This window comes from Bacillus cereus group sp. BceL220 (assembly GCF_051776965.1).
Classification (GTDB): Bacteria; Bacillota; Bacilli; order Bacillales; family Bacillaceae_G; genus Bacillus_A; species Bacillus_A cereus.
This window is the reverse complement of the sequence record NZ_JBPWBC010000020.1, coordinates 1-57,671: the sequence shown is the minus strand read 5'-3', so window position 1 is coordinate 57,671 and position 57,671 is coordinate 1. Positions and strand designations below refer to the sequence as shown.

Below are 57,671 nucleotides of genomic sequence, written 5' to 3'. Positions count from 1 at the left end.
GATTTACCGTTTGCCTGGAAGTGAATGGCTATATGTTAAGCTTTATGTTCCACAAGCAAGAGAGAATGAATTTATTTCAAAATATATGACATCATTTTCTAATTATATTGTGCAAAGTGGTATGGCTCAATCATGGTTCTTTATGCGATATCGTGATCCGGATGCTCATATTCGTTTGCGTTTTTATGGAGATCCCGAGAAGTTGAATGCATCTGTTCTTACCTATTTAAGGGATTGGGCAAATAATTTAATGGACTCTGGATTTATCCACAAAATGACGGTTGATACGTATGAACGAGAAGTAGAACGATATGGTGGTCCGTATCTGATAGAATTGGCCGAGAATTTCTTCCATTACGATAGTAGGTCAGTAACAATGCTTCTTAATGTGATAGGACAACAAGCGGAACTGCCAGTACATGTATTAGCATCCTTAAACATAATTGAGATCATGGATAATTTTGGATTAACTTATGAACAACAATTGGAAACCATAGAAAGCAATACGGATAAATATGAATTCATTGATAAATTTAGACCAATGAGAAAATTATTAAGTAACATTGGAAATTCTGAAGGTGATTGGAGTAATTTACGTAATTACAATTCAGCAATTGGACAAGAAATTTATAAAAGTTTATTAGTTCGGAGAGAATCCTTAAAAGAATATGTTTCCAGCATTCAACAATATAAAAATGAAGACATGCTCTGGAATAAACAACAAACAATTATGGGAGCAATTATTCATATGCATTGTAATCGACTATTGGGAGCTAATCGAGAACTAGAGAAAAAAGCACTTGCCTTTACGCGGCATATCTTATCAAGCCAGCGATATTGGAGGAATCAGAATGAAACAGATACTCAATCACGTACCTGAAGATGAGAAACTATCATTTATAAATATTCTAAAGTCTTTTCATTATTGGCCTGGTTTATTTAAACTTTTATGGGAAACGCACAGAGGGTATTTCTTCTGTGTGCTTACCTTAAATTTTTTAAATGGATTATTACCTGCAGCATTGATTTTGACAATCCAATACCTCGTTAATACAGTACAGAACATCTACCAGAATGGGTATCAGGATGCTTATTTTACCCATGTTTTACCGTTTTTTATAGCTTTTGCACTAGTTACAATTTTAACGGGTGTTACAGGATCCGTTTTGGAAACATATAAACAGCTTTACCGAAATCTTCTTTCTAATAAAATCAATGTAAAATTAATAGAAAAAGCAAAAAGATTACCTTATTCCAGTTTTGAGAACCCAGAAATTTACAATAAACTTCAAAGAGCGCGCCAAGATTCCACATATAAACCATTTGCCATTTTTGAAGAACTTATGGGGATTATAAAAAGTGGAATAACTGTGATTTCTATTTCCGGTATCTTAATGATTTGGAATTGGCAGTTTACCCTAATTTTAATTTTGTTACCACTAATCTCTTCTTGGTCCATCATGAAAATTGGAAAAGAAATTTTTTTAATTAGTCATAAGCGTGCTGAAGAAACACGAAAACAATTTTACTACTACTATTTGCTAACAACAGACATCACAGTAAAAGAAGTGAAATTATTTGGATTAGGCAATTTGCTTCTCAAAAATTATTCGAATATCTTCAATCTATTTTATCAGCAAGATAGACATTTGCTTTTAAAAAAGATGAGGATTGACCTGTTTTTCCAATTAATTAGTGTTGCTTTTGTAATGTTTGTGCAGTTTATGGTGGTTATGGATGCTGTAACAGGGATTATTGCTATTGGAAGTCTTATCGCTTATTTTCAAGCTGTAAATACTACACAAAAAACATCTAATGAATTAATGTATATGATTTTTAATATGCATCAAAACAATCTTTATATGACTCAACTATTCTCATTTTTGGACATCCCTGAAGAAAGGGATGTTTCAAATAATAGAGACAATACTTATATAGAAAGTATCTCTTTTGAAGAAAAAGGTATTCGATTTATAAATGTCTCTTTTAAGTATCCCGGTCAAAAAGAATATATATTAAAAAAAGTGAATTTTCACATAAAACCAGGTGAAACATTGGCTCTTGTCGGATCTAATGGTTCGGGTAAATCTACAATTGTAAAGTTAATTACAAAACTTTATACGGACTTTGAAGGGATTATTCTATTAGATGGAAAATCCATTCATCAATACAGTACAAATGAATGGCAGGATAAGGTTAGTGCCATTTTCCAAGACTTTGTTAGATATGAACTAGATGTTAAAGATAATATTGGCTATGGTGATTATAAAAAAGCCGATCAAGTGATGGCTATACAAGCGGCTGCTAAAAAATCTGGAGCATTAAAGATGATTAATAATTTGCCTAACAAAATGGATACACAACTTGGTAAAACTTTTGCGAACGGAATACAGTTATCTGGAGGACAATGGCAAAGAATCGCCATTTCACGAGCATACATGAGGGATGCGGGCCTATATATTCTAGATGAACCTACTGCCGCATTAGATCCAGAAGCAGAAGAAGAGGTTTTTAGAGATTTTAAAGAAATTACAAAGAATTGTATGGGGCTTTTTATATCTCATCGGTATTCAACTGTAAGGCATGCTACAAAGATTATGGTCCTTGATAAAGGTAGAGTCGCGGAACTAGGTACTCATAATGAATTACTAAAAGTAAAAGGAATATACGCAAGACTATTTGAGTTGCAAGCTAAAAATTTTATAAATCATTCTAAAATTCAAGTGAAGGTGTAATTAGAGAGGAGAAAACTATGCGATTAACTACAGAAAAAAAATCATTTTGGTTACAGGGAATTAGTATTGAAAAAAGAAATAAAGCATTAAAGTTAGTTCGTGATATAGCAGAGCGATTAAAGGATCCGATGTATGTAGAAAAAATTGTTATGGAGCCTGATAATATACCAAACGGAGGAACACTTCATCCATGGGACCCCATTACTTTATCCCATGGTTATCCAGGAACTATTATGTTATTTGCAGAATTAGATCGACAGTTTCCAGAAGAGGGATGGGATCTTATTGCACATAGTCACTTGATAGAAATACAAAAGGCAATAGAAAAACAAGGTGTGAATAGTATTTCTATGTTTGGCGGTGTTTCTGGTATTGCGTATGCGACTTCATATGCTTCGCGTAACTATGAAAGATATCATATATTTTTGAAAAAGTTAAATGAATTTGTATTATCGCAGTTACATCTTGTATTGAACTATCAGAAAGAAGAGTGTGGTGTTCATCCATTTATGTACGATACAATTCAGGGCGCTACTGGAGTAGGTCGTTATTTGTTGCAAAATATTCAACTTGAATCAAATTCAGAAGCACTCAAAAAAATTCTCAATTGTTTTATTAATATGTCTAATGACATTGAAGTGAATGGTGAAGTTGTACCTGGTTGGTACGTACCGTACGCCAATCAGTTTTTGGAAACTGATAAGATACTATTTCCGGATGGGAATTTCAATTGTGGCCATGCTCATGGAATGCCTGGCCCGCTTTCCTTGATGGCGTTGGCTATTGAACAAGGAATTGAAGTCCCTGGGCAAAAGCAAGCGATTCGTAAAATGATAGATTGGTTAATAAGATGGCAAGATGAAGGTTCGTGGCCTGCCAGGCTTAGTTTTAAAGAAGTGGTCAATGACCAAGCATACCATGTGTATCCAAAGCGAAAAGGTTGGTGCTATGGAAATCCAGGAGTAGCAAGAGCTCTCTATTTGGCTGGGAGATCTTTGAAGGATCAGAAATCCATGAAAATAGCTTTAAGTTCTTATCAAGATACACTTTTGCAAAGTGAGGAGGAATGGGATTTAGCATCTCCAACATTTTGTCATGGAAGAGCGGGATTATTACAAATGTCTATTAGGATGGCAAAGGATGAAAATGGGGAGATATCGATGCAGTCCATTATAAAATTAATAGATTATGTAATGGATGCATATGATCCTCAAGCACCATTTGGTTTTAAAGACTTACAATCCAATGAGCAAACATCCAATGAGTTAAACAAGGTTGGACTATTGGAAGGTGTAAGTGGTGTACTTTTAACTTTATTAAGTCTAAGCGCAGTAGAGGAGCCATGGTGGGACGGAGTATTTTTAATTTCCTAATAAAAAATTGAGAGGATGTTACAGTATGGACCAAATGAAGCAATTGCTCAGTTCTAAGAAAATATTAGTAGGAGTAAGCGGATCTATTGCAGTAGCTGGGATTTTTCAATATTTAGCTATATTGAAAGCGAATTTTAGTGAAGTAAAGGTTATCATGACAAAAAGTGCAATAAAGCTTATCCCTGCAGAAACTGTGAAATTATATTGTAATGAGGTATTTGTTGATGAGGAACTTACTCTAAGTGGTAAACCAGGTCATGTGGAATTGGCTAGATGGGCAGACTTACTAATGGTACTACCGGCTACAGGAAATACTATTTCAAAAGTAGCTCATGGTTTAGCTGATGATTTATTAAGTACAGTCATTCTTGCTCATGATAAACCAGTTCTCTTTTTTCCTAATATGAACAAATTAATGTGGGAGAAAAAAGTAGTTCAGAATAATGTTAGTCTTTTAGGAGAATATGATCATATAGTGATTCCGCCTTTGAAAACAACGGCTTTTGAAATTGCGACTATGTCTTTGAAACCGAACTATGTTTTACCTAATAATCAAGAAGTATTGCATATACTCTTTAAGGAATTTGAGAAAAGAAAGTCAGTAACTGTACATGAAACAGTTGAAATGCACTAAAACTCACAAAAATGTGAGTTTTTTATTTTTTTCTTTCTTTTCTTTATTTTTTTTTTATATTTGTCTTCTATATTAGTCCATAAGGAGGGATTTTATATGAATAATGAAATAGTTTTAGAAGCAAATCACTTAACAAAAACAGTAGGTGGTAAGACAATAGTAAATGATTTTTCAACTAAAATATATAAAGGAGATATTTGTGGTTTTCTGGGGCCGAATGGGGCAGGAAAAACAACTGTTATGCGTATGTTTACAGGATTAATTCGCCCGACAAAAGGGGCCATAAAAATAAGTGGTCAAGATGTAAATCAAAATAGACAACAGGCTTTGATGAATATGGGGGCAATTATTGAATCACCAATATTCTTCCCATATATGACGGGTAGAAAAATGCTACAAAATTTAGCGAGATTATACCCTGCTCTTTCGCGAAAAGAACAATTGGAACAAGTAGAAGCAATACTATCTATTGTAAGGTTAACTGAGGATGCGGATGTGAAAATTAAAAATTATTCATTAGGAATGAGACAGCGACTTGGCATTGCACAAGCTCTTCTAGGTGATCCTGATGTTATTTTGTTAGATGAGCCAGCAAATGGCCTGGATCCTATGGGCATGAGAGAGTTAAGGGAATTAATTCTTGAACTTCGTGAAAAGAAAAATTTAACCTTTTTTATTTCAAGCCATTTACTAGATGAAATTCAGCAAATGTGTGACCGTCTTGTCATAATTAGAAATGGAAAACTTATTACGCAAGGAAGGAAAGATGAATTAATTACAGATCCAACAAAAAGGTTGGAAGATGTGTTTGTGGAGATGATGACATCATGAGGGGACTTTTTATTTCTGAATTCGAAAGGCTTTGGACGCAAAAAATAACTTGGTTAATCTTGCTTTTCTTACCTTTAATGGTAGTTGCGTCAGTGAAATATTACTTAAACTGGAATCAACATACTTCTCCTGGAAGACCAGATTACGTTACTGCTTTAAATTTTCCTATAATAAGTATTTCTGAGCATCTTGTGGTTTCGTTTAATATTATCGCTATAATACTGATTTCCACTGTTATAGCGTATGAAGTAGAAAATGGACAATTAAGAATGATTTTAATTCGTCCATTCTCTACCTCACAATTGTTTGTAGCTAAACTTGCTACTATATTAACTACCATGTTTCTATATTTAACTTTGTTTTGGATTTTTAATTCTATAGCGGGTTATTTATTCTTTCCAAAGGTAGATACATTAATAACATTTATAGATGAAACCAAGGTGTCTATTGCAGGGGCGATATTATATAACTTAAAGTATTTCTTCGCATGTTTCATTACTATGGTTTGTATTGTTTCTGTATTTACATTAATAGGGGCGTTAAGTAGAAGTACGATGATTACTCTTGGATCAGGAGTAGCCTTTATTTTCTTTGCTATTGCAATTCCACAGATTTTAGAATTCTCTAACCAAACGATAATTAGCGCTAATACTGTACTACACCTTATGTACATGTCAATCGTTAAAATTCAGCATACAGGTATAGCATTTATACTTTCAACAAGTAATAGTATAAACATTTATATTGTTATAGTGGAAGCGATTTATATTTTCCTATTTGGAATGTTCGCATACCTGTCATTTGTGAAAAGAGATTATTTTATTTGAAAACTAGGAGGGAGTTTAATTGAAAGCATTAGTTATAAGTGAATGGGAACGACTATGGAATCAGAAAAAAAGCAAATGGATGTTGGGGATTTTTACTGTCATTGTTTTTCTTCAGGCTTGGTTTTTAAAGTACTATGGAGTGGGGATTTATAATGATGGGCAACAAGTTCCACTAAATTCTTGGAATTTTTCATGGTTTTTATTAAAGGAATCTTCTTTCTTAATTACTTTGATTTTCATGCCTGTATGTTTCTTGAATAGCTTAAATGTAGAATACAACTCAGGAGCATATCGTCTATTTTTAATTAGGCCTTTTCAACGTATAACCTTTCTTATGTCAAAATGGTTTTCTCTTTCTATAATGGTGTTACTCTACTTATTTGTTGTTCTTTTTGTTGGCATAGTACTTGGGTTGGTGTTTTTTAAAGCCGATGATGCTTTTATGTTCTACGGCCAACAAAAGACCGCGATAGAAGCGATATTATATACAGTACAAGTATATGGATTGTTTTTTATTATTCAAATGTGTGGCTTAGCTCTTGCTAGTTTAATAAGTGTCATAATTTCAAATGCAGTTATTAGCTTTTTCCTTCTGATCGGAATCTACATCGGGTGCTTGTACATTAGTCAATTATCGTTCTTTTTATTATCTGTCCAGAGTATCTTCCATGCGCTCAGCACAGGAAGTAACACTTTATACGTTCTGATTCTAGGTATCATGATTATTAGTGTTAGCGTTTGTATAAGCATTTGGAATAAAAAAGAATTTACATGTTAATGCACAGGATAGAATGGAGGTATACCATGATTATGTTAGAAGCTAAAGGAATCGAAAAAGTTTACAAAACTAAATTCCGAGAATATCCAGTTTTAAATAATGTCAACTTAACTGTTCATGAAGGAGATTTTGTAGGAATTATGGGACCTTCAGGGAGTGGAAAGTCTACACTTTTAAATGTACTTTCCTCTCTTGATTTTCCTTCAAATGGAGATATTACAATTAAAGGACAAAATTTAACTAATATGGATGGTGATCAATTAAGCAATTATCGTCGTGAAAATATTGGTTTTATTTTTCAAAATTATAATTTGTTAGATCACTTAACAATTGAAGAAAATATTCTTCTACCCGCAGCTTTAAGAATGGGGAGTAAAAAAGGTGTCAGGGATAAACTCAATACATTAGGGAATGAACTAAATATTGAATCACTTTTGCCAAAGTATCCCTATGAAATCTCTGGGGGACAACAACAAAGAGCAGCTATTATCCGTTCATTAATTAATGATCCTTATCTGTTATTTGCTGATGAACCGACGGGAAATCTAGATTCAAAATCTGCTTATGATGTATTGAATATACTAAAAACATTGAATGAAACACATAAAACAACTATTTTAATGGTAACTCACGACTCTGTAGCTGCTAGTTTTTGCAACAGGGTCATATTTTTGAAAGATGGCAAGATTGTTCATGAGATGCAACGTTCCTATGAAGAAAAGCAATTCAGTTTCAATCAACGTATACTACTGTATATCTCTAAAGAAGTGGGGGAGAATGATGTCAATATTTTCACTCGCACTTAAAAATATAACTCGCAATTTTTCACTGTATATAGTGTATCTTGTAAGTAGTATTCTATCAGTTACAATTTTTTATATGTATGCAGCATTTCTTTCATATCCAAAAGTTTCTGGAATAGAGCAACTGTTAATTGCATGTGAATTCATTATCCTGCTATTTTCATGTTTTTTCATTTCCTATTCTTATGACCATTTTCTTACTGAACGGAAAAAGGAAATTGGTATTTGGAAAACGTTCGGAGCTTCTAAAAAACAATTATTTATTATCATTGTTTTAGAGAATACGATAATTGGAGCAATTTCTATCGTAATTGGAATTATACTTGGTATAGCACTATCAAAAAGCTTTTTTGAATTCATCGGGAAATCGCTCTTCTTAAGTGAGTCATTTTCCTATTTCTTCTCTCCAATTGCTACTTTTTTTACAGTTATTTTGTTTGGAGTTCTATTCTTTTTTGTTTCATTACGTAGTTATTATAAAATTGGACGCATTTCTGTTTTGGAGTTATTTCAAGAGACAAAAAAAACAAAAGATTTACCTAGGTTTTCTAAGAAGAAATTCATAATTTCCCTGTTAATTTTGGTTATTTCGTATGTTTTTATCCTTTATGCAACTTTACCTGTACTATTATTTTCTTTTTTGCCTTTATCTGCTCTTTTATTGTTAGGGACGTACCTTTTTTGTTCACACGGATTAGTAGGAACTGTATCGTATTTAATTAATAAAGAAAAAAAACATTTAAATGGCATTCGAATGCTAATATTTATAAGTCTAAGGAAAAAACTTTATTATAATGCTAAAATCATCTTTCTTGTTTCAATATTCTTATCAATGATAATGATATTAATCAGCTCTATATATTTATATTCGGAGTTGAATGATCAAAGAATGCGAAGTAGCCACCCACAGCCAGCTGTATTTATTGTTGATAAAAAACAAGAGAATACATTAGAATCTGATTTAGAAAAAAATTTCAAAGGAGAGGTTGAGGGATTTCATAAGAAAAAATGGGAAGGTGTATTACTGAAATCATCAAAGGAAGAAGGACAAACTCTTATACTACAAACAAATTCATTCTTTATAAAGAACTGGACAAAAACAAAAAAAGATAACCTGTTATTTAGTAAAAAAAATGCTAATATCGATAAGTTGAATATCCAAACAAATAAAGGGAATACAAAATTGATAGTAAAAAATGTAGTTGAAGGACATGCGATAAACCCGGTATCTGGGATAGATAATGTAGTTTTTGTACCAGCAGATATACTTAATGAATTAGAGAAGGGAATATTACCTACTCAACATGTTTCATTTTATACATTAGATTTCAAGGAAGATAATAAGAGTTATAGTGCACTAAAAACTTTATTTGAGGCACTCCCTTTAGAGATAAAGGAACAGTCCAGCGTTCGTCTTCTTCATTATGAAAATACAGTTCAATTAACTTCAGTTTTATGGATAATAGCATTATTTATTGGTTTTATCTTGCTAATTGCTTTATCCAGTCTTCTTTGGTTTAAGTTATACGAAGATATATCTAATGATAGAAAAATATTTCACGCTTTAAGAAAAATTGGTTTGAATTTCAATGAAATAAAAAAAACATTAAGAGTTCAAATTGCAATAATTTTCTTTGTACCAATTATTCTCGGGGGAATAAATCTATTCATAGCAATCTATGCCTTGCAAAATATATTGGGAGGATTTAAAATTTACTCAATAATATTAATATTTTTTATTTTCTTGGTATTCCAATTGGTATTTTGCTTCATTTCAAACCACGTTTATTATAAGAAGGTTGTTCATGAAAAGAATATTAATTAGTAAGAAAATATATTTCACAAAATAATAAGAGTTTTAAAATAAACTAGAGAGGAGTGTTTTTTTGAATGGAACGATTCTTGTTGTAGATGATGAGTCAGAAATTGTAGATGTACTCTCTGATATATTCTGTGATCGGGGTTATAAAGTTCTCAAGGCCTACAATGGAGAACAAGCTCTAAATCATTTGAAAACACAAGTTGATTTAGTCATTTTAGATATTATGATGCCAAAAATGGACGGTTTTGAATTTTGTAAGGTCGTTCGTGAACAAATAAAATGCCCGATTCTATTTTTGAGTGCTAAACATTCAGAAATAGATAAAGTGAAAGGCTTTACTTTAGGTGGAGATGATTATATTACAAAACCATTCCAAGTTAAGGAGCTCATCGCACGTGTGGAGGCCCACTTGAGGCGTGAGAAAAGAGAACGTGTAAACTTGCAAAATCAACGTTTCTTAGGAAACTTGACCATTAACTATTTACAGCATGATGTTTTTATTGATGGAGTAAAAATAGATGTAACGAGTAAAGAGTTTAAAATATTAGAGCTTTTAACGGTAAATTTAGGACAAATTTTTTCTAAGGAACAAATTTATGAGAAAATTTGGGGATTGGATGCAGTAGGAGATCTCAATACAATAATAGTGCATATTAATAACTTAAGAGCTAAATTAAGTTTGGGTATGTCAACTTACCATATTAAAACCGTATGGGGAGTTGGCTATAAGTTGGAGAAATGTTAATGTTAAAAAAATTATCGTTGAAAAACCAATTTATTCTAACATTTGCAGCTGTAATATTTTTAAGTATTGTCAGTACGGTTTGTACGTTAATTTTAATATACTCTTTTCTTTTTATTTATAATGAAAAATCTGTTTTACCTGCCAACCATTATGAAAAACAAGTGCCTAGCATTGAAAAATTTGTAGAAATGAATGGAGATAAAATAGTAGATTTATCCTATCAAAAAAAAATAGAGAAAGTGATTCCAATGCAAGGAATTACTTATCAAGTTATGAATACGAATGGAAATAGGTTATATGGTACATTGAGTGATGAATTATTGAAAAACGATAAAGAAGTGTATCATAAAATAAATACCTCTACTCAAAATGGTAAACTAATTACAAAATACATTCCAATTATGAGTAATGATCAACTAGTTGGTGTGCTTGCTGTACGATACATACTAGCTGCATCTATTGATTATTACATAGAATATGTTTTTATTATTGCTTTTCTTATTCCTTTTATATTTTTAACGCTTTATTCTTATCTATTAGCTAAACGTTTAGGAAAACAATTGAATAAACCTATTAAAGAAGTAATAATGGCCTCACAAAAAATTAAAAACAAAGATTTAGACTTTGAAATAAAATATGAAAGTGAAAATGAAATAGGTATATTAATTGATTCATTTAACAGTATGAAGGAAGAATTAAAAAATTCATTATATGTTCAATGGAAATTAGAACAGGAACGTCGGGATATGGTTGCTTCCATTGCACATGATTTGCGAACACCGCTAACTATTATTTTGTCTCATGTAGAAGTATTAATGGAGCCCATGCCAAATAATCAAAAACGACTTCATCACTACTTACAAACAATAAAGAATAATACCGAAAGAGTATTGCATTTAACCGAAGAGATGAGAAGAATTTCTGAAGTGGATAACCCTGATTTCACTCTTATGATTTGTAATATAGCTCCAGCTGAAATGATTCCAGAAATGCTTGAAGAGTTTAAGGAATTGGCAAAAAATGAAGATATCCAATTAACCTATACTTTACTTATTAAACCAGAAGAAAAAAATCTTAAGTTTGCACTTGATCCAAATCGCTTGCATCAAATTCTGACGAATATTATTTCTAATAGTATTCGCTTTACGCCAAAAAAAGGAAGGATTAATGTGCAAGTGGAGGTGAAAAAAGACGTTATGTCTTTTTCTATCTCGGATTCTGGAGTTGGATTTAATACTAAAGATATTCCATTTTTATTTAGTAAATTCTACCAAGGGGATCTTTCAAGGTCAAATCAACTACATCATGGACTAGGTTTGTATATTGTAGAAAAATTGGTTGAAAAACATGGTGGAGAAATTCATGCTGAAAATAATGAGATTCAAGGAGCTCGGATTTCATTCACGATACACGCTCTGTTTAGTAATAAAAAAAGGAACTATGAATTGTCATAGTTCCTTCTCCGTTATTTAATAGCATTATATACATCCAGCTGTCCGTACCCCCAAGAAGCTTTATCAGGTGCTATATCTTTCTTTATTCCATTTTTGTAAAGGTGTGAAATTGATCGATTTGGTTGATTTTTATAATTATAGTGATTGATAATTAGAGCTAGTGTAGCGGATACTTTCGGAACTGCCATCGATGTTCCAGCGGCAAATAAGTATCTTCCAGTATTAAAAGTTGTCAGTACTTCTTCTTGTCGGAAAAGACCAGTATTCCACCATACCTCTTCGCCATATTGTTGCCACAAACGATAATCTCCTCCTGGAGCAGATATGTCAATGAATCCTTCTCCGTAATTAGAGAATACAGAACGTTGTCCAGTTGGACCAGTAGACGATACTGTTACTACACCTGGTAATTCCCCAGGTGCTTCTATTCCTACACCAGTATATGTTTTACCCTCTTTTTCATATTTTTGTTTAAGAAAGTTATTTAGCTCCTGTTTATTAGCCACGTTTATAGAATCATTTCCTGCAGAAGCTACTACTATACTACCACGTTGATTGGCATATTCTATAGCACGTTTGTAACCTTCTACTTCTGCCCATCCATTGTCTACAAGTTTTCCATTTTCATAGACTTTTCCATTTACATAATAGGAACCAAGACTAAGGTTGATGACATCTACATCATCCTTAGCTGCTTCGATGATGGCATTAATGACCCAAGCTGCATCAGCTGATTTATTTCCAAATACACGATATGCTCTGATTCCCGTATTAGGAGCAACACCTTTTATTTCCCCATTTGCAGCAATAGATCCAGTAACGAGAGTTCCATGGCCGTTGATATCATTGATATTATTAATATCGCCTGTTTCTTCAGGTTCAGTACCTCTCAATCCTCCTTTTGGAACGAAATTTTTAGATCCGGGAATAAGGTTTTTTACTAAGTCAGGATGATCCACATCGACTCCCGAATCAATAATTCCAACAACCACATTATGAGAGCCAGTTTCCTTTTTATAACTTTCTCCATTATGAGTAAGTTCCTTCATGTCCCACTGCATATCCCATAAGGGAGGTAGGTTTGTATCTAAGGTTTTTGTTGAAAAATTAGATAAATTAGGTATCTTTATGGAATGAGAAATCTCTGGTGTTTCGACTTGCAAAGAAGGATTAACTGATTCGAATAAAGGAGATTTATTTGTAGACACTTGTGTATCTCCTTTGAATTGAATGAGTCCTATCTCCGGGACAGTGTAAGTAATTTCTCCATCCTTCTTTTTTATTTCGGTAATGCCTTGGTCTAATTTTGATGGGTCTTTTAATAAAACGGTGTAATATTGCTTAGGTTTTTCTTGAGCATGTCCTACATTTGAAAATAAAAAATACGTTAACACGGTTGCAATGACAGTGATTGCTTGTTTTTTCATAATTATCCCCTTACCTTTATAAATTGGAGGTGGAATTTGAAGATGGACCGCAAAATAAGTTTTGACAAATACCCCTATTGCCCATTTTGCTATCCCACCTAGATCCTATAAATAAGGTAACAAACCATTGGAAATTTCAAATCCGTAAATCCCGAACTTATAAGTGGTATATAGCGCAATATACTTCTTTATGTAAACACCCTGGAATTTCTACTCTAGATTTATTTCCAAAGAAATAATTCAGAAAATACAGAAAAATATCGTAATCATTTGTAGAAGTCTGTTATAATAAACGGAAAATGAAAACGTTTTAAAGGGGGACATAACCAATATGATGATGAATGTACCGCTAACAATTAGTTCTATGATGGAAAGAGCAGAGAAACTGTTTTCGAAGAAAGAAATTGTTTCACGGACGCATGATACAGTTACAACGTTAACGTATAAGCAGTTAGGGGAAAGGACGAGAAGACTTTCCAGTGCGTTGAAAAAGCTTGGAATTAAAGAAGGTGAACGTGTAGGAACATTAGCGTGGAACCATCATCGGCATGTGGAAGCGTATTTTGCTATTCCAGGTATTGCTTCTGTTTTGCACACAATTAACATTCGTTTATCTCCTCAACATATTTCATACATTATTCAGCACGCAGAAGACCGAATTCTACTTATAGATGAAGATCTCATACCGCTTGTTGAAAATATTCAATCACAATTATCAACTGTACAAGCTTACATTATTATGACTGATAAAGATGAACTCCCAAATACTACGCTGAAGCCTGTATATCATTATGAAAAGCTATTAGAAGAAGGCGATCCAACTTTCCAATTTGTAAAAGATATTGATGAAAATACACCTGCTGGTATGTGTTATACGTCAGCGACTACAGGAAATCCGAAAGGTGTTGTATATACGCATCGTAGTACTGTACTGCATTGCATGGCACTCGGTTTAGCGGATACAGCTGCTTTATCGGAAAGTGACGCGGCGATGGCAATTGTACCGATGTTCCATGTGAATGCTTGGGGACTTCCTTTCGCTGCTACTTGGTTTGGATCAAAACAAGTTCTTCCAGGACCGATGTTTACGCCGAAAATTTTATTAGAAATGATCCAATCTGAAAAAGTGACGTTAGCTGCCGGTGTGCCGACAATTTGGCTCGGTGTATTACAAGAGTTAGAAAATAATAGTTATGATTTATCTAGTATGACGAGAATACTATGTGGTGGTGCAGCCGCACCGAAAAGTGTTATTAAAGCATTTGAACAGAAACACAATGTTCCTTTCATCCATGCATATGGTATGACCGAAACAAGCCCACTCGTAACACTTGCACGTTTAAAAAGTTATGAAACAGAATTATCGTATGAAGAGCAATTAGAAATTAGATCAAAGCAAGGGTATCTTGTCCCTGGTGTAGAGATGAAAGTAGTCGGTACAAATGGTGAAGTGAAGTGGGACGGTACGGAGATGGGAGAACTATGTTTACGAGCACCTTGGATCGCTGAAAGCTATTATAACGATGATCGTACTGTCGAAGGTTTTCGCGATGGATGGTTATATACTGGTGATGTTGTCACAGTGGATGAGGAAGGTTGCGTGAAAATTGTTGACCGTACGAAGGATGTTATTAAAAGCGGGGGAGAATGGATTTCTTCGGTCGATCTTGAAAATGCTTTAATGGCACATGATGCTATATTTGAAGCGGCTGTCGTTGCAGTTCCTCACCCTCAGTGGCAAGAGCGACCAATTGCCTGCGTTGTTCAAAAGAAAAATAGTACGGTTACAAAAGAAGAAATATATGAGTTTTTAAAACCACAGTTTGCGAAGTGGTGGTTGCCAGACGATATTGTCTTTATGGAAGAAATACCGAAAACATCTGTTGGGAAGTTTTTAAAACAGGCGCTTCGGAAAGAACTGGAGCATTTGCATAGAGAGAAATAAGTGAACTTCTATTTGTAAACTTTAATACATTAATGGTTGACAAAAGAGGAGTGGAAAGATAATATAATTTTTGTGATATGTTACCTAAAATAAATTTTAAGTTTACAAATAGGAGAAGCAAATATGAATACAAAAAACTTAGTTTTTGTCGCTTTATTTAGTTCTATTATGGGAGTGTTAGGGTTAATACCTCCGATTGCTCTTTCTATTACACCAGTTCCAATTACATTGCAATCACTCGGTGTTATGCTTGCGGGTGGGTTGTTAGGATCACGTCTAGGTGCGTTAAGTCAGCTTATTTTCTTACTTATTGTAGGAGTTGGAGCACCATTGCTTGCTGGTGGACGCGGTGGCCTTGGTGTATTTGTTGGACCAAGTGCAGGATATTTACTTGGTTACATCATTGGGGCGTTTGTTATTGGTTATTTAATTGAGCGTTTACGTGAAGTTTCTATTATAAAAGTATTATGTATTAATATAATTGGTGGTATTTTCGTAGTTTATGTATTTGGTATTACTGTACAAGCGTTCTTAATGGATGTTTCTGTATGGGAGACAATGAAAGTGAGTGCTGTGTTTTTACCAGGGGATTGTATAAAAGCAATTATTGCGGCAGTTCTCGTAACAAAATTACATCGTTCATTGAAACATATTATTACGCCCGCTTTAAAGAATGGAAAATATACAAATGCGGGATGATAAAGGGAAGAAACACGTTAATTGCGTGTTTCTTTTTATTATTATTGTAAAGAAAGGACGTCTCATATGGGGATTACAAAAGAATATAAAAAGCATGCCTCTTTACAACCAAATAAAATAGCGATAAAGGAAAATGATAGAGTTTTAACATATAAAGAGTGGTTTGAATCAGTTTGTAAAGTAGCAAGCTGGTTAAATGAAAAAAAATCGAAGAATAAAACGATAGCAATCCTATTAGAAAATCGTATAGAGTTTTTACAACTATTTTCTGGTGCCGCTATGGCCGGGTGGGTGTGTGTTCCGTTAGATATAAAGTGGAAACAAGATGAGCTCAGAGAAAGAATTGAAATTAGTAATCCGGATATGATTGTGACAGAACGATATAAGGTGAATGATCTATTGGATGAAGAAGGAAGAGTAATTGAAATTGATGAGTGGAAAAGAATGATAGAGAAATATCTTCCTACATATTCCACTGTAGAAAGTGTACAACATGCTCCTTTTTATATGGGATTTACATCAGGATCAACAGGAACAGCAAAAGCATTTTTACGTGCACAACAATCGTGGGTTCATAGTTTTGATTGTAATGTACATGACTTTCATATGAAAAGGGAGGATTCGATTTTAATAGCTGGGACGCTCGTTCATTCTCTTTTCTTATACGGGGCAATAAGTGCATTATATGTAGGACAAACAGTGCACATTATGAGAAAGTTCTTTCCAAATCAAGTATTAGATAAGTTAGAAACTGAAAATATATCAGTTATGTATACAGTTCCGACAATGCTTGAATCTTTATATAAAGAAAGTAGATTAATAGAAAATAAAGTGAAAATTATTTCGTCAGGAGCGAAATGGGAAGCTGAAGCGAAAGAAAAAATAAAGAATATATTTCCTTATGCGAAAAGATATGAATTTTATGGTGCATCAGAGTTAAGTTTTGTAACAGCACTAGTCGATGCAGAAAGCGAAAGAAGGCCAAATTCAGTGGGAAAACCTTGTCATAATGTGCAAGTTCGAATATGTAATGAAGCAGGCGAAGAAGTACAAAAAGGTGAAATAGGAACTGTTTATGTGAAAAGTGATCAGTTTTTTATGGGATACATAATAGATGGGGTTTTAACACGGGAGTTGAATGCAGAAGGTTGGATGACAGTGCGAGATGTAGGCTATGAAGATGAAGAAGGCTTTATATATATTGTTGGTAGAGAGAAGAATATGATTTTATTTGGAGGAGTCAATATTTATCCAGAAGAAATAGAAAGTGTATTACATGAACACCCAGCTGTTGATGAAATAGTTGTAATTGGTGTGAAAGATAGTTACTGGGGTGAAAAGCCCGTCGCGATCGTAAAAGGAAGTGCTACGAAACAACAATTAAAGAGTTTTTGCTTACAGAGATTATCCTCTTTTAAAATACCGAAAGAATGGCATTTTGTAGATGGAATACCTTATACAAATAGTGGGAAAATCGCTCGTATGGAAGCAAAAAGTATGATTGAAAACCGGGAGAAAATATATGAATAGAGCAGTCATTGTAGAGGCGAAAAGAACACCTATTGGTAAGAAGAATGGGATGTTAAAAGAGTATGAAGTTCAGCAATTAACAACGCCGCTTCTTACGTTTTTAAGTAAAGGGATTGAGAGGGAAATAGATGATGTCATATTAGGTAATGTTGTTGGGCCAGGAGGGAATGTTGCGAGACTATCTGCTTTAGAGGCGGGACTTGGCTATCATATTCCTGGTGTAACGATTGATCGGCAATGTGGTGCTGGTTTAGAAGCAATTCGAACTGCGTGTCATCTCATTCAAGGCGGGGCAGGTAAGTGTTATATCGCCGGGGGAGTAGAGAGTACAAGTACGTCACCTTTTCAAAAAAGAGCACGATTTTCACCTGAAACAATTGGTGATCCTGACATGGGAGTAGCGGCTGAATATGTTGCGGAGCGTTATAATATAACGAGAGAAATGCAAGACGAGTATGCTTGTCTTAGTTATAAGCGGACACTGCAAGCGTTAGAAAAAGGATATATACATGATGAAATATTTTCTTTTAATGGATTATTAGATGAATCTATAAAGCCAGAAATGAATTATGAACGAATCATTAAAAGAACAAAGCCCGCATTTTTACAAAATGGAACAGTGACGGCAGGTAATTCATGTGGTGTAAATGATGGGGCATGTGCTGTTCTTGTAATGGAAGAGGGACAAGCCCGAAAGTTAGGTTATAAACCTGTCCTTCGTTTCGTTCGTAGTGCTGTAGTGGGAGTGGATCCCAAGCTTCCAGGGACTGGTCCGATATTTGCGGTGAACAAATTATTAAACGAAATGAATGTAAAAGTAGAGGACATCGATTATTTTGAAATAAATGAAGCATTCGCCTCAAAGGTTGTTGCTTGTGCAAAAGAGTTACAAATTCCGTACGAAAAAGTAAATGTAAATGGTGGAGCAATTGCGCTCGGTCATCCGTACGGTGCATCTGGTGCTATGCTTGTAACACGTTTGTTTTATCAGGCACAAAGAGAGTCTATGAAATATGGAATTGCTACATTAGGAATTGGAGGCGGGATAGGGATTGCGCTATTATTTGAGAAAGTAGAAGACTAGCAATCTTAACTAGTTTTCTACTTTTTGAGGAACATAAATATTGCTACCAGGCTTCGCTTTCATTTCGTTCCAAGCAGCAATCGCATCAGCTTTTGCTTTCCCTTTATTATTTGGATCTTCGAAAAAGTCACGAGTAAAGCGATTGTATTCAAATTGTGTACCGATAGTTGTTTTGTATGTAGGGTCTTTTTTTCGTTCGTTTTCTTCATGCCAAAAAGCTATCGCGTCTTCATATGTTTTTCCAACATTCTCTTTGAAAAATTTTTGAAGAGCTACTGTAAAGCGGAAGTTTGTTCCGATTTTTTCTTTGAAAAAAGCACGAACATCTTCGCTACAGCGGTGATTGTTAGTAATAATCGTTTGAAGAGAAAGGTCTTTATAGGATAGGGAAGCTTTACTCACCTTTTGAACAGAGCTGTTTTTTAATATTTTACCAGTAGTTAAATAATGTGAGATACGCTCGGTTATTTCGATCTTAGAGCCACTAGCTGGCAACCCATTCTCACGACAAAATGTTTGGAGTTCTGCTTTTAACCAATAATAGTTTTGGAAATCTTCAAGTGATATAGACTTTGTTAAAGGTGGACGCATGAATGTAACAACTACTTTCTTCCATAATTTTCTTCAATTATAAAACGTATGTTCTTTTTATGGAAGGGTTAATTTGTAAATATAATGGGAAGAGGAGATTGCATATGGAAAATGTAATGCAAGTTCGTGTTACAGGAATTTTAATTGAAGATGAAAAGGTATTGCTAGTAAAGCAAAAAGTTGCTAATCGAAATTGGTCTTTACCTGGAGGAAGAGCAGAGAATGGCGAAACGTTAGAGGAAGCAATGATTCGAGAAATGAGAGAAGAGACAGGGTTAGAAGTTAACATTCAGAAGCTACTCTATGTTTGTGATAAACCAGATGCTCGCCCGTCTTTATTACATATAACGTTTTTGCTTAAAAGGATTGAAGGTGAAATTATGCTACCTTCTAACGAGTTTGATCATAATCTAATTCATGATGTGCAAATGGTGCCGATTAAAGATTTAAGTCATTATGGTTTTTCGGAAACTTTTATCAATCTTATAAGTGAAGGTTTTGTAAATGCAGGGAGTTATCAAGGTTTGAAACAAAATATAGGTCTGTAAATATAGGGGAAGGATAGCCGTTCGCTATCCTTCATAACATGTTTTAAACTGCTGACTGTAAAGAAGAAACAAGCTGATTTAAAAATTCATCTCCGCTCATAATTGCTTTCCCGCCACCGCGAGCACTCTTCTTATTTCCGCCACCTTTTCCTTCGATTGTAGGAAGAGCGTCTTTTAAAAGAGCATTCATATCGAGTGATACTGATTTTCCGCAAGCGAGAATACATTGTAGTTTGTCATCATTTTCGATGACGAAATACGTAATTGCATGCTCTTGTTGTTCTGTAATAATAGCGGAAAGCTTTGCGATTTCTTGCATAGAACGATTTATAAATACTTTAGAAATAAGTATGTCAGCATGAATTTTTATAGGCTGTAGAAGTAGTTCATTTGCCTCTGCAAATAATAATTTTTCATTCATTGTTTGTATTGCTTTTTCGTTTTCTTTTTGAGAAGTAAGCAGTTGCGCCACTTTTGCTGGAATATCAGTTTCGCTACTGTTTAATTGTTTAGAAACATCTTTCATAATTTGTTGCTGTTGCCCCATTAATTTAAGTGTACGCCAACCAGCGATAAACGTTAAGCGTATACCACCTTTATTGCGCTCCCATCCTAGTACTTGAATAGGACCAACTTCACCAGTTCGTTTCGGATGCGTTCCACCACAGCCGTTGTAGTCAAAGTTTTCGATAATAACAACCCGTATATTTTCTGTCATAGTCGGTTCTTTACGAAGGGGCAACGTTTTCGCTTCTTCTAAGTTCATCCACTGGATGCGGATTGGATGGTTTTCAAAAACAATTTTGTTTGCAATTTGTATTGCTTTTTCAACCGTTTCTGCATGAAGATTTTCTGTTTCTAAATCAATTGTTACTGTTTCTTTACCAAGATGGAATCCAATTGTAGGCATGTTAAAATGGTCCCAAAAAGCAGCAGATAAAATGTGCTGAGCTGCATGTTGTTGCATATGATCAAAACGGCGCTCCCAATTGATTTTACCTTCTACGTCTTCTGTATGTAATTGTTCTGCAATGTAGTGACGAATTTCTCCGTTTATCTCTTCTACATTGATTACATTGATATCATTTAATGTACCAGTATCATATGGTTGTCCGCCACCTGTCGGATAAAATGCTGTTTCATTCAAAACAACGTATAAGTTACCGTCTTTATCATAATCTTGCTTTATAATTTTAGTAGTAAAGTCTTGCTTATAAGCGTCAGTGTAATATAATTTGTGCTCCAATTTTCTTTCTCCTCTCGCATTAACTAGTTTCATTGTAATGCAATTGAAATTAGTTTCCTAATATTTCAGAAGAAAGAAACTATTTTTAGAATTTTCTTGCTATAATAAGGGAAAGAAAATGCGGGGGTGGAATAAATATGTTATATGAAAACGGCGTAGATAAACTGCTTAGTTTAAGTAGAAATATTTCCGAATTATATCGAGAATTAAACGAAATGACCCGGATTTTAACGGATTGTAATCGAGAAAGTGTGAAGTTTGATCGATTATATGTAAAAGAGTTACTTTGGAAGAAAGAAGATGTAATAGAGAAATATGACCAGCTACTTGTACAACTTTGTATTAACGAATGCTTTGATCTAAAAAGTGTCATTACAGGGGAATATAAGTATACATATGAAGAAGTAGAAAACATAGTTTTACAATTTAATGAAAAGTATAATGTCGCAATCTTAATTAAAGATGTGTGTAAAGAATTACAGTTCACATATGGAATTGATATGGACATAACGAGAACAACTCGGGTATCAACAGCTCAAGTATAGAAAAAGGAAAAGAAAGCAGATCCTTTGCTTTCTTTTTTTTGTGAAAATAGAGAGAGTAGGTTTAACGATGAAGGGGAAGTTACAGCATATTCATCCGCTTGGAATGAGTATTATTTTAGGGACATTGTTTGCTAGGTTTGCAACTTCAATGAGTATCCCTTTTTTAGCGATTTATTTAACGACTGTTAAAGGTGTATCAGCTGGAATGACTGGTGCTATTATCGGAACGAGTGCACTTGTTGGTGTTTTTGCTAGTTTTATCGGAGGGAATTTATCAGATCGATTTGGCCGGAAAACGATTATGCTCTGGTCCATGATCGTTTGGATTTTTGTGTTTATAGGTTTTTCACTTGCGGATCATGTTTTAAGTTTCTTTTTATTAAACGCTTTAAATGGATTATGTAGGTCGTTTTTTGAGCCAACATCAAGAGCATTATTATCAGATTTAACAAAGCCTGAGTATCGGTTACTCGTCTATAACTTACGATACGGTGCAATAAATGTTGGAGTTGCAATTGGACCAATTGTTGGATTACAGATTGGAAGTGCAAAATCAACAATTCCTTTTTTAGTAGCAGCTGGGGTATATATTCTATATACAGCTATATTAGCGTTCCAATTTAAGAAGTATCCAATGGAAAAAAAGAAAGTGAGTACAGAAAAAACTGTTACAATGCTAAATGCAATACGTATATTGCGAAAAGATATAGTATTTTTAGTTGCTTTAGTCGGTATTATTTTGAGTAATTGCGGTTTTTCCCATTTAACGACGACAGTATCTCAATATTTTGCAAATGCACATATATTTGAGGATGGGGTGAAGCTATTCTCATATATGCTCGCTTTAAATGCAATTGTTGTAGTGATTATCCAATACCCTGTTATTCAAATGTGCAAAAAGTATACACCGTTAACATCAATTATGGTTGGGACTTTATTTGTGAGCGGGGGATTATTTGGCTTTGGAATAGTAGAATCTATGCTAGGTGCTGCCGTTTGTACAATTATTTTTACAATTGGAGAAGTCTTAATGTTTTCGATGACGGATGTATTTATTGATGATATTGCTGTTGCGCATCTAAAAGGAACATACTTCGGTGCGATGGGCTTTTCGGGAATTGGAGTAGTAATAGGTCCGTGGTTCGGAGGAGTACTTCTCGATTACTACGGGTACCAAAATGGGTTTGCGGTATTTTCAGCACTAGCTATATTTTCAACTGTGGCATTTCCTGTGCTTTTAGTTACAAAAGGTTTATCGAAAAAAAGATATGATAGAAATTCTAATATAGAAATGCATGCGAAATAACATAAGCCCCAGTAACCAACTGGGGCTTAGTTTGAATTATATTAACTCTTAATTTGAAAAAAGAACTTTTTTTTCATGCTTATCAGCAACTTCATTTTTGGAAATATGAATGGCTAAAAATCCGTTTTCTAAGCAGGCTAGCATCTTTTTATAAATGATAGTAGTAGGTAAAGGGATTGTTCGTTGTAAGGAAATGTTTTTATGAAGTATGCATATAGCTAGGCCTGTCTCTAACTTTTTAATGAGTACATTTTGTTCCGTGACATTTTGTACATCTGTTTCCAAAATATATTCTTCTTCGGTTTCGCAAAGATCGATGTGAATTTGATTTGGAAAGCTAAAGTTACTATAAGAATCGGAACAAAATTGATCCATCCATTCTTCGAAACCATCAACATGAAAAAGACAATTCTTCTTTTTCTTGCCCATGTAAGACACCCTCCGTAAAATATCAATTCATATCATGTTATGCATGAATGAATTAGGGGTGAAGAATAAATGGAAAAATATAAACATTGTATGTGGAAAAGATAGCTAGTGTGCACTTTTTGTTTTACATATCATGATGCGCATGATGTTTTTGGCGTGAATGGTTACGGTTTTTTACTTTATGAGATCCGCTTAATGGTTCAGGTTGTCCTTTTTTTTCTTTCGCTTCACGATTGTTTTTTCCCATTGTATATGACACCTCCTCTTTCTTTTTAGAATGAGAGAAGTTGACGATTTTATACGAGAATGTTTTTAGAAAAAAAGGTAAAGATAAAGGGGACTAACAATTATAGAAAGGGGATTATATAATGCCATATCATAAAGATAAGCAACAAGCCTTTCAAGCGGCACAGCAAGGAGTTACACAAGCAGAAAATGCATTTAATAATATTGTGAAAAATGACCCTAACTACGGTCATGATTTAAAAGAGTTACGCCAAGAGGTTCAGGAAGCATATGAACAAATTCAAAATGCACTAGAGGTAGCTTCAGAAACACAACGTCCACAACTTGAGCAATATGAAAATAATCTCCAAAATATAATGCGAAATGTAGATCAATTAGAAAAGTAAATGAGGTTGTTGTCTATTTGACAACCTTGCTGCTTTAGTGAACGTTATGCTAAAACAGAAAATTTTTCTATTAGTTTTTTCTTTGCTATGTGCAGTACATATATTTCAAGTGGAAAAAGTGGAAGCGAAAATGTTGCTCAGAAAAGAGTTAGAACCAACTGGTTATGTAACATGGGAAGTACCTAATAATGAAAAAATTATTGCAATTACATTTGATGATGGGCCAGATCCAACGTATACACCACAAGTTTTAGATTTATTACGTCAATATAAGGCGGAAGCGACATTTTTTATGATTGGATTTCGAGTTCAGCGTAATCCATATTTAGTGAAGCAAGTGTTAAAAGAGGGACATGAAATTGGAAATCATACGATGAATCATTTGTATGCAAGTAATTCGTCAGATGAAAAATTAGAAAATGATATTTTAGATGGAAAGAAATTTTTTGAAAAATGGGTGAAAGAACCTTTGCTATTCCGTCCTCCTGGCGGATATATTAACGATGCTGTATTTAAAACAGCGAAAGAGGCTGGCTATCAAACTGTTCTATGGTCGTGGCATCAAGACCCGCGTGATTGGGCAAATCCAGGGGTTGAATCCATTGTAAATCATGTAGTGAAAAATGCTAAAAGTGGCGATATTGTATTGTTACATGATGGAGGGAATGATCGTAGTCAAACGGTAGCAGCGCTAGCAAAAATTTTACCTGAGCTGAAAAAACAGGGCTATCGATTTGTAACGGTTTCGGAATTACTACGTTATAAACATTAGAAGAAATCCCAAAAGGAAAATAGACCTTTTGGGATTTTTCTTTACTGGTTCTTTTTACGTTTCTTATTATTTTGTCGCTCTGCTGGAGTTAAAGGCTCGTTTGCAAATTCTTCATTGTAACCAGTTCCTTGTCCTTGTGCAGATGCAGCATTCATTCCTGAAATAGTATGATTTGCTTTTCTTTTACCCATTTTATTTCACCTCTATAACATTTTTTGTATGTTGAATGATGAGCAGTTCATAGTATGTATGAACTGTAAGTAAACCGCTGATAGAGCACTTTACTTTATGATAATAGTATTCATAAGGAGCATGAAAGCTATTCAAATTTAGAAACATAAAGAAAACTTATGATAATCTATAAGTTTCTTATTATTTACTTATTTAGAAAGTTGTAATAAGATATTATCGTAAGGTATTGAAAAGTTTGTCTACATTTTATATTCAGACAACTTAGTCACGTTTAACAGGGGGGAAACATAATGGTCAAACATAATCCATTTCAATCACGTGCAACTTTTGAAGTAGATGGAAAAACGTATCATTATTATGATTTGAAAGCGCTTGAAAATGCAGGGGTTGGCAACGTATCTCAATTACCATATTCCGTGAAAGTTTTACTTGAATCAGTACTTCGTCAAGTAGACGGACGTGTAATCACAGAAGAGCATGTTACAAATTTAGCGAAATGGGGAACGAAAGATGTGCAAGATATCGATGTTCCATTTAAACCATCTCGTGTAATTTTACAAGATTTCACTGGTGTTCCAGCTGTTGTTGATTTGGCTTCGCTTCGTAAAGCAATGGCAGACATGGGTGGGGATCCTGACAAAATTAATCCTGAAATTACTGTAGACCTTGTAATTGACCACTCTGTACAGGTTGATAGAGCGGGTACGGCAGACGCGCTTGCATTCAACATGGACTTAGAGTTTAAACGTAATGAAGAACGTTATAAATTTTTAAGCTGGGCACAAAAATCATTTGATAACTACCGTGCAGTTCCACCAGCTACAGGCATTGTACACCAAGTAAACCTTGAATATTTAGCACCAGTTGTTCATGCTGTGAAAAATGCTGAAGGTGACTTAGTTGCATACCCAGATTCATTAGTTGGAACAGACTCACATACAACAATGATTAACGGTATCGGCGTTCTTGGATGGGGCGTTGGTGGTATTGAAGCAGAAGCAGGAATGCTTGGACAGCCTTCATACTTCCCAGTACCTGAAGTAATCGGTGTGAAATTAACTGGCACACTTCCAAGTGGTACTACAGCAACAGACGTTGCATTAAAAGTAACACAAGTATTACGTCAAAAAGGTGTAGTTGGTAAATTTGTTGAGTTCTTCGGTAATGGACTAAAGAGCATGCCTTTAGCTGACCGTGCAACAATTTCAAATATGGCACCAGAATACGGCGCAACTTGTGGATTCTTCCCAATCGATGATATTTCATTAGAATACTTACGTTTAACAGGTAGAGATGAAGAGCAAATTCGTATTGTTGAAGAATACTGTAAAGCGAACGGTTTATTCTATACAGCAGACAGTAAAGATCCAATCTACACTGATCTTGTTGAAATTGATTTAAATACAATCGAATCTAACCTTTCTGGACCGAAACGCCCACAAGATTTAATTCCACTTTCAGATATGAAAGATGCGTTCCAAAAAGCTGTTTTAGCACCAGTTGGAACACAAGGACTTGGATTTAATGAGCAAGAGTTCGATAAAGAAGTGAAGGTTACATTAGAAGATAAAGAAGTAACGATGAAAACAGGTGCAATTGCAATCGCTGCAATTACAAGCTGTACAAATACATCAAACCCATACGTATTAATCGGGGCAGGTCTAGTTGCGAAGAAAGCAATTGAAAAAGGACTTGTAGTACCTGAGTACGTAAAAACATCATTAGCACCAGGATCTAAAGTTGTTACTGAGTACTTAGATAAATCAGGTTTAACAACATATTTAGACCAATTAGGTTTCCAAACAGTTGGTTACGGCTGTACGACTTGTATCGGTAACTCTGGTCCATTAGCGCCAGAATTAGAAGAATCAATCGCAGCAAACGACTTACTAGTAACATCTGTTTTATCTGGTAACCGTAACTTTGAAGGTCGTATTCATCCTCTTGTAAAAGCAAACTACTTAGCATCACCACCACTTGTTGTGGCATATGCACTTGCAGGTACTGTTGATATTGACCTAAAAAATGATGAAATCGGTAAAGATGCAAATGGCAATGCTGTTTACTTCAACGATATTTGGCCATCAGCTAAAGAAATTGAAGATGTAGTTCAAAGTGTTGTTACATCTGAACTGTTCAAGAAAGAATATGCACAAGTATTTAACAGCAATGAGCGTTGGAATGAAATCCAAACTTCAAACGAAGCTTTATATACTTGGGATAATGATTCAACATACATTCAAAACCCACCATTCTTTGAAGGTTTATCTAAAGAGCCAGGTGAAGTTGAAACGTTATCAGGTTTACGCATAGTTGGTAAATTTGGTGATTCTGTAACGACAGACCACATTTCACCAGCAGGTTCAATTGGTAAGCACACACCAGCTGGACGCTACTTATTAGAAAACGGCGTACAACCAGTTGACTTTAACTCTTACGGTTCTCGTCGTGGTAACCATGAAGTTATGATGCGTGGTACATTTGCAAACATCCGTATTAAAAACCAAATCGCACCAGGAACAGAAGGTGGATATACAACATATTGGCCAACTGGTGAAGTAACATCAATCTATGATGCTGCTATGAAATATAAAGAAGATGGAACAGGTCTTCTAGTTGTTGCTGGTAAAGATTACGGTATGGGAAGTTCTCGTGACTGGGCTGCGAAAGGTACTAACTTATTAGGTATTAAAGCAGTAATCGCAGAAAGCTTCGAACGTATTCACCGCAGTAACTTAGTATTAATGGGTGTATTACCACTTCAATTTAAAGATGGCGAAAGTGCTGAAACGTTAGGTCTTGTTGGTAACGAGTCATTTGAAATTCAAATTGACAAAACAGTTAGACCGCGCGATCTTGTAAAAGTAGTTGCAACTGATTTAGATGGCAACGAAAAACAATTTGAAGTAGTAGCTCGTTTCGATAGTGAAGTAGAAATTGACTACTACCGTCACGGTGGTATTCTGCAAATGGTTCTTCGTGAGAAAATCGAAGAGTCAAAAGTGTCAAACTAAATAATTGAAATGAAAAATAAGGAAGCTAACAATAGTTAGCTTCCTTATTTTATGGAAAGGGATGAAACCATATGGTTTCATCCCTTTCTTTTTACTACGAAAAGTGGAGGGAACGTCATGAAAGAATATAAAAGAATATTGTGGCCGTTACGAAAAGAGAAAATATTAGTAATGGCAGCTGTATGTAGTGGGATAATTGCTGCCATTTTAAATTTATCACGCCCAATTTTCATGGGATTAATTGTAGACAATCTTATTCAAAGGGAGCTAAAAGGTGCGTATTTATATATAGCTTTGTTTGCGGGTATTCGCTTTTTAATGTGGACGAACAATCTTTTATTTGGTTATATAAGCTCAAAAGCCAGTCAACGTATATTACAAACGAAACGTATAGAATTATTGCGTCACTATTTCTCATTACCGTTTGAAGAGAGTGAGAAGATTAAGCAAGGGGAGTTAGAAACTTTGGTCGTATCTGATATTCCGAACTGGGTCAGATTATATGGTTCTATATTAATAGAGTATATACACGCTATTGCCCAATTTATTGGAGCTTTCATAGCACTACAACATATAGATATACAGTTTATATTGTGGGTAACTCCGTTTTTATTTTTCAGTGCAATTGTTCCAATACTGATGGGAGAAAAGGTAAGGGATATTGCAAGCATTGCTCAAAAAAATCAATCGAGTGTTGTAGAGATGGTGTCACAGTTTGTAAAGGGTATACAAGATTTACGTAGTGTACAAAAAGAAAAATGGGCCATTCGCTTATTTAAAGGAGTAACGGCACAATCTTATAAATCGGAAGTAAAGAAGACGATGATGCAACATTGCATTGGAGTAGTTGGAACAGTGATTGAAACAGGAGCATATATCGTTGTTCTCATTGTAGGCGCACAAAAAATAATGAAAGGGGAAATGGAAGTTGGTTCACTTGTTGCAGTGTTAGCTACAATTGAAATGCTCTTTTTCCCAGTCTGTTACGTGGGCGATTTATTAATGATGACACAAGTTGCAGTCGCTTCGGCAAATAGAGTTTTTTCCTTTTTAGATAAAAGAGTGGCAGATAGTAATGTAGAAAGAGCGATGGGGATGATAATAACAAATGTTTCATTTCAGGAGAGTGAAGAAGAGAAATGTAGAATTAATAATATTGATTTGCAAATTAATCCTGGTGAATTCGTTATCATTGTCGGAGAAAGTGGTGCAGGAAAAACAACACTTTTAAAATTAATGACAGGTTTGTATAAACCATCTAACGGTAGTGTTGTTTATTATGGTCAAAAGGCTCGAATGACTACAGTGTGGCAAGAACCTCGTTTCTTTCGGACGACAGTAAAAGAGAATATGTATTTCGGGGAAGAGGGTTTAGAAAATCAGTTAGAAAAAAATAGTGAACTTATAAATGCAACGCCGATTATTAGAGGGTTACCTGAAGGAAGTCAAACTGTGCTACATAAAAGCGGTGAAGAGTTTTCAGGAGGCGAAAGAAAACGTCTTGCATTATTACGAGCAATTGGTTCAAATCCGAATCTTATTATTTTAGATGAACCGACTGCGGGGTTAGATCCGAGTAATCAAGAAACTGTTTGGAATATGATTGAAGGACTAGGAAGAGATGTAACGAGAATTGTGGCAACACATGATGTAGAGAAAGTGATACTAGCGGATCGTGTTGTCATAATGAGAGAAGGAAGTATTGTTGCATGTGGAAGTCCTGAAGAATTAATAAATAGTCATTCATTTTGAAAGAGATGTGAATAAAGATAAGAGCAGTGACCTTATCTTTATTCAACATCATTTATTTGATATTGGATAGATTCTGAATGATTTAGATCTACGTTAAAAGTAGCAGTCATAAGGAAAGTTGCAATTCCAAGGATTAAGAAAAGGACGAATGAGACTAGAGAGATGTAAAGACAAATACGCCCTATGTTCTTTTTTTCAAGATCGTTACTAAAGAGTGAAATGATCCATGTAATAATACCGATTGGGTATAAAAGAAAACTAAGAATATATAATGTTATTTTTTCGAATGAATTCATAAAAAATCCCCCTTTTGTTGAAGTTTATATAAGTACGAAAGTAAAAAGGTGAATGGGCCCATAAGAAGATAAACAACACTTCATCTGTTTTTCTAATTATATGATAAAAAGGAAAAAATTACACTTTAAATAAGAATATTCTAATTATTTCGACTCTGAATATTTCCAAGCTTGTCCGTATAAGCTAAAATAAGGTATATAGTATTTTGATGAATGTGTTAAAAGAAGATAATACGTTAGGGTGATATAAAATGTGGCGGAAGCTTACGATTATTGTAGTGTTACTTTGTTTAGCGGGATACGCAGCTTATGAACAGTTTGGTAATAAAGAGCAGGCGGTAAAAGTGAAGCAAGAAAAAAGTGAAGCTGCGATGAAAGAGATTATCGCAAGGAATGGTATTGAAATAGGGAAGAGTGCGCCAGACTTCGAATTAACGAAGTTAGATGGAACGAATGTAAAGCTATCAGATTTAAAAGGAAAGAAAGTGATTTTAAACTTTTGGGCAACGTGGTGTGGACCTTGCCAACAAGAAATGCCGGATATGGAGGCTTTCTATAAAGAACATAAAGAAAACGTAGAAATTTTAGCAATCAACTATACGCCTTCAGAAAAAGGTGGGGGGGAAGAAAAGGTAAGCAATTTTGCTAAAGAAAAAGGAATTACTTTTCCTATTTTATTGGACAAGAACATTGATGTGACAACAGCGTATAAAGTAATTACGATTCCAACTTCGTATTTTATAGATACAAAAGGTGTCATTCAAGATAAGTTTATTGGGCCGATGACGCAAAAAGAGATGGAGAAAAGGGTTGCTAAATTAAAATAATGGTGAAAAGGTAGAGGTGGAGAGTTCCCATTTCTGCCTTTTCTTTTTCAAGTAGTAATAACTTCATGATATGATGTAAGAAATATAATCGTTTAGAGATAAAGGAGTGTATGGAGTGGGGAATGTATCCTTACCGTTAGATTATGTTGTAATTGATTTTGAAACAACAGGATTTAACCCTTATAATGATAAAATTATTCAAGTTGCAGCGGTGAAATATCGTAATCATGAACTGGTAGATCAATTTGTTTCATACGTGAATCCAGAGCGGCCAATTCCGGACCGAATAACGAGTTTAACCGGTATTACCAATTATCGTGTTTCAGATGCACCGACGATTGAAGAGGTATTACCTTTATTTTTAGCATTTTTACATACAAATGTTATTGTGGCCCATAATGCTTCTTTTGATATGCGCTTTTTGAAAAGTAATGTAAATATGCTAGGGCTACCTGAACCTAAAAATAAAGTAATTGATACTGTATTTTTAGCGAAGAAATACATGAAGCAGGCGCCTAATCATAAACTTGAAACGTTAAAGCGAATGCTTGGAATTCGTTTAAGCTCTCATAATGCATTTGACGATTGCATTACGTGTGCTGCTGTTTATCAAAAGTGTGCAGCTATTGAAGAAGAAGGACAGAGAAAAGTAAATAAGGTCTCACTTGATGAAATCGTAGTATACGAAGCGGTGAAAGAAATGCTTGCACGTAATAAACGTAATGTAGAATGGCTACGTTGTATGAATGTAGGAAGTTATTTAGATATAAAAGCTTTTTATCCAGTTATGAGAGTAAAGGTAAAAGGGCGAAAGAAATATATATTAACAGAGATATTAGAAGATGATGTGAAAGAAATATGTACAAGCTTAAAATGTGAACCAGCGTTAAAAAGTGAAGTTGGTAATACGAGAATTATGCTTAATAGCTTAGAGGATGTTATGAAATTAGAAAGTTATATTTTAGAACAGTATGATTTTGTGTTACAGGCGCTTCATGATTATAAAGAAAATGAAATGAATGCAGATGAAAAGTTGAAAGAGTATTTAAATATTATGGTATAAAAAACTCCGTGTACAATATATTGTACACGGAGTTTTTTTAGGAGTACTAAAACATAAAATTTTCTTACAAATCTGATTAAAGAGTTTTTCGTTTGCTCATACTATGTAATAAGAAAGCGAAGGAGAGAGGGTGAACAACATGAGAAGAAGTCGCCGTAAATCGTTTGAAGAACTTGTAAATGAAAATAAACAACAATTATTAAGCGATCGTGATGCAATTGATCGCATTGAAGAGCGCATCGAAAAACGTTATGAAATGAAACTTTTTAAGCAAGCTGAATAATTCTTAACGCTAGTACGATACTAGTGTTAAGGAGGCGATAGTAATGGGTAATCCGAAAAAAAATTCAAAAGACTTTGCACCAAATCATATTGGAACACAATCGAAAAAAGCTGGTGGAAATAAAGGAAAGCAAATGCAAGATCAAACAGGTAAACAACCGATTGTTGATAACGGTTAAAAAGGAGAATGTTATCATTCTTCTTTTTTGTGAGGAAATGAAAGATGAGTTTTTAGCAGTAATATGAAAAAAAGGGCTGACTTTTGTCAGCCCTTTTTCGTAATCGTGAAATTTTCAACGAGTAAACGCCAATTTTGCGGGAATGGTAAACCGATTTTCCAGTAACTAATACCACCTATACCTTGTTCTTTCATTAAATTGAATTTACTTTGAACAGACCGTGAATCTTCAAACCAAACTTCGTGTTGCACGCCGTTTTCATCAAAATAATTAAAATGAGGAGCTTGGGCTGTGAAATCATAACGAATAGGAACATTATATTTACGAGCTAGTGCAACAGCTGCGACAGAGCTAATTGCTTTTGCGGGTGGATTTCCTTGTTTAAATGGAAGCTTCCAATCAAACCCGTATAAATTTTGCCCCATCATAATTTTTTGTGGAGGCATTTGAGATTTTGCATATTGAAGTACTTCTTTCACTGGACCGATAGGAGAAATCGCCATCGGTGGACCGCCTTGCCATCCCCAGTCATATGTCATAATGACGACGAAATCAACAATTTGCCCTTGCGCTTTATAATCGTGAGCTTCGAAAAATTTTCCCTTTTGATTTGAACTTGTTTTCGGTACGAGAGTTGTGCTCAATGTGTACCCGCTAGGTAAGCGTGTTTTTACATTTCGTAAAAAGCGATTATACGCCTCGCGGTCTTCAGGTGCTACACTCTCGAAATCGAAATGAATGTCTCGCATGCCATATTTTTGAGCTGTTTGCAAAATGTTAGTAATAAATTTGTTTTGAATCGTTGCGTCGCGTAAAATAACTGATGTTAGATCGGCACTGAAATTACCATTTTCAATATTTGTAATAACGAGCATAGGGATTGTTTTACCTTGCGTTGCAATATTAGCAATTTTAGCTGTTTCAGTAGGTTCTTTTAATGTGCCATCTCTTTTTGCCTCAAAACTAAAATAGGCTAAGTATGTTAAAAATGGATTGATGGCGCGTGTCGCATTAACTAAACTCTCTTTAATCGGTATAGTTGAAGGTTGTAAATAAGCGATGGATTCTACAGCTCGTTTTGTGCCTTTTGGTACATATAATTGTTGTCCGACATGGAGAATAGATTTTAAAGATAAATTATTAACTTTAGCTAAACTAGCGAGGGGGACATTATATGTTTGAGAAATTCGATATAGGCTGTCACCAGGCTGTACATAATAATTATTTCCTTTCGTATTAACGATAAGTGCCTGACCAACAACGAGCGTTTCAGCTGGATTTAGTCCATTGTCTTTTACTATTTCGTCAGGTGTTGATCCATATTTTGATGCCAAGCTATATACGCTATCACCACTACGAACAGTTACAATTTGAATCATATGCTGGCTCCTTTCAGTAAAAGATTCACTGTTTTTATTTTATTTTTGATGTTACTGTATTATGATTAAATGTATGCAAGGTAGCAGAAGTGAAAGAAGGCGAATACATATGTTTGTAGCAGAACATGAAGTTGAAATCCGTTATGCGGAAACAGATCAAATGGGTGTTGTTTACCATTCAAACTACTTAGTGTGGCTTGAGTTAGGTCGCACGAAACTTATACAAGATTTAGGTTTTTCATATGTTGAAATGGAGAAAGAAGGAATTATTTCTCCTGTGTTAGATTTACAAATTTCATATCGTAAAGCGATGCGTTATGGAGAAAAGGCAATCGTAAAAACATGGGTAGATACTGTGAGCCCGCTTCGCGTTGTATATGGATATGAAATATATAATGGTGATGGTGATCTTTGTATTACTGCAAGTACGACGAATATTTGTGCGAAAAAAGAAGGATTCCGCCCTGTATCATTTAAAAAGTTATATCCTGAGTGGTATGCGAAATATGAGGAAATTAAGAAAAAATAAAAAAGCGTGGCAGAAGCCGCGCTTTTTTATTTTTCATAATTAAATTGTGGGAAGTCGTCACCTTCATTAAGTGTAACAGATAAATTATGTCCATCGAAGAACCATTCATCATCGCCTTCAATAAAGAAGTTAATACCTTCTTCTTGAATTTGAACAGCAGGGTGTGCAGGATCATCTTTACGAATACCTAAAGAAAGTCCTTTTTGCACAGTACTGCAACCACCGTATTGTACGAAAAAGCGTAGTGTTTCATTTGATTGTAAGTTTAATTCAGTTTTATACCATTGTGCTGCTTCTTTTGTTACGGAAAGATTCATGTATAGTTCCTCCAAGTTATGTTGCTTTTTCTTTAGTATAAAAAATAACGCAAAAAGACGCTATTAATATGCTTCACGTTTTCTTTTTGCGTTATGTGGGTTACGATCTTATTTTTGCTTTTTTGAAAAGTTTGCTTTTGGTTCAGTTTTATTTATAATTCGTCCGATATTTGCACGGTGTTTATAAATAACCATACCTGCTAATAAACACATCGCAATAATGAAGATTTTATCCCCGCTAACAATGGATGCAATAACAGCAACAACTGCTGTTACCATAGAAGAAAGTGATACGTATCTTGTTGTAAATAAAAGGGTGAAAAATACAACAGCCAATATTGCAAAAACAACTGGTGAATAGCATAATAGCACCCCAGCAGAAGTTGCAACTGCTTTACCACCACGGAATTTCGCGAAGATCGGGTAGACATGTCCAAGAACAGCCGCTAATCCGAACCATAGTGGGTGAATATCTAATCCGAAAATCATTGGTAGACTTGTTGCTAATGTCCCTTTTAAAATGTCAGCAATTGTAACGGTAAAACCTGCTTTTTTCCCTAATGTACGGAATGTGTTTGTTCCGCCTAGATTACCGCTCCCGTGCTCACGAATATCGATTCCGTAGCCAATTTTTCCAACAACTAGTGCAAATGGAATCGAGCCAAGTAAGTAGGCAACGATAAATAAAAGATATGTAGTAACCATAAGTTCAGTCTCCTTTATTCAAATGTGTTGATAAAGGGTAAAAAGAGTTTTTCCCGTATATTGTACCATACATTTGTAAAGAGCACATTTCTTTTTTGTAAATGAAAAATTCATTATTTCGTGAAAAAAATTTCACAGTAATGTTACATTTCTCGCAGAAACAGCAAGACTATATGTAGTAACATTTTAATCAAAAGACAACAACATATTGGTGGAGGGTTATAAATGTTACAAAATAATACACGTGGAGAAGAATTAATGAAAGTGTTCGAGACGATAGTCCACGGCAATGAACAAGATTTAATGCAAGAAAATGCAAATGTAGACGGCCGCTCTCCAATGGGTGTAATGGGAACGTTCGCATCTGAGAGTGCAAAATATTATGCTGTTGAGAATTTATTGTCAGATCAAGTGAAAAAAGCGATAAATGAAAATATATTATATCCACATGATTTAGATTTTTATGCGACAGGAACGACGACTTGTTCGCAAATTCCGTTAGCGCAAATGCTTGCTAACGGTTTTCATACTGGACATGGACATATGAGACAACCACAAGACATTAAAAGTGCATTGGCTCTTTCGTCTATTATTTTTCAAGCGAATCAAAATATGCAGCATGGCGGTCAATCGTTTGCACTCTTTGATATTGATTTAGCACCTTATGTACGAAAAACAATTGAGAGACATAAAAAACGATTACAATCATATCCGCTTACGAAAGAACAAATAGAAGAATTTGCATGGAAAGAAACGGAAAATGATACGTATCAAGCGTGTGAGGCTTTCGTTCATAATTCGAATAGTATGCATAGTAGGGGCGGAGGACAAGTACCGTTTATTTCTATTAATTACGGAACAGATACGTCAAAAGAAGGAAGAATGTTAATTAAACAACTATTAAAAGCGACACAAGCTGGACTTGGTAAAGGAGAGACACCAATTTTTCCGATTCAAATTTTCAAGATGAAAAAAGGTGTGAATTTTGAAGAAAGTGATCCGAATTACGATTTATTTGAATTAGCATTAGAGACAACTGCAGAGCGATTATTCCCTAACTTTTCATTTTTAGATGCTCCGTTTAATGCAGTGCATTATGATGGAAGACCAGAAAGTGAAGTATGTTACATGGGATGTCGTACCCGTGTTATGTCTAATATACATGGAGAAGAAACAGCGATTGGTAGAGGGAATTTATCATTTACGTCTATCAATTTAGTGAAATTAGCGTTAATTAGTGGTTCAAAAGAAGCATTTTTTGAAGCGCTAAACTACTATTTAGATTTAGGAATTAAGCAGTTATTAGAAAGATTTGCGTATCAATGTACGAAGCGAGCAAGAGATTTTCAGTTTTTATATTCACAAGGTGTATGGCGTGGTGGAGAAGCATTGCAGCCTGAAGACTCCGTAGCTTCGATTTTAAAACAAGGGACGTTAAGTGTTGGTTTTATCGGTCTTGCGGAATGTTTAGTAGCTTTAACAGGAAAGCATCATGGGGAAGATGAAGAATCATGGAAACTTGGGTATGAAATTATTTCCTTTATGAGAGATAGAATGGATAAAGCGACAGAAGAACATCAACTGAATTTCTCGATAATTGCAACTCCAGCAGAAGGATTATCAGGAAAGTTTGTGAAAAAAGATAGAGAAGAATTTGGCGTAATTAGCGGTATAACGAACCATAATTACTATACGAATTCATTCCATATTCCAGTTTATTATAACATTCAAGCGATAAATAAAATCCGTTTAGAAGGCCCGTTTCATGCTCTCTGTAATGGAGGACACATTACGTATATTGAACTAGACGGAGCAGCGATGCATAACAAAAAGGCATTAAAACAAATTGTACAAGCCATGGCAGAACATGGCGTTGGATACGGTTCAATTAATCATCCTGTTGACCGTTGTAAGTGCTGTAGTTATCACGGGGTTATTGGAAATGAATGTCCAAGTTGCGGGAATGAAGATGAGGCTAATATAGAAAGAATTCGCCGTATAACAGGCTATCTTGTAGGAGATATGTCGAAGTGGAATAGCGCGAAACGTAGTGAAGAGATAGATCGGGTGAAACATAAATGAAAGTGATGAATATTATTCATGATAGTGTAGTAGATGGAGAAGGATTGCGGACAGTCGTGTTTTTTGCGGGCTGTCCGCATCGTTGTGTCGGTTGCCATAATCCAAAATCGTGGAATATTTGCAACGGAACGGAAATGACAGTAGAAGAAATTGTGAAAGAGATTGCAAGTAATCCATTAACTGATGTAACATTTTCAGGTGGAGATCCATTTTTTCAAGCTGCTGAAGTGAAAAAGGTAGCAAAAATCGTGAAAGATTTGAAAAAAAACCTATGGATGTATACAGGTTATACGTTAGAAGAGATACAGAGTTCTCAAAATAATGATATGATAGAGTTGTTACATTATGGGGATGTTTTAGTCGATGGAAGGTTTGAAATTGAGAAAAAAGATTTAACACTTCCATTTCGCGGAAGCTCCAATCAACGTATTATTCGATTGAAAGAGTAAAAAGGCGGGATAGATTATATGAATAAAACAGTATTGCTTGTTGAAGATGAAAGAAGATTACGTGAAATTGTTAGTGATTATTTTCGTAATGAAGGCTTTGAAGTAATCGAAGCAGAAGATGGAAAAAAAGCGTTAGAGTTATTTGCAGAGCATGAAATTGATTTAATTATGTTAGATATTATGTTACCGGAAATAGATGGATGGTCTGTTTGTAGACGAATTAGAAAAGAATCAGCAGTACCAATTATTATGTTGACAGCGCGTTCTGATGAGGATGATACATTGCTAGGTTTCGAATTAGGTGCAGACGAGTATGTAACGAAACCATTTAGCCCGAAAGTGTTAGTAGCTCGTGCAAAGACGTTATTGAAACGTGCGGATGGTGCGGTAGGTATAGCGGAAGAAAATGCTATGTCTTTAGCTGGAATTGAAGTGAATCGTCTATCTAGAACTGTTTTAGTAGATGGAGAAGAAATTATATTGACACATAAAGAATTTGAACTTCTCGTTTATTTAATGGAGAACAAAGGAATCGTTTTATCACGTCAACATTTATTAGACCAGTTATGGGGATATGACTATTACGGTGATGACCGAACAGTTGATACTCATATTAAAAAACTTCGAAATAAGTTGGGAGATAAAGCGAAGCATATCGGTACTGTTATTCGAGTTGGTTATAAATTTGAAGAATAATCTAGAACGATTTGTGTAATTTAGCCTAGGGAAATGGCAATTTTATACTCTCTTTTGAAGGTAGAATGTACAAAAAATACTTTTCTTGTCTACAATGTTAGATAGGAGTATTTTTTTAATTGGATTTCACGATGAGTTCACAAGAAGGACACAAAACGTGACTATACTGAAAATACGAATTCACCAGAGAGGGGAAATAAAACATGGGATATTACGACGGACCAAATTTAAATGAAGAGCATAGTGAAACGAGAGAAGTGAGAAAATCAGGTAGTAAAAAAGGCTATTTCTTCACAGGTTTAGTGGGAGCTGTAGTCGGAGCGGTTTCGATTAGTTTTGCAGCACCATATATGCCATGGGCTCAAAATAATGGAGCACCAGTATCATCATTTAGTTCGGATTCAAAAGTAGAAGGTACTGTAGTTCCTGTTGTAAATAAAGCGAAAAATGAAACTGATTTACCTGGTATGATTGAAGGAGCGAAAGACGTTGTTGTAGGTGTTATTAATATGCAGCAAAGTGTTGATCCATTTGCAATGCAACCGACAGGTCAAGAACAACAAGCTGGTTCAGGATCAGGTGTTATTTATAAAAAAGCAGGAAATAAAGCATATATTGTAACAAACAACCACGTAGTAGATGGTGCAAATAAACTTGCTGTAAAACTAAGTGATGGTAAAAAGGTAGATGCAAAGTTAGTAGGGAAAGATCCTTGGTTAGATTTAGCTGTTGTTGAAATTGACGGCTCTAATGTGAATAAAGTTGCAACTTTAGGTGACTCAAGTAAAATCCGTGCAGGTGAAAAAGCAATTGCAATCGGTAACCCACTAGGATTTGATGGAAGTGTAACGGAAGGCATTATTAGTAGTAAAGAACGTGAAATTCCAGTTGATATTGATGGCGATAAACGACCAGATTGGCAAGCACAAGTTATTCAAACAGATGCAGCGATTAACCCCGGTAATAGTGGTGGTGCATTATTTAACCAAAATGGTGAAATAATTGGGATTAATTCAAGTAAAATTGCACAGCAAGAAGTTGAAGGAATTGGATTTGCTATTCCAATTAATATCGCAAAGCCAGTTATTGAATCACTTGAAAAAGACGGAGTAGTAAAACGTCCAGCTCTTGGAGTAGGTGTCGTTTCGTTAGAAGATGTGCAAGCTTATGCAGTCAATCAATTGAAAGTACCGAAAGAAGTAACGAATGGTGTTGTATTAGGTAAAATTTACCCAATATCACCGGCAGAAAAAGCTGGTTTAGAGCAATATGATATTGTAGTAGCATTAGATGATCAAAAAGTAGAAAACTCACTTCAATTCCGTAAATATTTATATGAAAAGAAAAAAGTAGGCGAGAAAGTAGAAGTTACATTCTACCGTAACGGTCAAAAAATGACGAAATCGGCTACTTTAGCAGATAATTCAGCTACAAAGAATCAATAATCGAAATAAAAGAAAGTCTCTTTCATATTGAAAGAGACTTTCTTTATCGGCTATACTAAAGGAATAGGAGGGATTAATTATGACAATTGAAAACCCAACTCGTACGGAAATTGGTGAAGTGTTAAAGAGAAGCAAAACAATTGCGGTTGTTGGATTATCAGATAAGCCAGAACGTACATCGTATATGGTTTCAAAAGCAATGCAAGATGCTGGATACCGTATTATTCCAGTTAATCCAACAGTAGATGAGGTGCTTGGAGAAAAGGCAGTTTCTTCACTAAAGGATATTAAGGAACACGTTGACATAGTAAATGTATTTCGTCGCTCAGAGTTTTTAATGGATGTTGCAAAAGAATTTGTAGAGATTGATGCAGATGTTTTTTGGGCACAATTAGGAGTACAAGATGAAGATACATATAAACTTTTAAAAGAAAAAGACTATACTGTAATAATGGATCGTTGTATTAAAGTAGAACATGCGATGACAAAATAGTATAGATTTAAAAGTAGAAAGATTGATTCAGCTCTCATTATAGATAAGTAGGGCCGATGAACGAGGTGTTCATCATGAGATTTTTTAAAGGCTGTTTTTGGGGATTGTTATTTGTAATCCCATTTTGGATCTTGATCATTTGGATCATAATAAAGGTTTGGAATGTGTAATCTTGGAATACATATCCATTTCTCGTTGACAAACGATTATTTTTCTGAAATAGTAGCCTAGAGGAATCCTTGTGAGAAAACAAGGATTTTTCTATTGAAGATGGTATATAAAAGAGATAAGATAACTTGCCAAAACTATAGTCGAGGCGTTATTCTATAATAGAAACATATGTTCTGATTTTGGATTAGGAAAGGGGCAAGGAGTTTGGCGAAGCATCAGTTCCAATATAATGAAGATGCGATTCAAGTGTTAGAAGGACTTGAAGCCGTTCGAAAACGCCCGGGTATGTATATCGGGAGTACGGATAGCCGTGGATTGCATCATTTAGTATATGAAATAGTAGATAACTCCGTTGACGAAGCGTTAGCGGGATTTGGCGACGAAATTTCAGTCGTAATACATAAAGATAATAGTATTAGCGTTATAGATAAAGGGCGAGGAATGCCTACGGGAATGCATAAACTTGGGAAACCTACACCTGAAGTTATTTTAACTGTACTTCATGCAGGTGGTAAGTTTGGTCAAGGTGGCTATAAAACGAGTGGTGGTTTACACGGTGTTGGGGCATCAGTTGTAAACGCTTTGTCAGAATGGTTAGTAGTAACAATTAAACGTGATGGTAACATTTATGAACAACGCTTTGAAAATGGTGGCGTTCCTGCAACGACGTTAGAGAAAATCGGGAAAACAAAAGAGTCTGGTACGACAATGCACTTCAAACCAGATACAACGATTTTCAGCACGACAAATTACAATTATGAAACATTATGTGAGAGATTACGTGAATCTGCATTCTTATTAAAAGGAATGAAAATCTCGATAAAAGACGAACGTAATGATTTAGAAGATATATTTCATTATGAAACAGGAATCGAAGCTTTCGTTTCATATTTAAACGAAGAAAAAGATTCAATTCACCCGGTTGTATATTTCACTGGTGAACAAAACGGGATTGAAGCAGAACTAGCATTCCAGTTTAATGATGGTTACTCAGAAAATATTCTTTCGTTTGTAAATAACGTACGTACAAAAGATGGTGGAACACACGAAGCTGGATTTAAAACAGCAATGACGCGTGTGTTCAATGAGTATGCTCGTAAAGTTTCATTATTAAAAGAAAAAGATAAAAATTTAGAAGGTACAGATATTCGTGAAGGTGTAGCGGCTATCGTTTCTGTACGTGTACCAGAAGAAGTACTTCAGTTTGAAGGACAAACGAAAGGGAAACTTGGTACAAGTGAAGCTCGTTCTTCTATTGATGCCATTGTATCAGAGCATTTAGCTTACTTTTTAGAGGAAAACCCGGATGTAGCTACACTTCTTGTGAGAAAGGCAGTTAAAGCAGCGCAAGCACGTGAGGCTGCTCGTAAAGCGAGAGAAGAAGCACGTAGTGGTAAGAAGAAGAAAAAATCAGAAGGTACGTTAAGCGGGAAGTTAACACCTGCACAATCACGTAATCCTCAGAAAAACGAATTGTATTTAGTAGAGGGTGACTCTGCTGGTGGTTCAGCGAAACAAGGACGAGACCGTCGTTTCCAGGCCGTATTACCATTACGTGGTAAAGTAATTAATACAGAGAAAGCAAAGCTTGCTGATATCTTTAAAAATGAAGAGATTAATACAATCATTTATGCGATTGGCGGCGGTGTAGGAAATGAATTTGATGTTGAAGATATTAACTACGATAAAGTTGTAATTATGACCGATGCCGATACGGATGGAGCTCATATTCAAGTATTGTTATTAACGTTCTTCTACAGATATATGAAGCCACTTATCGAAGCGGGTAAAGTGTTTATCGCACTCCCTCCTTTATACAAAGTAAGTAAAGGAAAAGGTAAGAGTGAAGTAATTGAATACGCTTGGTCAGATGAGGAATTAGACGGTGTAACGAAAAAAGTTGGAAAAGGCTATATGTTACAACGTTATAAAGGGCTTGGTGAAATGAATGCGGATCAATTATGGGAAACAACAATGAATCCTGAAACGCGTACATTAATTCGCGTGAAAATTGATGATGCAGCAAGAGCAGAGCGTCGCGTTACAACATTAATGGGCGATAAAGTAGAACCGCGCCGTAAATGGATTGAACGTAATGTACAGTTTGGTATGCAAGAAGAAGGAAATATTTTAGAAAATGAAATGATTATGGAGACGGAGGTGGAATAACATGCAAGCAGAGAAGTTTCATGACCTCCCGCTTGAAGACGTGTTAGGTGATCGCTTTGCACGTTATAGTAAATATATTATTCAAGATCGTGCACTTCCAGATGCACGTGATGGCTTAAAGCCAGTACAAAGACGTATTTTATATTCTATGTATGTAGAAGGTAATGTACATGATAAAGCGTTTCGTAAATCAGCTAAAACAGTAGGTAATGTTATCGGTAATTATCATCCACATGGAGATTCCTCTGTATATGAAGCAATGGTACGCTTAAGCCAAACTTGGAAAGTACGTAATGTTTTAGTTGAAATGCATGGTAATAACGGTAGTGTTGATGGGGACCCAGCGGCAGCAATGCGTTATACGGAAGCTCGTTTATCACCAATCGCATCTGAATTATTACGTGATCTTGATAAAGAAACAGTTGAATTCGTGTCAAACTTTGATGATACGAGTGAAGAACCAGTTGTATTACCAGCAGCGTTCCCGAATTTATTAGTGAACGGATCTACAGGGATTTCCGCTGGTTATGCAACAGAAATTCCTCCGCATCATCTTGGAGAAGTTATTGATGCTACAATGATGCGTATTGATAAGCCAAATAGTACTGTTGATGATTTATTAACAGTTATGAAAGGACCAGATTTCCCAACAGGCGGTATTATTCAAGGGATTGATGGTATTAAAAAGGCGTATGAAACAGGTAAAGGTAAAATTATTATTCGCGGAAAAGCAGAAGTTGAAACAGTGCGCGGTGGGAAACAACAAATTGTAATCACTGAAATTCCTTACGAAGTGAATAAGGCAAACCTTGTAAAGAAAATGGATGAATTACGTCTAGATAAAAAGTTAGATGGTATTGCTGAAGTGCGTGATGAGACAGATCGTACTGGTTTACGAATTGTTGTTGAATTAAAGAAAGAAGCAAACGCCGAAGGTATTTTAAATTATTTATATAAAAATACAGATTTACAAATTCCATATAACTTTAATATGGTAGCGATTAATAATCGTCGTCCAACACTTATGACATTACCAAAAATTTTGGATGCTTATATTGGACATCAAAAAGAGGTTATTACGAGACGTTCGCAATATGAATTAAGAAAAGCAGAAAATCGTCAACATATTGTAGAAGGTTTAAAGAAAGCATTATCGATTTTAGATCAAGTAATCGAGACAATTCGAGCTTCAAAAGATAAACGTAATGCGAAAGATAATTTAAGTGCAAAATTTGGCTTTACAGAAGCACAGGCGGAAGCAATTGTTTCCTTGCAATTATATCGCTTAACGAATACAGACATTACGGCGTTACAAGAAGAAGCAGATGAGCTTAATAAGAAAATTCTAGAGCTACAGTCAATTTTACAAAGTGAAAAAAGATTACTTCAAGTCATTAAAACTGATTTGAAGAGAGTTAAGAAAACATATAGTGATGATCGCCGTGCTATTATTGAAGAACAAATTGAAGAAATTAAAATAGACGTAGAAGTGATGATTCCACAAGAAGATGTCATCGTTACTGTAACGAAAGAAGGATATGTGAAACGTACTGGATGGCGCTCACATAATGCATCAAACGGCAAAGACTTCGGTATGAAAGAGGGTGACATCTTACTTGAACGATTCGATACGAATACGACTGAAACAGTTCTTTTATTCACAAGTAAAGGGAACTATATATATCTTCCAGTATACGAAATGCCAGATATTCGTTGGAAAGATTTAGGTCAGCACGTTGCAAATATCGTTTCACTCGACCGAGATGAAACGATCATTTGGGCAACGGTTGTACCGAACTTTGAGGAAGAAAAACGATTTATCGTATTTGTAACACGAAATGGTATGATAAAGAAAACAGAATTAAATCAATATAAAGTTCAGCGTTATTCAAGGGCATTCGTTGCTGTAAACTTGAAAAAAGATGATGAAGTTGTCGATATATTTGCGACAGATGGAACGAGTGATATCGTTCTTGCTACACATGGTGCATATGCACTTATTTTCCATGAAGATGAAGTAAGTCCAGTCGGTGTAAGAGCTGCTGGTGTGAAAGCAATTAATTTAAAAGAAGATGACTATGTCGCTTCTGGTAAACCGTTAAATGGTGATAAAGATCAACTTATTCTCGTAACGCAGCGTGGTGCTGTAAAACGTCTAAAAGCATCAGAAATTGAAAAATCAACGAGGGCGAAGCGAGGTCTTGTTATTTTCAAAGAGTTAAAACGTAATCCGTACCGCATTGTCGGTATTGAAATTGTTCGGGACGATGAATTAGTTTACATGAAGACAGAGAAAAACATTGTAGAAGAGATTGATCCGAAAGCGTATCGAAATAAAGACCGGTATAGTAATGGTAGCCTAGTGCTAGATGTAAATGATACTGGTGAAGTAGTAGAAACGTGGACGAAAAAACGACCGGAGTAAAAAAGCATCTTGCTATGAATAATAGCAAGATGCTTTTTTCTAGGCAATTTATTATGTAAATAATAATAATCTTGTTATAATAACTGAATGAAATCGTTCTCATAAAGTGAAACTTTAATCAATGGGGATTTTCTTCATCCTCACTGATTATTAGTTGAACTAATCGGGCTTTAACAAGCAGTTGATTCCTCACCTAATTCCTTAGCTTTCACTGAATTTTGGGTTAGGAATCTTACTGCCCGTTAAAGCGGCACAAATGGAGGGGCAACATGAAAAAAATAGGTGTAGGGATTGTAGGATTTGGTTTTTCTAGTACGACATTTCATATCCCACTATTACAAACAATAGAAGAATATGATATTCGAGCTGTATTATCCTCAAAAGAAGAGGTAGTAAAAGAAACATTACCAAACGCTAATGTTGTTAGTACAATTGATGAATTGGTGAAGCGAGCTGATGTTGACTTAGTTGTTATTACATCACCTAATACAACTCATTTTCCATATGTAAAAGAAGCAATTTTAAACGGTAAGCATGTTGTTGTAGAAAAACCATTTGTTGTTTCAATTGAAGAAGGGGAAGAGCTTATTACATTAGCAGAGCAGCATAATGTAATGTTAAGCGTATATCATAATCGTCGTTTTGATAATGATTTCTTAACAATTAAGAAATTGTTAGGAGAAAACAGAGTAGGGAATGTATACGCATATGAATCAAATTTTGATCGTTTCCGTCCACATGTACGTGATCGATGGAGAGAAAAAAATCTACCAGGTTCCGGTATATTATACGATTTAGGATCGCATTTAATTGACCAAGCGTTATCAATATTCGGGAAACCAGATGCGATAAGTGCAGATGTAATAAAACAACGACCAGGTGCAGAGGTGGATGATTATTTCCACATAGTACTGCATTACGGAGTTAAACGTGTCATTTTACGTAGCAGCAGTTATGTGAAAAAAGCTGGACCGCATTTTATAGTGCATGGAGAGAAAGGTTCTATCGTGAAGTACGGTATGGATTCGCAGGAAGAGCAATTAAAAAGTGGAATGAAGCCAGGCAATAACGGTTATGGGGTAGACGATGAAGAGAATTTTGCTACTTTAGAAACAGAAGAAAGCTTAGAGCGTATTCCAACAGAAGTCGGTTGTTATGACAATTATTATAAAGGTGTACGAGATAGTATATTAAATGGTGAGGAACTACCTGTAACAGCAAAAGAAGGTTTAGATGTTATTAAACTGATTCAATTAGCGATTGAAAGCAGTGAAAAGGGTAGAGTCATTTCTATAAAATAAAAAGACACGAATTTCGTGTCTTTTTTATTAGGAATATGTGAATATGATTAATTAATTAGTTTAGTCGTTTATCGTACATTAATTGGATTTGTATGCCATAAGGATCTTCAATAATACCATATGCTTCACTAAATATATTTTTTTCTAGCTGAGAGATTATTTTCACATGCTTATCGGAAATTAAATTATTATAAAACCTTTGTATTTCTTCTAAATTAGCGCTTTGAATGCAAAGTGACATGTTATTTCCAACGTTATAACGTTCATTAGTATTCATTGTATCTTCTGCTATCATTAGCTTTGTATTCCCAATTTGTAAAACAGAGTGAGCAATATGATCTTTATTTTCACTTGTAATTTTAAAAGAACTATCTCTTTTCGCCAGTTCTTCATACGTAACAATCATTAACTTTTTGGCTTCTAAATTACGTATATAAAAATTAATCGCCTCCTTTGCTTGCCCATTCATTGAAAGAAAAATAGCTATTTCTAATGTCATAAATATATAACTCCTTTATTAGTTGATAATTATAATATAGATTAAAAGGGTTTCAATACATGACACCTTTTTGGGAGGGAAATATGAAAAAAACGGAACGAATAAATGATATGCTTATTTTCTTAAAGAATAAAAGATATTTTAATTTAAAAGATTTAATGACTAGATATGATATTTCTAAAAGTACCGCGTTGCGAGATATTCAATCATTGGAAGAAATAGGTGTACCCATATATTCTGAACTGGGTAGAAATGGAAGTTATAAAATTATAGAAAATAATGTGTTATCACCAATTTATTTTAGTGTGGATGAAATGTATGCGTTATACTTTTCAATTCTTACGCTAAATGGATACAAGACAAAACCATTTAATGTAGAAAGTATTGCGCTTGAAAATAAATTTAAACATGTATTACCTGATAATGTGAGTAAAAATATTTCAATCATGGAACGAACGCTTTCCTTTGAAGTAACAAATCATAGTAATTTTAGTCCGTTCTTAAAAGAAATTTTACAGGGGATTTTTGCTGAGCGAGTTTATCATTTAACATATTTAAAAAAAGGTGAGGAGAAAGCATTGGTTGCCCAATTTATTCGAATAGAATCTAAATTTGGCCAGTGGTATGCTAAAATCTTTAATTTTGAGACAAATCATGTTCAAATAATTAGATGTGATAAAATTCTTTCTATTGTGGAAACAAGCAATGTTCATCCAAAAAATCTTGAAGAATTATTAAGTTATCTTACTACTTTTCACAGGAAGCCTGATGCAATTGATTTTAGCGTCATTGTTAATCAAAAAGGAAAAGACATTTTTGATAAAGAGAATTACCCTTCCATGAGGTTGCAAAAGGAAAATGAAAATTACATTATAACAGGCTATTTTAACAAGCAAGAATCTGATTTTATTTCAAATTATTTTCTGAATTTCGGTGAAACGATTATTTCGATTCAGCCTGTTATGCTAAAAGAGTTAATCTATAATAAGGTGTTATCTATAAAGCAGCATTTAACTTCTTTAAGATAAAGTTAGTTTTAGCTATTTATTTGATATGAGAAAGCCCTTGAGATTTAAATATCCAAAGGGCTTTTTGGTGATTGTATTTGTTTTTTAGAAACAATTATTTTTCTGGGACGGACAGTCCATAAAAGAACATCGTGACGATATCTTGTATATGTTTTTCGCGATTTCCTTCAAGAAGTTGTGCCCCAAAATCATCACCTAATTTAGTAAACATTTGAATGTAAAGTAACATCATTTCTTTAGTAAGGTGTGGATTAATTTCGTTTTTGCGCTGAGCTTGTTCTAATATTTCTAAATACCAGGGCAGGATTTTTTCATTTTGATAACTATAAATAAACTTACGGAGTTCTTCGTCCCTTTGCATCATTTGCAGTAACATATCAGGTTGAAATAACCCGCCAGTATTCATTTTTCTTACAATCATTTTTTGCATCATATCATGAAAAGGTAATTTTTCTTCTGCAAGCTCTTTATAATATTGAAATTCAGATATGATAAATTCTTGTATAAGCTCCCTAAATAACGCATCTTTACTTCCGAAATGATTATAAATTGTAACTTGAGAAACGTTTGCTTCTTTTGCGATATGTTCTATTTTCACTTCATTAAATCCACGTTCTGAAAATAATACGAATGCTGCTTCTTTAATGGCACGCTTTTTCTTTTCTTTTACTCTTTCAAAGCCGTTCAATGCAATCACCTCACTTAAAATATACAAGAAAAAATAATGGAAAACAATAATTTTGAAATATGGACTAATAAATATTTCAAAAAGTTGTTGCGAATATGGAAGATGAGGAGTACAATAATTTTGAAATATCACATATTCAATATTTCAAAAAATGAGGTGGAATTATGATTTCAGTTCAAGATGTCACAAAACAGTTTTCGAATGGAAAAGGTTTGTTTCATATTACATTTGATGTAAAAGAGGGAGAAGTATTTGGTTATTTAGGACCGAATGGTGCCGGAAAATCAACGACGATTCGTAATTTAATGGGATTTATAAAACCGACAGCTGGTAAAGCGACAATTTTTGGATTAGATTGTTGGAATGAAGCAGCGAAAATTCAAAGGGAAGTTGGTTATCTACCGGGTGAAATTTCTTTTATTGAAGGAATGAACGGATTAGAGTTTTTAAAATTAATGCAGGGAATGCGTGGATTAAAGGATACGAAAAGACGAGATGAACTGATAGAGCGTCTGCAATTTGATGTGAAAACACCGATTCGCAAAATGTCTAAAGGAATGAAGCAAAAAGTAGGGATAGTCGCTGCATTTATGCACGATCCAGAGGTGTTAATTTTAGATGAACCAACATCTGGACTTGATCCACTTATGCAACAAGTGTTTATAGATTTAATATTAGAGGAAAAGCAAAGAGGAAAAACAATCCTAATGTCATCACATATTTTTACTGAAATTGAGAGAACTTGTGACAGAGTAGCTATTATTAAAGATGGTCGACTCGTAACGGTTGAAAATATTCACGATTTACAAAGTATGAGAAGACAGGTGATAGATGTAACAGTATCAGCACAAGAAGAGATTGAGTCCCTTATAAAGTGTAATTTGCAATTTGAAGCGGTAAAAGGTAGAGAGGCATCTATCATTGTACAAGGAAACTATCAAACTGTTTTACAAACACTTTCAAACTATAATGTAACGGCACTTCAAACGAGAGCGATGGATTTAGAACATTTATTTATGCATTATTACGATAAGAAAGAAGGGGTAACGCATGAATAAGCAATTGTTTTTAGCTAGTTTGAAAGAAACACAAAAAAGTATTTTGAGTTATGCGTGTGGTGCGGCTTTATATTTGTGGTTATTAATTTGGATATTCCCGTCAATGGTATCAGCGAAAGGGCTAAATGAATTAATAGCTGCCATGCCTGATAGTGTGAAAAAAATCGTTGGTATGGAAAGTCCGATTCAAAACGTAATGGATTTTCTAGCGGGCGAATACTATAGTCTATTGTTTATTATCATTTTAACAATTTTTTGCGTAACAGTTGCGACACATTTAATTGCTCGTCATGTAGATAAAGGAGCAATGGCATACTTGCTAGCAACACCTGTATCTAGAGTGCAAATTGCTATTACACAAGCTACTGTTCTCATATTGGGACTTCTGATTATTGTATCTGTTACGTATGTAGCTGGGTTAGTAGGTGCAGAATGGTTTTTACAAGATAATAACTTAAATAAAGAATTATTTTTGAAGATAAATATAGTCGGAGGTCTCATATTTTTAGTCGTTAGTGCGTATTCATTTTTCTTTTCTTGCATATGTAATGACGAAAGAAAAGCACTAAGTTATTCAGCGAGTTTAACTATCCTATTTTTCGTATTGGATATGGTAGGGAAGTTAAGTGATAAGTTAGAATGGATGAAAAACCTATCATTATTCACGCTGTTTCGTCCGAAAGAAATTGCTGAAGGAGCGTATAATATATGGCCGGTAAGTATAGGGTTAATTGCCGGAGCACTTTGTATTTTCATAGTAGCAATTGTAGTGTTTAAGAAGAGGGATTTACCGTTATAAAGTAGAAAGTCCACTAGAAAGTGGGCTTTTTTTATTTGTAAATTAAAACTAGTATGTTTATCGCATAACACTTATAAAGGATATTTATCTTTTCAATTAAGAAAATATTCAAAAAAATGAACCTTTTTCTAGGTTCATACGTCTAATACATGTAAAGTTAAATTGGAAGTGATGAAGTGAGGATGAAACAGGAGGAGCAATTGTGAAAGTAATCCCTTTATATAAAATGATTATAAAAGAAGAAACGGATGTTTCTTTGGCGAAAAAAGGTAATCATGAAGCCTTTATAGCGCTTATGCATACAGAAAAAGTGAAGATGTATCGAATAGCAAAGGCGATGTTACGTGATGAGACAAATATAGAGGATGCGATACAGACAACAATTTTAAAGGCCTATGAAAATATAAAAAAATTAAAAAAAGAAGAATTTTTTCAAACTTGGTTAATTCGAATACTAATAAATGAGTGTAACAATATTATTAGAGCGTATAAAAATGTAATTGTGACAGAAGAGAATGATTACAATATGAGTGCGTGTGATCAGTATGAAGATATAGATTTGTGTAATGCGATTCAATCGTTACATGAAGAATTAAGAGCTGTTACGGTGCTTTATTATTATGAAGATATGAATCAAGAGAGTATAGCAAAGCTGTTAGAAATACCGAAAGGAACAGTGAAATCAAGATTGTCACGCGCGAGGGAACAACTACAAAAACGATTAAAGATGGAATAGGGGGTGTAAAGGATGGATAATGAAAAATTATTTGATGAGAAATTAAAAAAGAGAATAAAAGATGAAAATGTTATAGTACCTCCAGAGTTAAATGAAAAAATTAATGGCACGCTACATAATCTTAAGGTAAAAAAGAAGAGTTACAAAATTCATATGATGATAATTAGTGCAGCGGTTTGTATACTTTCAGTGGTATCTATGTCTGAGTTTTCTATACAAAGTTTTGCGCAAAATGGTGGAGTATTTGAATATGTAAAGAAAAAAGCGTTTTCTGATTTTGAAAATGAAGAAGAAATAAAATCGAATGTACATTATCCAGATAAAGAAAAGATTCATCAAAAAATGCTAGATTCTATTGATTATTTTAAAAATATTTCAGGACAATTTGAGGAATATTCTAGCTCATCAAGAATTGCTACAACATATAAGTATGCGATTGATACGGAGAAACAAAGAGGTATCTCTTCGAAAGAAGATAAACTAGCGAAAAAACGAACAATTATATATAACGAGGGCAAGAAAAAAGAGTTTGATAATGAGAAGTATACCTATAAAGAGACAAAATGGAACCCGAAAGAAAGAAACAATGAACTATTAAAATTAAATCCTACGGAAAGGTTATTGAAAAAAGCAGGTGAAAAAAAGCGATATGATGATGAATATATAGGGCTAGCTAAATATAGTATTCAATCAGAATTCGCAGATTTGTTAATTCGATATAAAGATTGGAATTATAAAGAAACGAAATATCTTGGATTAGATTGTTACAAAATTGAAGGAGTCATCAACATAGAGATGCCTGTTAGCACCTCTGAAGATTTAAGAGGGAAATTCGAAATGGTTGTGGAGAAAAATACAGGGATTATGTTGAAATTTCTTAGTTTTCAAGAAGGCTTGATTCAATATTCAGTTACGACTGAATGGATACAAATAGATAAGGGATTGAAAGAAAGTATGTTTCAAAAGGATAGCGCTAAATATGAAAGAATGAAAAACATATTGGATGAATAGAAACAGGAGGAGAGTAAATGGAGAATCATTCATCTTTAAGAGAAGAGAAAAATAAGCAAAAATATAAAAAGAAAACGATAATAAGTTTACTACTGGCGGTATTACTATTTGGTGGAATTGGCTATGGAGCCTATGTATATATGAAAACTTCTAGTCTCGTACAAAAATCTAATTTGAATTTAGCACGAGGTGAAAAATCCAATTTACGTGAGAAATCTGTAAAGCCAATTGCAAATCATGTTTCACTTTTAATTATGGGAATTGATGAAAATCAAGAACGACAAAAGGAATATAATGGTGCATTTCATACAGATGCATTATTGTTAGCGACTTTTAATAAAGACGATAAAACAGTGAAATTAACGAGCATACCGCGTGATACATATACATATGTTCCAGTTGAAAAGAAAAAAGATAAAATAACCCATGCATATGGAAGTGGTTTCGTTAAAAATGGTACAGATGGAGGACCGCAAGCTTCTGTGGAAGCGGTAGAAAAATTGTTACAGGTGCCCGTTGATTATTTTGTGAAATTTAATTTTGGTTCCTTTACTAAAATTGTTGATGGGTTAGATGGTATTGAAGTGGATGTCCCGGTTGAATTTACGGAGCAAAATAGTAAAGATGAACCTGATGCGATTCATTTGAAAAAAGGATTACAAAAATTAAATGGCGAAGAAGCACTTGCACTAGCAAGAACGCGCCATATTGATAGTGATGCAATGAGAGGACAGCGCCAACAACTTGTTATTGAAGCGATTTTAAGTAAATTAAAAAGTGTAGGATCGATTACGAAGCTAGAAAAAATAGTTGAGGCGGTTGATAGTGATTTTAAAACAAATTTAGTAATGGATGATATTTTATCTTTTTATAAATACGGTTTAAACGGTTCAGTTGAAAAAATACAATTAGCTGGTGATGATTTATACTTACCTAATGGCCCAAACGGGCAACGTGTATATTATTATAATCCTAATAAAAAAGATCTACAGAGTTTGAGTAATACTCTTAGAACACATCTAGGGTTAAGTGAAAAGCAAATTGAGGAGAATTAAAGCAGACGAAATGTCTGCTTTTTTATTTTTGTAGAAAAGAGGTTTGTTACGATATACATTATTTATTAACAATAATTTACAAGTTATTTTATAGTGAAGGGATATAAAGACTATTAAATCAATACATAGAATTCCATGAGGTATAGTGTTTCGAAAGGTTAAGTAATTTTTATGAATATTACTGTAAAAAAATAATTTTTTAAAAATTTTCAATAATAACACTTTACAAAACTCAAAAAATTAGTAGAATAATAGTTAATAAGAATCTTCTGATAAATATATAAAGAAAAACAGAATTATCAGAAAATTCTTAAATGAGAGCGTTAAGAATTAGGGAGGGTACAGAAAGTGAAAAAGAAAAAAATGAAAAAACTAACAGCGGTTGTAGTACCAGTTTTAGCAATGAGTATGGCATTAACAGCATGTTCTACATCAGGTGGAGATAAGAAGACAAGCACAAATTCTAGCTCTGGTGGAGATAGTAAATCAGAAGGAAAATTAGCAGCAAAACAAGTACTAAATCGTACTGAAACAAATGAGATTCCAACAATGGATACTTCTAAAAATACAGATACATTAGGTTCTCAAATTTTAGGGAACACAATGGAAGGTTTATATCGATTAGATAAAGATAACAAACCAATCCCAGCTGCTGCAGAATCAAGCACGAAGAGTGAGGATGGTAAAAAATATACATTTAAACTACGTAAAGATGCAAAATGGTCAAATGGTGATCCTGTAACAGCGAAAGATTTTGCATATGCATGGCAACGCTTATTAGATCCAAAAACAGCTGCTGAGTATGCATTTATTGCATTTCCAATTAAAAATGCGGAAGCGGTGAATAAAGGTGAAAAACCTGTAGCAGAGCTAGGAGTAAAAGCGGTAGATGACTATACGCTTGAAGTTGAGTTAGAACAAGCAGTACCATACTTCTTAAACTTAGTAGCGTTCCCATCGTACTATCCATTAAATGAGAAGTTCGTGAAGGAAAAAGGAGATAAATATGGTTTAGAGTCTGATACAACAGTATATAACGGACCGTTCGTTCTTACTGATTGGAAGCATGAGCAAGGTTGGAAATTAAAGAAAAACGACCAATATTGGGATAAAAAGACTGTAAAACTAGATGAAATTAACTATAGTGTAGTAAAAGAAGTAGCTACAAGAGTAAATTTATATGATACAAATGCAATTGATTTTGCACTTCTATCAGGTGAATTCGTTGATAAGTATAGAAATAATAAAGAAGAGTTTGGCACATATTCACAAGTAAGCACATACTTCTTACGTCTGAACCAAAAACGTGGCGGACAAGATACACCGTTAAAGAGCCAAAAATTACGTGAAGCAATCGCGCTTTCTATTGATAAGAAAAATCTATCAAATGTAATTTTAAATGATGGATCTAAACCTGCGGACTTCTTAGTACCAAAAGGATTAGCAACCGGACCGGATGGTAAAGATTTCCAAGAAACATTTAAAAATGGTATTAAGCCAGATGCGAAAAAAGCAGCAGCTGCATGGAATGAAGCGAAAAAAGAACTTGGAAAAGACCAAGTTACAATTGAGCTATTAAACTATGATACTGGTAATGCGAAAAAAGTTGGAGAATATGTAAAAGACCAGATCGAGAAAAACTTAAAAGGTGTAACGGTTAATATTAAACTTCAGCCATTCAAACAAAAGTTAAAATTAGAAACAGAGCAAGATTATGATTTATCATTTGCTGGTTGGGGACCTGACTACGCTGACCCAATGACATTCTTAGATATGTTCCAGTCTAATCATTCTCATAACCAAATGAGCTTCGCTGATTCTAAGTATGATGATATGATTAAAAAAGCTGGTGGAGAATTAATGGGTGACGCGAAGAAACGTTGGGAAGAGCTAGGAAAAGCTGAGAAATTACTTCTTGAGAAAGATGTAGCACTTGTACCTTTATACCAACGTGGTGATGCATATGTTCAAAAACCAAATGCAAAAGGCATCGTTCACCATAACATTAGCCCAGAGTATAGCTTCAAGTGGGCATATATGACTGAAAAAGATGGAAAATAATTTTTGAACAGTAATGTTATCTTTAAGTGGATGTATACAAGTTTCTTAGCTTATTTTGTAGTGAGAATCTCGTACAATAGAAGATAAATGATAGAGCATTCCAAAAGTAGACTATTTACTTTTGGAATGCTCTTTTTATTATGAGATTACATGTAAATAAATCGATAGATGTAAGGAAGAATTTGTATCATGACAATTGTAAAAAATACGTTTTACTATAATAAAAAAATAATTTTTAGAATATTTTAAAAATAACTTTACAAAAGCGGAAAAATTAGTAGAATATTAATTAATAAGAATTTTCTGATAACTAATTATTAGAAAGTCTATCAAAAATGGTTTCGTACATATAATTGGGGAGGGTACAAAAATGAAGAAAAAGATGAAAAAGTTCACGGCGGTTGTAGCGCCAGTTTTAGCAATGAGTATGGCGTTGACAGCGTGTTCTGGATCTGGTGGGGAGAAGAAATCAACTACGACGTCTAGTGGTGGTGGGGAAGAGAAAAAAGCTGAAATTAAATATGCAGCGAAACAAGTATTAAATCGTACAGAAAATCAAGAAATTCCGACGATGGATGTTTCAAAATCTACTGATACATTAGGTTCTCAAATTTTAGGGAACACAATGGAAGGTTTATATCGATTAGATAAAGATAATAAGCCAATCCCAGCTGTGGCAGAATCTAGTACGAAAAGCGAGGATGGCAAAAAATATACATTTAAACTACGTAAAGATGCAAAATGGTCAAACGGTGATCCTGTAACAGCGAAAGATTTCGTATACGGATGGCAGCGCTTACTCGATAAAAATACAGCTGCAGAATATGCGTTTATCGCTTTCTATATTAAAAATGCAGAAGCAATTAATAAAGGTGAAAAACCTCTAACAGATTTAGGAGCAAAAGCGGTAGATGATTATACACTAGAAGTAGAATTAGAAAAGCCAGTACCGTATTTCTTGAATTTAATGGCATTCCCATCGTACTATCCTTTAAATGAAAAGTTCGTAAAAGAAAAAGGAGATAAGTTCGGTTTAGAAGCAGATACAACGTTGTATAACGGACCGTTCGTTATGGCGTCATGGAAACATGAACAAGGATGGCAATTAAAGAAAAATGATCAGTATTGGGATAAAAAGACTGTGAAATTAGAAGAAATTAACTATAGTGTAGTAAAAGAAGTTGCGACGAAAGTAAACTTATATGATACAGGATCAATTGATTTTACACTATTATCAGGAGAATTCGTTGATAAATATAAATCGAACAAAGAGGAGTACGGTGAGTATTCAGAAGCAAGTACATTCTTCTTACGTTTAAATCAAAAGCGTAACGGACAAGATACACCGTTAAAGAGCAAAAAACTACGTGAAGCAATCGCATTATCAATTGATAAAAAAGGTTTAGCGAACGTTATTTTAAATAACGGTTCAAAAGCAACAGATCAATTAGTACCAAAAGGGCTTGCGACAGGGCCTGACGGTAAAGATTACCAAGATACATTTAAAAATGGTCTAAAATATGATCCGAAAAAAGGTGCAGCAGCTTGGGAAGCAGCGAAAAAAGAACTTGGAAAAGATCAAGTGACAATTGAACTACTAAGCTATGATGATGGAACTGCGAAAAAAATTGCTGACTATTTTAAAGATCAAATTGAGAAAAACTTAAAAGGTGTAACGGTTAACACGAAAATTCAGCCGTTCAAACAAAAACTGAAATTAGAGTCAGCGCAAGATTATGAAGTTTCATTTGCAGGTTGGAGCCCAGATTATTCGGATCCAATGACGTTTATTGATATGTTTGAATCGAAGAGCCCATATAACCAAATGAGTTATTCGAATCCAAAATATGATGAAATGGTAGCGAAAGCAGGTAATGAATTATTGTCTGATCCCAAGAAGCGTTGGGAAACGTTAGGAAAAGCAGAGAAATTGTTCCTTGAAGAAGATGCAGGATTAATTCCTTTATATCAAACAGGTAGAGCGTATGTAATGAAACCGAATGTTAAAGGAATTGTGAAACATAACATCAGTCCAGAATATAGCTTTAAGTGGGCTTATGTAACAGAAGGGAAATAATAAAAAAGAGCGTTTTAAAGGTAGATAATGAAGTGACCCCTAAAAGTTAGACACGGTTATTTCATTAGGCAGCTTGATAAAAGTGAGTCCGGTATTGTACTGGGCTCATTTTTAATTTTGCCTTAATCCGTTTCGTA

General features: G+C 34.4%; 55 protein-coding genes (1 of these 55 running past the window's edge). 43 read left to right on the top strand and 12 right to left on the bottom strand.

What is annotated here, in order from left to right; all coding sequences use genetic code 11:
- From ACS2FK_RS27740 to ACS2FK_RS27690, 11 genes are all read left to right on the top strand, one after another.
- Positions 1-880 carry the 3' portion of a lantibiotic dehydratase gene (locus ACS2FK_RS27740; RefSeq protein WP_063548355.1) on the top strand. 2,336 nt of this gene lie to the left of the window's left edge, so only the last 880 of its 3,216 coding nucleotides appear in the window; the start codon falls outside the window, past its left edge; its stop codon occupies positions 878-880.
- Entirely contained in the window at positions 852-2,735 is a 1,884-nt protein-coding gene (locus tag ACS2FK_RS27735; protein WP_063548353.1) for an ABC transporter ATP-binding protein, read from the top strand. The genes ACS2FK_RS27740 and ACS2FK_RS27735 overlap by 29 nt, the downstream gene beginning before the upstream one ends.
- Positions 2,736-2,752: 17 nt before the next feature.
- Entirely contained in the window at positions 2,753-4,108 is a 1,356-nt protein-coding gene (locus ACS2FK_RS27730; RefSeq protein ID WP_023522748.1) for a lanthionine synthetase C family protein, read from the top strand.
- A gap of 25 nt (positions 4,109-4,133) precedes the next feature.
- A complete protein-coding gene (locus tag ACS2FK_RS27725) occupies positions 4,134-4,742 on the top strand; it encodes a flavoprotein (RefSeq protein ID WP_023522747.1) in 609 nt (202 codons plus the stop codon).
- Positions 4,743-4,838: 96 nt separating this feature from the next.
- Positions 4,839-5,573: an ABC transporter ATP-binding protein gene (locus ACS2FK_RS27720; protein ID WP_063548351.1), complete on the top strand. Its 735-nt coding sequence runs from the start codon at positions 4,839-4,841 to the stop codon at positions 5,571-5,573.
- Positions 5,570-6,400: an ABC transporter permease gene (locus tag ACS2FK_RS27715; protein ID WP_063548349.1), complete on the top strand. Its 831-nt coding sequence runs from the start codon at positions 5,570-5,572 to the stop codon at positions 6,398-6,400. The genes ACS2FK_RS27720 and ACS2FK_RS27715 overlap by 4 nt, the downstream gene beginning before the upstream one ends.
- A gap of 19 nt (positions 6,401-6,419) precedes the next feature.
- Complete coding sequence (locus tag ACS2FK_RS27710; protein ID WP_023522744.1) at positions 6,420-7,178, top strand: ABC transporter permease; 759 nt, start codon at positions 6,420-6,422, stop codon at positions 7,176-7,178.
- 26 nt (positions 7,179-7,204) lie between these two features.
- Complete coding sequence (locus ACS2FK_RS27705) at positions 7,205-7,984, top strand: ABC transporter ATP-binding protein (RefSeq protein ID WP_023522743.1); 780 nt, start codon at positions 7,205-7,207, stop codon at positions 7,982-7,984.
- Entirely contained in the window at positions 7,959-9,806 is a 1,848-nt protein-coding gene (locus tag ACS2FK_RS27700) for an FtsX-like permease family protein (protein ID WP_063548347.1), read from the top strand. Before ACS2FK_RS27705 ends, ACS2FK_RS27700 begins: the two co-directional genes overlap by 26 nt.
- Positions 9,807-9,867: 61 nt before the next feature.
- Entirely contained in the window at positions 9,868-10,548 is a 681-nt protein-coding gene (locus tag ACS2FK_RS27695; RefSeq protein ID WP_023522741.1) for a response regulator transcription factor, read from the top strand.
- Entirely contained in the window at positions 10,548-12,002 is a 1,455-nt protein-coding gene (locus ACS2FK_RS27690) for a sensor histidine kinase (RefSeq protein ID WP_043924693.1), read from the top strand. Before ACS2FK_RS27695 ends, ACS2FK_RS27690 begins: the two co-directional genes overlap by 1 nt.
- A gap of 11 nt (positions 12,003-12,013) precedes the next feature.
- On the opposite strand, the gene ACS2FK_RS27685 is transcribed toward ACS2FK_RS27690, so the two are convergent.
- On the bottom strand, positions 12,014-13,429 hold the full coding sequence (locus tag ACS2FK_RS27685) for a S8 family peptidase (RefSeq protein WP_063548345.1): 1,416 nt from the start codon (positions 13,427-13,429) through the stop codon (positions 12,014-12,016).
- Positions 13,430-13,760: 331 nt separating this feature from the next.
- On the opposite strand from ACS2FK_RS27685, the gene ACS2FK_RS27680 reads away from it, so the two are divergent.
- From ACS2FK_RS27680 to ACS2FK_RS27665, 4 genes are all read left to right on the top strand, one after another.
- Positions 13,761-15,374: a long-chain fatty acid--CoA ligase gene (locus ACS2FK_RS27680; RefSeq protein WP_063548343.1), complete on the top strand. Its 1,614-nt coding sequence runs from the start codon at positions 13,761-13,763 to the stop codon at positions 15,372-15,374.
- 123 nt (positions 15,375-15,497) lie between these two features.
- Positions 15,498-16,073: a biotin transporter BioY gene (locus tag ACS2FK_RS27675; RefSeq protein ID WP_001093334.1), complete on the top strand. Its 576-nt coding sequence runs from the start codon at positions 15,498-15,500 to the stop codon at positions 16,071-16,073.
- 66 nt (positions 16,074-16,139) lie between these two features.
- A complete protein-coding gene (locus tag ACS2FK_RS27670) occupies positions 16,140-17,603 on the top strand; it encodes an acyl-CoA synthetase (RefSeq protein ID WP_063548341.1) in 1,464 nt (487 codons plus the stop codon).
- Entirely contained in the window at positions 17,596-18,687 is a 1,092-nt protein-coding gene (locus tag ACS2FK_RS27665) for an acetyl-CoA C-acyltransferase (RefSeq protein ID WP_001078003.1), read from the top strand. The genes ACS2FK_RS27670 and ACS2FK_RS27665 overlap by 8 nt, the downstream gene beginning before the upstream one ends.
- Before the next feature lie 9 nt (positions 18,688-18,696).
- Here the strand turns inward: ACS2FK_RS27665 and ACS2FK_RS27660 are convergent, their stop codons facing one another.
- Positions 18,697-19,278, bottom strand: a complete 582-nt coding sequence (locus ACS2FK_RS27660) for a DUF6434 domain-containing protein (RefSeq protein WP_063548339.1) — start codon at positions 19,276-19,278, stop codon at positions 18,697-18,699.
- 104 nt (positions 19,279-19,382) lie between these two features.
- Here ACS2FK_RS27660 and ACS2FK_RS27655 point away from each other — a divergent pair, with 104 nt between their 5' ends.
- Complete coding sequence (locus ACS2FK_RS27655; RefSeq protein WP_048655771.1) at positions 19,383-19,826, top strand: NUDIX hydrolase; 444 nt, start codon at positions 19,383-19,385, stop codon at positions 19,824-19,826.
- A 43-nt stretch (positions 19,827-19,869) separates the two neighbouring features.
- Here ACS2FK_RS27655 and ACS2FK_RS27650 read toward each other — a convergent pair whose 3' ends face one another.
- The gene (locus tag ACS2FK_RS27650) at positions 19,870-21,072 is read right to left on the bottom strand and encodes an alanyl-tRNA editing protein (protein ID WP_154816436.1); all 1,203 of its coding nucleotides are present in this window, start codon (positions 21,070-21,072) and stop codon (positions 19,870-19,872) included.
- A 137-nt stretch (positions 21,073-21,209) separates the two neighbouring features.
- On the opposite strand from ACS2FK_RS27650, the gene ACS2FK_RS27645 reads away from it, so the two are divergent.
- Entirely contained in the window at positions 21,210-21,617 is a 408-nt protein-coding gene (locus tag ACS2FK_RS27645; RefSeq protein ID WP_000965149.1) for a hypothetical protein, read from the top strand.
- A 67-nt stretch (positions 21,618-21,684) separates the two neighbouring features.
- Positions 21,685-22,923 (top strand): MDR family MFS transporter, encoded by a 1,239-nt coding sequence (locus ACS2FK_RS27640; protein ID WP_063548335.1) that lies wholly within the window; start codon positions 21,685-21,687, stop codon positions 22,921-22,923.
- Between the two features lie 48 nt (positions 22,924-22,971).
- Here ACS2FK_RS27640 and ACS2FK_RS27635 read toward each other — a convergent pair whose 3' ends face one another.
- Entirely contained in the window at positions 22,972-23,352 is a 381-nt protein-coding gene (locus ACS2FK_RS27635; RefSeq protein ID WP_000516758.1) for an Hsp20/alpha crystallin family protein, read from the bottom strand.
- 124 nt (positions 23,353-23,476) lie between these two features.
- Entirely contained in the window at positions 23,477-23,599 is a 123-nt protein-coding gene (locus tag ACS2FK_RS27630; protein ID WP_000517649.1) for a small acid-soluble spore protein P, read from the bottom strand.
- 121 nt (positions 23,600-23,720) lie between these two features.
- Between ACS2FK_RS27630 and ACS2FK_RS27625 the strand changes: the two genes are divergently transcribed.
- Both ACS2FK_RS27625 and pdaB read left to right on the top strand, forming a co-directional pair.
- Entirely contained in the window at positions 23,721-23,984 is a 264-nt protein-coding gene (locus ACS2FK_RS27625) for a hypothetical protein (protein WP_001146295.1), read from the top strand.
- Positions 23,985-24,030: 46 nt separating this feature from the next.
- Positions 24,031-24,756, top strand: coding sequence for a polysaccharide deacetylase family sporulation protein PdaB (gene pdaB, locus ACS2FK_RS27620; protein WP_061665781.1), 726 nt, complete (start codon positions 24,031-24,033; stop codon positions 24,754-24,756).
- Positions 24,757-24,797: 41 nt separating this feature from the next.
- Here the strand turns inward: pdaB and sspO are convergent, their stop codons facing one another.
- Positions 24,798-24,947 carry an acid-soluble spore protein SspO gene (sspO, locus tag ACS2FK_RS27615; RefSeq protein ID WP_000518057.1) on the bottom strand — a complete coding sequence of 50 codons (150 nt, stop codon included), beginning with the start codon at positions 24,945-24,947 and terminating at the stop codon, positions 24,798-24,800.
- Between the two features lie 291 nt (positions 24,948-25,238).
- Between sspO and acnA the strand changes: the two genes are divergently transcribed.
- A complete protein-coding gene (gene acnA / locus ACS2FK_RS27610; RefSeq protein WP_063548333.1) occupies positions 25,239-27,962 on the top strand; it encodes an aconitate hydratase AcnA in 2,724 nt (907 codons plus the stop codon).
- A gap of 117 nt (positions 27,963-28,079) precedes the next feature.
- Positions 28,080-29,714, top strand: a complete 1,635-nt coding sequence (locus ACS2FK_RS27605; protein WP_063548331.1) for an ABC transporter ATP-binding protein — start codon at positions 28,080-28,082, stop codon at positions 29,712-29,714.
- Between the two features lie 38 nt (positions 29,715-29,752).
- On the opposite strand, the gene ACS2FK_RS27600 is transcribed toward ACS2FK_RS27605, so the two are convergent.
- A complete protein-coding gene (locus ACS2FK_RS27600; RefSeq protein WP_016123225.1) occupies positions 29,753-30,010 on the bottom strand; it encodes a hypothetical protein in 258 nt (85 codons plus the stop codon).
- A gap of 251 nt (positions 30,011-30,261) precedes the next feature.
- Between ACS2FK_RS27600 and ACS2FK_RS27595 the strand changes: the two genes are divergently transcribed.
- From ACS2FK_RS27595 to sspN, 4 genes are all read left to right on the top strand, one after another.
- Positions 30,262-30,837, top strand: a complete 576-nt coding sequence (locus tag ACS2FK_RS27595; protein WP_000269083.1) for a redoxin domain-containing protein — start codon at positions 30,262-30,264, stop codon at positions 30,835-30,837.
- A 115-nt stretch (positions 30,838-30,952) separates the two neighbouring features.
- Positions 30,953-31,900: a 3'-5' exonuclease gene (locus ACS2FK_RS27590; protein WP_063548329.1), complete on the top strand. Its 948-nt coding sequence runs from the start codon at positions 30,953-30,955 to the stop codon at positions 31,898-31,900.
- A gap of 139 nt (positions 31,901-32,039) precedes the next feature.
- Positions 32,040-32,183 carry an FbpB family small basic protein gene (locus tag ACS2FK_RS27585; RefSeq protein ID WP_001254699.1) on the top strand — a complete coding sequence of 48 codons (144 nt, stop codon included), beginning with the start codon at positions 32,040-32,042 and terminating at the stop codon, positions 32,181-32,183.
- 43 nt (positions 32,184-32,226) lie between these two features.
- Positions 32,227-32,361 (top strand): acid-soluble spore protein SspN, encoded by a 135-nt coding sequence (sspN, locus tag ACS2FK_RS27580; protein WP_000527987.1) that lies wholly within the window; start codon positions 32,227-32,229, stop codon positions 32,359-32,361.
- Between the two features lie 86 nt (positions 32,362-32,447).
- Here the strand turns inward: sspN and ACS2FK_RS27575 are convergent, their stop codons facing one another.
- Positions 32,448-33,740, bottom strand: a complete 1,293-nt coding sequence (locus ACS2FK_RS27575) for a glycosyl hydrolase family 18 protein (RefSeq protein WP_000614858.1) — start codon at positions 33,738-33,740, stop codon at positions 32,448-32,450.
- A 109-nt stretch (positions 33,741-33,849) separates the two neighbouring features.
- Here ACS2FK_RS27575 and ACS2FK_RS27570 point away from each other — a divergent pair, with 109 nt between their 5' ends.
- The gene (locus tag ACS2FK_RS27570; RefSeq protein WP_000495808.1) at positions 33,850-34,269 is read left to right on the top strand and encodes an acyl-CoA thioesterase; all 420 of its coding nucleotides are present in this window, start codon (positions 33,850-33,852) and stop codon (positions 34,267-34,269) included.
- A gap of 26 nt (positions 34,270-34,295) precedes the next feature.
- Here ACS2FK_RS27570 and ACS2FK_RS27565 read toward each other — a convergent pair whose 3' ends face one another.
- A complete protein-coding gene (locus ACS2FK_RS27565) occupies positions 34,296-34,586 on the bottom strand; it encodes a HesB/YadR/YfhF family protein (RefSeq protein WP_001054455.1) in 291 nt (96 codons plus the stop codon).
- Positions 34,587-34,694: 108 nt separating this feature from the next.
- Complete coding sequence (gene plsY / locus ACS2FK_RS27560; protein WP_000258974.1) at positions 34,695-35,291, bottom strand: glycerol-3-phosphate 1-O-acyltransferase PlsY; 597 nt, start codon at positions 35,289-35,291, stop codon at positions 34,695-34,697.
- A gap of 225 nt (positions 35,292-35,516) precedes the next feature.
- Between plsY and ACS2FK_RS27555 the strand changes: the two genes are divergently transcribed.
- The 8 genes from ACS2FK_RS27555 (at position 35,517) to ACS2FK_RS27520 (ending at position 46,522) form a co-directional block, all read left to right on the top strand.
- Complete coding sequence (locus tag ACS2FK_RS27555) at positions 35,517-37,373, top strand: anaerobic ribonucleoside triphosphate reductase (RefSeq protein ID WP_000940082.1); 1,857 nt, start codon at positions 35,517-35,519, stop codon at positions 37,371-37,373.
- Positions 37,370-37,822, top strand: a complete 453-nt coding sequence (gene nrdG, locus ACS2FK_RS27550; RefSeq protein WP_000867078.1) for an anaerobic ribonucleoside-triphosphate reductase activating protein — start codon at positions 37,370-37,372, stop codon at positions 37,820-37,822. Before ACS2FK_RS27555 ends, nrdG begins: the two co-directional genes overlap by 4 nt.
- Before the next feature lie 18 nt (positions 37,823-37,840).
- Positions 37,841-38,518 (top strand): response regulator transcription factor, encoded by a 678-nt coding sequence (locus ACS2FK_RS27545; protein ID WP_063548327.1) that lies wholly within the window; start codon positions 37,841-37,843, stop codon positions 38,516-38,518.
- 203 nt (positions 38,519-38,721) lie between these two features.
- Complete coding sequence (locus ACS2FK_RS27540) at positions 38,722-39,963, top strand: S1C family serine protease (protein WP_000542643.1); 1,242 nt, start codon at positions 38,722-38,724, stop codon at positions 39,961-39,963.
- Between the two features lie 79 nt (positions 39,964-40,042).
- The gene (locus ACS2FK_RS27535; protein ID WP_000151397.1) at positions 40,043-40,456 is read left to right on the top strand and encodes a CoA-binding protein; all 414 of its coding nucleotides are present in this window, start codon (positions 40,043-40,045) and stop codon (positions 40,454-40,456) included.
- A 375-nt stretch (positions 40,457-40,831) separates the two neighbouring features.
- Positions 40,832-42,796: a DNA topoisomerase IV subunit B gene (parE, locus tag ACS2FK_RS27530; RefSeq protein WP_001062197.1), complete on the top strand. Its 1,965-nt coding sequence runs from the start codon at positions 40,832-40,834 to the stop codon at positions 42,794-42,796.
- A gap of 1 nt (position 42,797) precedes the next feature.
- Positions 42,798-45,221, top strand: coding sequence for a DNA topoisomerase IV subunit A (gene parC, locus ACS2FK_RS27525; protein ID WP_001147467.1), 2,424 nt, complete (start codon positions 42,798-42,800; stop codon positions 45,219-45,221).
- Between the two features lie 269 nt (positions 45,222-45,490).
- Positions 45,491-46,522, top strand: coding sequence for an oxidoreductase (locus ACS2FK_RS27520; RefSeq protein ID WP_063548324.1), 1,032 nt, complete (start codon positions 45,491-45,493; stop codon positions 46,520-46,522).
- A 55-nt stretch (positions 46,523-46,577) separates the two neighbouring features.
- On the opposite strand, the gene ACS2FK_RS27515 is transcribed toward ACS2FK_RS27520, so the two are convergent.
- Positions 46,578-47,021 carry a VOC family protein gene (locus tag ACS2FK_RS27515; protein WP_000171338.1) on the bottom strand — a complete coding sequence of 148 codons (444 nt, stop codon included), beginning with the start codon at positions 47,019-47,021 and terminating at the stop codon, positions 46,578-46,580.
- A gap of 59 nt (positions 47,022-47,080) precedes the next feature.
- Between ACS2FK_RS27515 and ACS2FK_RS27510 the strand changes: the two genes are divergently transcribed.
- Entirely contained in the window at positions 47,081-48,049 is a 969-nt protein-coding gene (locus ACS2FK_RS27510; protein WP_023522721.1) for a helix-turn-helix transcriptional regulator, read from the top strand.
- A gap of 94 nt (positions 48,050-48,143) precedes the next feature.
- Here ACS2FK_RS27510 and ACS2FK_RS27505 read toward each other — a convergent pair whose 3' ends face one another.
- Positions 48,144-48,746 carry a TetR/AcrR family transcriptional regulator gene (locus ACS2FK_RS27505; RefSeq protein WP_120460340.1) on the bottom strand — a complete coding sequence of 201 codons (603 nt, stop codon included), beginning with the start codon at positions 48,744-48,746 and terminating at the stop codon, positions 48,144-48,146.
- 155 nt (positions 48,747-48,901) lie between these two features.
- On the opposite strand from ACS2FK_RS27505, the gene ACS2FK_RS27500 reads away from it, so the two are divergent.
- The 7 genes from ACS2FK_RS27500 to ACS2FK_RS27470 all read left to right on the top strand — a co-directional run bounded on the left by ACS2FK_RS27500 (position 48,902) and on the right by ACS2FK_RS27470 (position 57,534).
- Positions 48,902-49,795, top strand: a complete 894-nt coding sequence (locus ACS2FK_RS27500) for an ABC transporter ATP-binding protein (protein ID WP_063548322.1) — start codon at positions 48,902-48,904, stop codon at positions 49,793-49,795.
- A complete protein-coding gene (locus tag ACS2FK_RS27495; RefSeq protein ID WP_001041425.1) occupies positions 49,788-50,594 on the top strand; it encodes an ABC transporter permease subunit in 807 nt (268 codons plus the stop codon). The genes ACS2FK_RS27500 and ACS2FK_RS27495 overlap by 8 nt, the downstream gene beginning before the upstream one ends.
- Before the next feature lie 202 nt (positions 50,595-50,796).
- Positions 50,797-51,330, top strand: coding sequence for an RNA polymerase sigma factor (locus tag ACS2FK_RS27490; protein ID WP_023522718.1), 534 nt, complete (start codon positions 50,797-50,799; stop codon positions 51,328-51,330).
- Positions 51,331-51,342: 12 nt separating this feature from the next.
- Positions 51,343-52,341: a hypothetical protein gene (locus ACS2FK_RS27485; protein ID WP_063548320.1), complete on the top strand. Its 999-nt coding sequence runs from the start codon at positions 51,343-51,345 to the stop codon at positions 52,339-52,341.
- A 17-nt stretch (positions 52,342-52,358) separates the two neighbouring features.
- The gene (locus ACS2FK_RS27480) at positions 52,359-53,396 is read left to right on the top strand and encodes an LCP family protein (RefSeq protein ID WP_000427599.1); all 1,038 of its coding nucleotides are present in this window, start codon (positions 52,359-52,361) and stop codon (positions 53,394-53,396) included.
- A 348-nt stretch (positions 53,397-53,744) separates the two neighbouring features.
- Positions 53,745-55,457: a peptide ABC transporter substrate-binding protein gene (locus tag ACS2FK_RS27475; RefSeq protein ID WP_000727534.1), complete on the top strand. Its 1,713-nt coding sequence runs from the start codon at positions 53,745-53,747 to the stop codon at positions 55,455-55,457.
- A 370-nt stretch (positions 55,458-55,827) separates the two neighbouring features.
- On the top strand, positions 55,828-57,534 hold the full coding sequence (locus ACS2FK_RS27470; protein WP_000728442.1) for a peptide ABC transporter substrate-binding protein: 1,707 nt from the start codon (positions 55,828-55,830) through the stop codon (positions 57,532-57,534).
- Positions 57,535-57,671 lie beyond the last annotated feature (137 nt).

What these genes read in the sequence shown, in the direction of transcription:
- ACS2FK_RS27655 (WP_048655771.1), top strand. Translation starts at nt 19,383, where the DNA reads ATGGAAAATGTAATGCAAGTTCGTGTTACAGGAATTTTAATTGAAGAT.
- ACS2FK_RS27605 (WP_063548331.1), top strand. Translation starts at nt 28,080, where the DNA reads ATGAAAGAATATAAAAGAATATTGTGGCCGTTACGAAAAGAGAAAATA.
- sspN (WP_000527987.1), top strand. Translation starts at nt 32,227, where the DNA reads ATGGGTAATCCGAAAAAAAATTCAAAAGACTTTGCACCAAATCATATT.
- ACS2FK_RS27640 (WP_063548335.1), top strand. Translation starts at nt 21,685, where the DNA reads ATGAAGGGGAAGTTACAGCATATTCATCCGCTTGGAATGAGTATTATT.
- ACS2FK_RS27535 (WP_000151397.1), top strand. Translation starts at nt 40,043, where the DNA reads ATGACAATTGAAAACCCAACTCGTACGGAAATTGGTGAAGTGTTAAAG.
- ACS2FK_RS27565 (WP_001054455.1), bottom strand. Translation starts at nt 34,586, where the DNA reads ATGAATCTTTCCGTAACAAAAGAAGCAGCACAATGGTATAAAACTGAA.
- ACS2FK_RS27680 (WP_063548343.1), top strand. Translation starts at nt 13,761, where the DNA reads ATGATGATGAATGTACCGCTAACAATTAGTTCTATGATGGAAAGAGCA.
- ACS2FK_RS27720 (WP_063548351.1), top strand. Translation starts at nt 4,839, where the DNA reads ATGAATAATGAAATAGTTTTAGAAGCAAATCACTTAACAAAAACAGTA.
- ACS2FK_RS27510 (WP_023522721.1), top strand. Translation starts at nt 47,081, where the DNA reads ATGACACCTTTTTGGGAGGGAAATATGAAAAAAACGGAACGAATAAAT.
- ACS2FK_RS27725 (WP_023522747.1), top strand. Translation starts at nt 4,134, where the DNA reads ATGGACCAAATGAAGCAATTGCTCAGTTCTAAGAAAATATTAGTAGGA.
- ACS2FK_RS27675 (WP_001093334.1), top strand. Translation starts at nt 15,498, where the DNA reads ATGAATACAAAAAACTTAGTTTTTGTCGCTTTATTTAGTTCTATTATG.
- ACS2FK_RS27690 (WP_043924693.1), top strand. Translation starts at nt 10,548, where the DNA reads ATGTTAAAAAAATTATCGTTGAAAAACCAATTTATTCTAACATTTGCA.
- ACS2FK_RS27630 (WP_000517649.1), bottom strand. Translation starts at nt 23,599, where the DNA reads ATGGGAAAAAACAATCGTGAAGCGAAAGAAAAAAAAGGACAACCTGAA.
- ACS2FK_RS27600 (WP_016123225.1), bottom strand. Translation starts at nt 30,010, where the DNA reads ATGAATTCATTCGAAAAAATAACATTATATATTCTTAGTTTTCTTTTA.
- plsY (WP_000258974.1), bottom strand. Translation starts at nt 35,291, where the DNA reads ATGGTTACTACATATCTTTTATTTATCGTTGCCTACTTACTTGGCTCG.
- nrdG (WP_000867078.1), top strand. Translation starts at nt 37,370, where the DNA reads ATGAAAGTGATGAATATTATTCATGATAGTGTAGTAGATGGAGAAGGA.
- ACS2FK_RS27705 (WP_023522743.1), top strand. Translation starts at nt 7,205, where the DNA reads ATGATTATGTTAGAAGCTAAAGGAATCGAAAAAGTTTACAAAACTAAA.
- ACS2FK_RS27555 (WP_000940082.1), top strand. Translation starts at nt 35,517, where the DNA reads ATGTTACAAAATAATACACGTGGAGAAGAATTAATGAAAGTGTTCGAG.
- ACS2FK_RS27625 (WP_001146295.1), top strand. Translation starts at nt 23,721, where the DNA reads ATGCCATATCATAAAGATAAGCAACAAGCCTTTCAAGCGGCACAGCAA.
- ACS2FK_RS27670 (WP_063548341.1), top strand. Translation starts at nt 16,140, where the DNA reads ATGGGGATTACAAAAGAATATAAAAAGCATGCCTCTTTACAACCAAAT.
- ACS2FK_RS27585 (WP_001254699.1), top strand. Translation starts at nt 32,040, where the DNA reads ATGAGAAGAAGTCGCCGTAAATCGTTTGAAGAACTTGTAAATGAAAAT.
- ACS2FK_RS27495 (WP_001041425.1), top strand. Translation starts at nt 49,788, where the DNA reads ATGAATAAGCAATTGTTTTTAGCTAGTTTGAAAGAAACACAAAAAAGT.
- ACS2FK_RS27735 (WP_063548353.1), top strand. Translation starts at nt 852, where the DNA reads ATGAAACAGATACTCAATCACGTACCTGAAGATGAGAAACTATCATTT.
- ACS2FK_RS27635 (WP_000516758.1), bottom strand. Translation starts at nt 23,352, where the DNA reads ATGGGCAAGAAAAAGAAGAATTGTCTTTTTCATGTTGATGGTTTCGAA.
- ACS2FK_RS27540 (WP_000542643.1), top strand. Translation starts at nt 38,722, where the DNA reads ATGGGATATTACGACGGACCAAATTTAAATGAAGAGCATAGTGAAACG.
- pdaB (WP_061665781.1), top strand. Translation starts at nt 24,031, where the DNA reads ATGCTAAAACAGAAAATTTTTCTATTAGTTTTTTCTTTGCTATGTGCA.
- ACS2FK_RS27645 (WP_000965149.1), top strand. Translation starts at nt 21,210, where the DNA reads ATGTTATATGAAAACGGCGTAGATAAACTGCTTAGTTTAAGTAGAAAT.
- ACS2FK_RS27570 (WP_000495808.1), top strand. Translation starts at nt 33,850, where the DNA reads ATGTTTGTAGCAGAACATGAAGTTGAAATCCGTTATGCGGAAACAGAT.
- acnA (WP_063548333.1), top strand. Translation starts at nt 25,239, where the DNA reads ATGGTCAAACATAATCCATTTCAATCACGTGCAACTTTTGAAGTAGAT.
- ACS2FK_RS27485 (WP_063548320.1), top strand. Translation starts at nt 51,343, where the DNA reads ATGGATAATGAAAAATTATTTGATGAGAAATTAAAAAAGAGAATAAAA.
- ACS2FK_RS27500 (WP_063548322.1), top strand. Translation starts at nt 48,902, where the DNA reads ATGATTTCAGTTCAAGATGTCACAAAACAGTTTTCGAATGGAAAAGGT.
- ACS2FK_RS27480 (WP_000427599.1), top strand. Translation starts at nt 52,359, where the DNA reads ATGGAGAATCATTCATCTTTAAGAGAAGAGAAAAATAAGCAAAAATAT.
- ACS2FK_RS27545 (WP_063548327.1), top strand. Translation starts at nt 37,841, where the DNA reads ATGAATAAAACAGTATTGCTTGTTGAAGATGAAAGAAGATTACGTGAA.
- ACS2FK_RS27715 (WP_063548349.1), top strand. Translation starts at nt 5,570, where the DNA reads ATGAGGGGACTTTTTATTTCTGAATTCGAAAGGCTTTGGACGCAAAAA.
- ACS2FK_RS27685 (WP_063548345.1), bottom strand. Translation starts at nt 13,429, where the DNA reads ATGAAAAAACAAGCAATCACTGTCATTGCAACCGTGTTAACGTATTTT.
- ACS2FK_RS27595 (WP_000269083.1), top strand. Translation starts at nt 30,262, where the DNA reads ATGTGGCGGAAGCTTACGATTATTGTAGTGTTACTTTGTTTAGCGGGA.
- ACS2FK_RS27575 (WP_000614858.1), bottom strand. Translation starts at nt 33,740, where the DNA reads ATGATTCAAATTGTAACTGTTCGTAGTGGTGATAGCGTATATAGCTTG.
- ACS2FK_RS27660 (WP_063548339.1), bottom strand. Translation starts at nt 19,278, where the DNA reads ATGCGTCCACCTTTAACAAAGTCTATATCACTTGAAGATTTCCAAAAC.
- sspO (WP_000518057.1), bottom strand. Translation starts at nt 24,947, where the DNA reads ATGGGTAAAAGAAAAGCAAATCATACTATTTCAGGAATGAATGCTGCA.
- ACS2FK_RS27730 (WP_023522748.1), top strand. Translation starts at nt 2,753, where the DNA reads ATGCGATTAACTACAGAAAAAAAATCATTTTGGTTACAGGGAATTAGT.
- ACS2FK_RS27470 (WP_000728442.1), top strand. Translation starts at nt 55,828, where the DNA reads ATGAAGAAAAAGATGAAAAAGTTCACGGCGGTTGTAGCGCCAGTTTTA.
- parC (WP_001147467.1), top strand. Translation starts at nt 42,798, where the DNA reads ATGCAAGCAGAGAAGTTTCATGACCTCCCGCTTGAAGACGTGTTAGGT.
- ACS2FK_RS27700 (WP_063548347.1), top strand. Translation starts at nt 7,959, where the DNA reads ATGTCAATATTTTCACTCGCACTTAAAAATATAACTCGCAATTTTTCA.
- ACS2FK_RS27520 (WP_063548324.1), top strand. Translation starts at nt 45,491, where the DNA reads ATGAAAAAAATAGGTGTAGGGATTGTAGGATTTGGTTTTTCTAGTACG.
- ACS2FK_RS27665 (WP_001078003.1), top strand. Translation starts at nt 17,596, where the DNA reads ATGAATAGAGCAGTCATTGTAGAGGCGAAAAGAACACCTATTGGTAAG.
- ACS2FK_RS27515 (WP_000171338.1), bottom strand. Translation starts at nt 47,021, where the DNA reads ATGACATTAGAAATAGCTATTTTTCTTTCAATGAATGGGCAAGCAAAG.